The organism is Mesorhizobium sp. M0239, from assembly GCF_040321815.1.
Taxonomy (GTDB): Bacteria; Pseudomonadota; Alphaproteobacteria; order Rhizobiales; family Rhizobiaceae; genus Mesorhizobium.
In genome coordinates this window covers 109,856-166,070 of the sequence record NZ_JAMYSG010000009.1, presented here as the reverse complement: position 1 = coordinate 166,070, position 56,215 = coordinate 109,856, and the positions used below count along the sequence as shown (strand labels likewise).

The following is a 56,215-nucleotide window of genomic DNA, read 5'->3' as shown; positions in this document are numbered from 1 at the left end:
CCGAGGAGCGGGATGGCCGGCCGGCAGTGGTGCGCACCAAAGGCGAGGGCGGCATCCTGCGGATCGACTTCGGCGAGCCCGAGGAAGCATTCGAGCCCGTCGAATGGGACGAGTTCTTCCGGATATTCGACGAGAATGATCTGGCCTTTCTGTATCAGGCCAAGACCGGTGAGGGGAAAGCAAGCCGTTTCAACAAGTTCGTCGAGCGCAATCAGAAGGGCTGATGACGCCGGTCAAATGGCCTATCTGTACGGCCAAGTTTTCTTGGAAGGCAAACTAATGCATCAGTTTTGCGCCGCGGGTTTTCGCCATCTCTTGCATGATGCCGTTGAGCCAGTTTTCAGTGGATTGACCAAGCTGTCTGCGGTCGACATCCCGGATCGCTTGCTCGAGCGTCCTCTCGACGAGCCGATCCGATGCCTCGACGTCTGCCAGCAAAAGGCGCGCCGCAAGTCGCAGTTTGGGCAAAAGCGCGAAGACGTCGTCGGAGGGGTCCGGCACGGGGGCCGCTCGCCCAGATGCCTGCGGGGGAAAGAGCGCGTTGAACACCGCCTGGCTGCCCGAGGATTTCCGCAAATTGCTGGCGTAGCGGAGATGATCGGGAATGGCGATGTCGTCATCGCCACTGAAGAACACGAAGGGGACACCCCGGCGCATCAACTCATCGGCGATTGGAAACACGCGTCGGCCATTGAGATTGACGTCGAGGATTGCAGCTTCAGCCGTCCCGGTGTGTTTGGATGCCTGTTCGACGGTTGCAGCGGGACCGAGGATGATGGCACCCATATTGCTGAAAAACCGCGCAAGATCTCCCGCCATCGCCCATTCGTCTTCGACTATCAGAATATGCAGCCCCCGCAGGTCGCGCACGTCGTCATCCTTTCTTGGAACGGAGATTAGAATGCAGCGGATTTGCCTTCCGAATTCTGTCGTCCAAGGCCGCCTGCAACCGTCTCGTAAGCGCCAGCATGCGATCCGGGACGGCCCCAGCATGGGAACTTCCAAGCGATCCAGGCTCCCCTGATACCACCGGCGTCGGGAGTTTTATGTCAGCAGATCGTTTTGTCATTGAACCACCATTGATATCGGGTTCAACGTCATCCCTGACGTCTTGTTCCATCCGTCTTGCGCGCTATATGGTTGTGTCCTGTCCGCCGGCCTTGAGGGGATTTCAGGTCGGGTCGGCGAAAGGGGGACATGACGTGACAGCCCAACCGAAAAGGTTTCCCATCGTGGGCATAGGCGCGTCCGCGGGCGGCATTCCCGCGATGGAAGGTCTGTTCAAAGGCGTGGCCGGTCAGCCTGGTATGGCTTTCGTCATCATCACGCATCTCAGCCCCAAGCGCGAAAGCCTGTTGCACGAGGTCATCAGCCGCTACACCGACATGCCTGTCATTGTGATCGAGGACGGCATGGTGGTTGAACCTGACCACGTCTATGTGATGCCGCAAAACGTGACATTGGCCATTGAATCGGGGGTGCTGCACCTCCGCCGGCCGAATGGGCTTACCCAGGAGCGCAAGCCCATCGATATCTTCTTCGCCGCATTGGGTGAAGACCAGGGCGAATATGCCGTTGGCGTCATCCTGTCGGGCGGCGACTCCGATGGAACCCTGGGCGCCAAGGCCATCAAGGAGCGGGGCGGGTTTACCGTCGCGCAAGCGCCGGACGGCTACGGGCCGCGCAATCCCGACATGCCGCAGAGCGCTATTGCCAGCGGACTCGTCGATGTCGCTGTGCCCGCCGAGGAGATCGGGGCGAAGCTGGAGGCTTTCGCCCGCGGCTTCGACCCGCTGGAAGGGCTGGCGGAAGAAGATGGCGACCACACGGCCGACATCGATAAGGTGCGAGAACAGATATACGCCATTCTGCGCAGCCACTCCGGCCACGACTTCTCGGGCTACAAGACCAAGACATTCCTGCGCCGCGTGAAGCGGCGCATGCAGATCGCCCAGGTCCATTCCATCAGCGCTTATATAGACTGGCTGAAGAAGGATGCTCGCGAGGTGATGAACCTTTTTCGCGATCTGCTGATCAATGTCACCAACTTCTTTCGCGACCCCGATGCCTTCGAGTTGCTCGAGCGAAAGATCATACCGCAGCTGTTCGAAGGCAAGACCGCCAGCGACACCGTCAGGGTCTGGGTTCCCGGATGCGCCACGGGCGAGGAGGTGTTCTCCATCGGCATCCTGCTGCGCGAACACATGGAGAAGCTTACGGTCGTTCCGCGCGTCCAGATATTCGCCACCGACATCGACGAGCCGGCGCTGGCGGTGGCGCGGGCGGCACGCTATCCGGAAGCCTTGCTGCAAGGTCTTTCTCCCGAACGCAAACAGCGGTTTTTCAACGGCGATGGCGAAAGCTATGTCATCAGCAATGCGATACGCGAACTGTGCATCTTCTCGCCGCACAGCGTCATTCGCGATCCACCCTTCTCGCGCATGGACTTGGTCTCCTGCCGCAATCTGCTGATCTATTTCGGCCCGATCATCCAAAACCGCGTCATCCCTGTCTTCCATTATGCGCTGAAGCCCGGCGGTTACCTTTTCCTTGGCACCTCCGAAAGCGTCGGGCAGCACGACGATCTGTTCGCCACCGTCGACAAGAAACATCGCATCTTCCATGCGCGGGAGCATGCCTCACCGCACATCAGACTGCCGGCCTTGATCGGGGAAAGTCATTCCAGCGTCTTCCCATCCGAAAGCGCCGGCTCGAAGAAGGGACTTGTCGGCTATCCCTTGCGGCAGGCAGTGGAGGCGCAGGTGCTGGAACGGTTCGCGCCGCCGCATGTCCTGGTCAACGCCGAGGGCGATGTCGTCTATTATTCGGCCAGGACCGGCAGATATCTCGAAGCGCCACAAGGGATTCCCAGCCGGCAGTTGCTGACGATGGCAAGGCGTGGGCTGCGGCTGGATCTCCGCGCCGCACTGCGCGAAGCGACGACCACGCGCCGCACAGTGGTGCGGGAAAACCTCACCGTGGAGGAAGACGACGAACGGGTCCAGCCGATCAGGCTGACGATCGAGCCGCTCGCGGAACGCGGCAACGGCGAGCCGCTTTACCTTGTCCTTTTCGAGCCGTCGGGCCCGACGCAGGCCCGCTCAGAGGAAGACGGCGGCAGCCGTGACAGTGACAGCACCGCCGATCTCGAGCGGGAACTGCGCGATACCAGAGAGCGCCTGCAATCGATGATCGAGGAATACGAGACCGCGCTGGAGGAGGTGAAATCGTCGAACGAGGAACTCGTCTCCGTCAATGAGGAGGCGCAATCCACCAATGAGGAACTCGAAGCCTCGAAGGAGGAGATGCAGTCGCTCAACGAGGAACTCAACACGATCAATGCCGAGTTGACGGCCAAGATAGAAGAGCTCAACCACGCTAACGGCGATCTGCGCAACCTGTTCGAAAGCACCGACATAGCGACCATTTTCCTCGACCGCAGCCTTGTGGTCCGCACCTTCACGCCGGCGGCGTCATCCTTCTTCAGCCTGCGCCCCTCCGATGTTGGCCGGCCGCTGACGGATTTGTCGAGCCAACTCGACTACCCAGAGTTGAAGCAGCACATCGACAAGGTGTTCGAGACAGGCGAGATCCTGAATCACCATCTGCCGCGCGATGCCAGGGGCTTGTTCCACATGGTCCGCATCAATCCCTATCGGGACAAGGGCAACAGGATCCAGGGCGTGGTGGTGACACTTGTCGATGTCACCACGCTGGCACAGGCAGAAGAGCATCAGCAGGTGCTCATCTCGGAACTTAACCACCGGGTCAAGAACATGCTTGCGGTGATCGCCAGCATTGCAAGCCGCACGCGGGAAAGTTCTGATACGAAGGAGGAGTTCGCGGATGCGCTGATCGGCCGCCTGCATGCCATGTCGCGGGCCTACGGCCTGCTGACCCGGGAGAGATGGAAGGAAGCCTCGGTCAGGGAATTGCTCCAGCAGGAGCTCGAACCATTCGGCATCGAGCGGGTTGAACTCGATGGCGCAGACGTGAAATTAGGCCCGCAACAGGGGCTTTCCCTCAGCATGGCCATTCATGAACTGGCCACCAACGCGGCCAAGTATGGCGCTTTGTCAAAAACCGACGGCAAGGTCAGTGTGCAATGGTCGATCGAGGATGACAGTTTCACATTTGGCTGGCGAGAGAAGGACGGTCCTCTTGTCAAGGCGCCCTTGGACAACGGCTTTGGCCTGACCTTGTTGCAAGGAGAAATCGGTTACAGGCTCGGCGGCCATGTCGAGACCGCGTTCCACAAGGACGGCCTCAGCGTCCAGATCGCGTTTCCGGCAAATCACAAGGAGGCGCCGTGAGCGACGACAGGCCGCGCGTTCTGGTGGTCGAGGACGAATGGCTGATCGCCGAAGACGTCGCGTCTCGCCTGCGTGCGGCGGGTTATCCGGTGATCGGCCCGGTCTCGTCGGTCGCAGCGGCTCGTCAGCTTATCGATGCAGGCAAAGCCGACGTGGCGCTGCTGGACATTCAATTGAACGGTGAAACAAGTCTGCCCGTGGCCGAAACATTGCTGGCTCGCGGCATCCCCTTCGCCTTCATGACCGGATTTGGGCCGCGCGACGTTCCCACACCCTTCCGAAACTGCATATTCGTGCCGAAACCGGCAGGCGACGCTGCACTTCTCAACACCCTGGCCGACCTGGCATCGCTTCGGCCCGACAAACACTCGCTGTAATTTCAAGAGGCCGGTTTCGATTAGTCCAGGGGCTTGTCGGTCGGCCTAGGCGTGGTGCTCGCCTGACGCGGCCGCCCGGCGTTTCGATTGGCAACCGGATTGTCCAGCGGCGGGGCCGATGGCCGGGATGTGCCGGCGGTTTTCGGCGTCAGCGGCTTGGCACCGGCATCTGTGTCACTGGCGTCCCGTCTCGGGTGCGGCAGAGCATCGGCGTTTGGCGACCGGACGCTGGGTTTCGATGTGGGATTCTCATTGCTCATGGCGATAACTTCCTTCGCAGCGGGCGGGCACGACAGTCTCGTCGCCCTGAGTTTATTCTGCGGGTCAACCGCCGCCACGGTCGAAAGTTCCAGGTTCCTCGGCAGCGTCGGTGCTATCCTTGGCGGGGAATCCGCGCAAGGTGGACCCCGCGCAAGATACCGACATCTCAGCCATGCGGTCGCATCACCACCTTGATGCAGCCATCCTGCTTGTCACGGAACGTCTTGTAGAGGTCCGGTCCCGCTTCGAGGTCTGCCCGGTGCGTGATCACGAAGGAGGGATCGATGTCGCCCTTCTGTACCATGGCCAGGAGCGGTTCGAGATAGCGTTGCGTGTGCGTCTGACCCATCCGGAAGGTCAGTCCCTTGTTCATGGCGGCGCCGAACGGAATATGATCGACGAGGCCGATATAGACGCCGGGCACCGAGATGGTGCCGCCTTTGCGGCAGGAGTAAATTGCTTCGCGCAATACATGCGGCCTATCGGTGCCGAGATAGACGGCAGCCTTGACCTTGTCGAGCATGGAGTCGGCACTGGCGCCGGGATCCGACTCGGTACCGACACAGTCTATGCAGCGATCCGGACCGCGGCCATCGGTCATCGCCATCAAGGCGTCGTAGATATCGGAGTTGCTGAAGTCGAGCGTCTCGGCCTTGCCGTGCTCGCGAGCCATCGCCAGCCGCTCCGGCACCTTGTCTATGGCAATGACGCGGCCGGCGCCGAGCATCCATGCGCTCTGAATGGCGAACTGACCAACCGGACCGCAACCCCAGATGGCGACGGTTTCGCCTGGCTCGATGCCGGCGTTTTCAGCCGCCATATAGCCGGTTGGAAAGATGTCGGAGAGGAACAGCACCTGTTCGTCGTCCATTCCCTCGGGCACCTTTATCGGACCGACATCAGCGAAAGGAACGCGCAGATATTCGGCTTGCCCTCCCCAATAGCCGCCGACCAGATGCGAATAGCCGAACAGGCCAGCCGGGGATTGTCCCATCACTTCGGCAGCCTGTTTGGCATTGGGATTGGACCTGTCGCAAAGCGAGAACAGCCCCTTCTGGCAAAACCAGCATTCGCCGCATGAGATGTTGAAAGGCACCACGATGCGGTCGCCCTTTCTGAATTTCGAATGGCCGCTGCCGACTTCCACGACCTCGCCCATCGTCTCGTGTCCGAGCACATCGCCCGACTCCATCGTCGGCATATATCCGTTCATCAGATGCAAGTCCGAGCCGCATATGGCGCAACAGGTGACTTTGATGATGACGTCACGATCATCCTCGATGGCGGGATCAGCCACCTGGTCGCATCGAATGTCGCCTTTGCCGTGCCACGTAAGCGCTTTCATGATGGTGCTCCTGCCTTGGAAGAAGGTCGGCAGAAGAGTCTGCCCGACATTTTGGTTTGGCGTGAAGGCCGAACGTCAGCCTTTGGAGGCAGAATCCGGCTCGGCCATCTTGCGGTGCTGTTCGGCCAGCGTGCCTGCCGGCGTCACATGCGCCGCGGCGACCTGCAGCTTGTTCTTCCAGCCGCTGATGACTTGTTCCTCACCGTCCATCATCGCCTCGTAGCCGGCCTCGGCCACATCGGCGGGATTGTCCTTCTCATCGGTGCCGACCTTGGTATCCATCATTTCGGCGCGTTCGAAGAACCGCGTCTGCGATGCCCCGGGCATCAGCACGGTGACTGTGACTCCTGTGTCCTGCAATTCATGACGCAGTGCGATCGAGAAGGAATCGATGAAAGCCTTGGTGCCGTTGTAGACCGCCTGGAAAGTGCCCGGCATGAAACCAGCGATCGATCCTGTGAAGAGGATGCGGCCTCGGCCGCGGCGTGCCATCCTGGCTCCGAGTTGATGCGCGAGATAGACGGTACCGGTGATGTTGGTGTCGATGATGCGGCGGACTTTTTTCCAATCCTGATCGACGAAACCACGGCCGAGCCCACGTCCGGCATTCAGGAACAACAGGTCGACATCGCGATCGCCGATCCCGGCGATCAAACGATCGACACCTTCCTCGGTCGCCAGATCGGCCTCGATGGCTTCGACAGTCACACCATGCGAACCGAGCGCCTCGGCGGCCTGCCGGATCGCAGGTTCGTCGGCGGCTATGATCAGATGGTAGCCGTCCTTTGCGCACAGTTTGGCAAGTTCCTTCCCAATGCCGCTCGAGGCGCCCGTCACCACGGCCAACTTTTCATTCGTCATCACGTCCTCCGAACTTCGCTTCGGCCGAACCACTGTCGGAGCTGATTGTTCCGTGCGGGTTGATGCGCGGCCGTATGCGGGCCGTGACAACGATTTGTTCTTGAGTTCAATGAACACGCGGCGTGGAGAGGTGGAACAACTCAGGTCTGGGCGAGTTCGATATCATGCAGCATCGTTGCTCCCCTTGTTTGATGCTGCACGATCGGGTCCCCTCAGCCTGATCCGCTCGCGCTTTCTATCGGAAAGCGCGAGCATCTAATCACCTCGACAATCATGTTTTGGAACAACAAACCCGTTCGGCAGTTCGGGGCGCAGGAGGAATAAAATGCAATACGCCGAAGAAATCGCGCTCAGGCGCGTGAAAATGCTGGTCGAACAATATGTTGTCGCCAGGAGCAGGAGATATGATTTCGTCTCGACGGAACTTGCCTGCAAGGCCATTCGCCAAGTCGTACGAAGTCCGATCGAAGACGCCGAACTGGACCATTTGCTGGCTAGAAGCGCGGTCAAACAGGGGCTTTCGGTGCGGTTCGACCGAATAGGTCATTGGCAGGCGGCTTCGCCCGAACTCAGCCAGGAGAAATCGGCATGAGAGCAGTGCTATTGATGTCAGCGGCATTACTCGCCTTGGCGGGGTGCAACGACAATGCCGATCCGGCCAAGTCCAAGACGGACACTACGAACAGCCAGCCGGTGGACAAGAATCCCACGACGGACACCAACCCGACGCCGCAGACCAGCACCGGCGGCGACCAGCAAGGTACGCAGCCAACGCAGCCCGCATCTCCAAAGCCAAGTGGCGACTAGGCCTATGGAGCGACGCAACGCAATAATCTCGCTGGTGATAGCGGCGGTCATCATTGTCGGTTTCATCGTCGGCTTTTTCTACGTTGACATGGGCTGGCAGACCTCCCCGCTGAAACGTGCGCCGGAGCAGAACCAGGGCGGCAATGCCCCGGCGGACACCGCCCCGGCTGCGGGCGTCCAGAAAAATCCCAGGGAAAACACGGAAATGCCGGGGCAACAGTGATCGACGGCCGGCAGCAACAGGAGAGGGCGACCTCGCGGTGACCCTGCCGAACTGAGTTCAATACAGCACCGATCTGGAGTGTGGATGATGGGCATCCTTTCCGACCTCGACAAGAAGCTGACGGACAATATGTACGAGCATGGCAGCGAATTCACCGATGCGGTTTCGGATCTGCCGGAAGCAGTCGTGGAAGCGGTCGAACGGCTGATGTTTTTCATCCAGCCCGACGCGCGCGATACAGTCAGAACTCAGGTTCTCGGCCTCATTCACGAATACAGAATCCAAGACGCGCCGAACGGGGATCGCCCCGCCTGACCTTCAGCTTACGCTGGTGCGGCAATTGAAACCGATCGGGACCTGGCTCGCCGCCTCGTGCTCCGGATCGGCGGACGCGGTCGTTGACGGACCCGACGAGTGCTCTAGATCAGATTTACGCCGGCCACGGTTTTGTTGGGTCGGGGGAGACTATTCGGTGGCGCACCAAACGCCTGATTTGATCGTTAGACGCCGCTATCTCAGGCACGACTGCTTGTGCTTGCTGTTGCTGCTGTTGTCGGCATGCTCATCTTCCGATCAGATCGAGCAGCAATCACGAACAGCGGCCTCCGCATCGCAGACCGTGTTGATGGCGCTGGACGCCTGGGCGGCAGGGGCGGCGCCGACCGCATACACGGTGGGTACGCTGCAATCGATCGGCGAGACGCTTGCCGACGCCGGGGCGCAAATCCGGTCCGCGCAAACCAGTGAACCCGCCGAGCAAGCTTCACTGACAAAGGCAGTCTACGATTTGTCGGTCGCGGTGGCGCGTGCAGAGGCCGGATTGCAGGCGGGCGACCGGCCGGAAGTCCAAGACGCGCAACAGGATCTGCGGCTGGCATCGCGTGCGCTCGCTACCGCCTACGCCAAGTATTTCGCGCCGAAGCCATGAAGAAGCTCATGGAAATATCCCTCGGCGTCGTCACCAGCGTCGGCGGCTTCCTCGAAGTTGGGTCCATGGCGACGGCGGCGCAGGCAGGCGCGATGTTTGGCTTCCAGTTGATCTGGGCGGTGGTGCTAGGCACCATCTGCATCATCTTCCTTGTCGAAATGTCCGGCCGGTTCGCGGCCGTGAGCCATCACACGATCTCCGACGGCATCCGCGAGAGATTCGGCTTCAACGTCTTTCTATGGCCGTTGCTGGCCGCCCTGCTGGTCAATTTCCTGGTGCTGTCCGCCGAGATCGGCGGCGTCGCCATTGCGCTCGAATTTGCCACCGGCATAGGCTTCCAGTGGTGGGCACTGCCGGTGGCTTTGCTGGCGTGGCTGCTGCTTTGGAAAGGCACCTTCGGCTTCATCGAGAAGGGCGTATCTATTCTCGGTCTGGTGACGCTGTGTTTCGTCGTCGGAGCGGTGATGCTGAGACCCGATTGGACGGCAGTCGCAAGGGGCGCCGTGCCTTCGCTGCCGGTCCACGATGCCGCCAATTACTGGTTCATGGCGGTGAGCATTCTCGGCGCCTCGATATCGCCCTACCTCTTCATGTTCTATTCCTCGGGGGCCATCGAGGACCGGTGGGACAAAAGCTATCTCGGAGCCAATCGGGCCATAGCGGGGTTGGGCATGACTTTCGGGGGGACCATCTCGATCGGCGTGTTGATCGTGGCCGCTCTCGTGCTCGCCACGCATGGCGTCACCCAGGTGGACGACTATCACCAATTGCCGTTGATGCTGATATCCATATTCGGCTTCTGGGGCTTCGTGCTGTTTGTTGCCTCCCTCGCCATTGCCTGCTTCGGCGCCGCACTAGAGGTCGGATTGCAACAAGCCTATCTTGTGGCCCAGGGTTTCGGCTGGAATTGGGGCGAGGATCGCAAGCCGCGCGACGATCCGGGTTTCAGCGCTACCTACACGATATCATTGCTTTTGGCGGCTATTCCCATAGCGCTTGGTCTCGATCCGCTGAGGCTCACCATCTTTTCCATGGCGCTGACGGCAGCCAGCCTGCCGCTGACGGTCGTTCCTTTCCTGTTTCTGCTGAACGACAAACGTTATGTCGGCGAGCATCGCAATGGCTTTTTGTCGAATGCCGCCGTCATCTTCATCATCGCGCTTGGCTTCGTACTGGCGGTGGTGACCATCCCGCTGCAGATATTCGGGGGCACATGATGAAGTTGCTGCGTGATCTCCTCGACAAGCAGGTGGTCGACCGCGAGCAGATCAAGATCGGCAAGGTCGACGGGCTGGTGGCGGAGTTGCGGCCTGGCAAGCCGCCTCGGATCATTGCCATCGAGCTCGGCTCCATCACCCTGGCACGTCGCCTCGGCGCAGGGCCTGGGCGCTGGATGGCGCGGCTCGCGGTCAAGCTGGGTGGCAAGCAGCATGGCGAACCCCATCGGATCGCCTGGCACAAGGTGAAAGATATCGGCATCGATGTCGAGTTCGACATCGATGTGCGAGAAACGTCGATCTTCGCCTGGCAGGACTGGTTGCGCGACCATGTCATCGGGCGCATTCCGGGAGCTTGATAATGACCACGGTCAATCTCGAGCATCTGGCAGGGCGACGAGTACTCTCGCAGCGCGGCAAGAATGTCGGTTATATCGAGGAGATCCACGCCGAACGGGACGGTGACGATTTCCTCGTCACCGAATTCCATGTCGGGGTCTACGCTGCTTTCGAGCGTCTTTCGGCCTCGGCCATAGGCGTGGCGGTGCTGGATCTTTTCCGATTGCGCCGCCGCGACGGTCTATACCGCATCCCTTGGGACAAGCTCGACATCTCCGATCCCGCGCGACCGCGGCTGCTGTGCCCAATGACCGAACTCTCAGGCATGAAGGGCGCACCAGACCTCCATGAATAGGCCGTGGGGTGCTGCATCGTCGGGATCGTTCTCAGCGCAGCATGCTTGCCGCCAGGAAAACCACGGCTGCTATCAAAACGACAGCTGCAATCACCAAAACCGGCCAGTTGGCGCCAGGCCGCAGTTCCGGCTCGCCTTCGACCGGGCGCATGGCGTTGGCAAAGCTGGCATCGTTTTCGAATTCTGGACGATTGCGCGGCGGACTTGTCCCAGCGACCGGATTTTGTGTGTCCGCGGCCTCTGCGTCTGTCTCAAGCGGGGCAATGGCGGGATCGAACCCCGGCGTCTTGTCCTGCGTCGCTCCTGCCTGAACTTCGCCTCTGGCCGCGGCAGGGGTCGGACTTGAAACCTTGGCCATGATTTCTCCCTTTCAACCACGCCCTGGCAGACTTGCACTTGTGAGCGCGGCGAGAGCAAAGCTTGCGTGCGCCGGAGCGGCCTACCACGGTCGATTTGCTCGCCATGCGGTCCCTCGTAGCGCACGCCAAACTTCTGCCGCCGCCGATTTGTTCCAAGCAGCAACACCCACGGCCTGAGTCGGTTCACACGAGGCTGTGGCGCTCAAGAATTTGGCTGTGGAGCATGGCGTCGCAAATTGGCGTTAGATCAGCCTTGGCAGATCCTATGAACAGTCACTGCTCGCTGCGGGAAAATGAACCGACCCGTCGCTGCCTCGCGATTGAGGCCATGACGGCAGGTTCGCGATCAATTTCACAGCAGATCTTTCCGAAGGAAGATGCGGGCATGTCCAGGGATCCCGAATTCGACTTTGCCAAATTCCTCGAAACCATGGCGCATGTAGAATACCGGTGCCTGGAAACTGCTCGTCTCCACGACGGCCTTCTTACAGCCACGCCGGATGGCTTCTTCCTCGACAGTCCTGAGAAGTTGTGAGCCAAAGGATTGGCCACGCAACTGCTCAGGCAGGAAGAACATGTCGAGAAACAGGAGCCCGAGCTCCGTTCTGCCCCAAAGCCCGCCCCAGACTCTTCCTGAGTGGTCGCAAAGCTCCGCTCCGATGACAGCTCGGTCGTCGATCCCGGTCTGTGCGATGTTGTATTGATAGAGCGCTGCGGCGGCCCGCGCTCTATCATCCTCGCTATACGTCAAAGCGGTTGTAAATCTCTCGGATCGGAATGACATGCATTTTCCTCCTGGGTGGGCACAGGCATGAGACCCGCCGGCAACGTCGGTCACGGCCAAGATGAACTCGTTGCCAACGCCAAGAAAATAAATCCGACAGCCATCTCAGGCGCCTTCGAACGCCGCGGGCTTTGTGGTCTTCACAAAATGTTACGTGAGGGAACGTTCGCGCCTGACTCTTCTTAGGCAATCGAGGCGGTTGTCGCCTCGTGGATTTTGAAGGAGAAGAAGAATGCCCAATCAAGGTGGTAGTCACGAACAGCATGTGAAGGCAGGCCAGCAGAGCCACAAGAACGCCGACAATAAAAACCGTCAGCAACAGCAGGCCGCTGGTGGTGGTCAACGGCAGCAGGGCGATGGATCCGGCATGCGTGGTGGAACCCACGAACAGCACGTGAAAGCTGGCGAACAAAGCCACAAGAACCGCTGATCGCGGTTGATTTCAGCAGACCCACCCCGAAGTATCGGGGTGGGTCTGATTGCATCTGAAGGGGTACCGACGAAGAGGCCGGGTCGCGAAGTCGCCCCGGCGGCTTTGGCGCCGGGCACAACCAGTCAGGCAGCTTGCTCCAGGGCGCGCTCATTGACACCGCCTTCGCCCAGCCCGGAAAGCGCTTCGTCCGTCGCGACCTCCTCTTTCAATGTCTCGTTGAGGAGCTTGACCACGTCGCTCTTGCCAAGCTGTTCAGCCCACGCGACCAACGTGCCATAGCGCGCGATTTCATAATGCTCGACGGCCTGTGCCGCGCCGACCAGCCCTGCATCCAGCGCCGGGTCACCCTTGTATTCGTCGAGAATTTCCGACCCTTCCTCAAGAATGCCGTCGATCGCCGGACAGGTCTTGCCGCGGGCCGGTTTGTCCATAAGTTCGAACACTTGCTCGAGCCGATCGACCTGGCCTTCGGTTTCCATGCGATGTTTCTCAAAGGCCGCGGCCACCTCCTCGGATTCGGCGCCCTTTGCCATCTTCGGCAAGGCTTTGAGTATCTTCTTTTCAGCGTAGTAAATGTCCTTCAGCCCATCGAGGAACAAAGCCTCCAGTCCCTTTGTCGTCGCTCTTTTTGCAGTCGCCATGATTTGTCTCCCTGGATTGTCGTGAAAGCTCACCGGCGGTGTAGCCATGGACTAACTTTCCATGGAAGCAGTTGTTCCCTGGGCGCGACTCGGAAGGGCAGCACGCCAAACACCGCTTTTGTCGAAAACCGATCGCTGTCAAAAGGCGATGGATGATGACGGTGTGAGAACCGCCGGCAGGGGACGGAGAGCACCGGGGTTCTTCGCGCGATATGGAGCAGATGGTGCAAAGAAACCCTTCCGATGGGTTCATATACGAAATCATATTTACATATAAAACAAATCATGATGATCTTGCAGTCGTGCAACGCTAAGGTGGTTGGTTCCGGCGTATATCGCTGAGCCTGAATGCCAGCAGATGATCGTGCACAAATGAAATCAACATGATGTGCGGTCGAGCCAGCCGTGCATTGGTCGGATCCGGGGAGTACGGCATGCCGTTTGATGTCATCGTTGTCGGAGCCGGCGCAGCCGGGGCTGTTCTTGCCGCCCGGCTCACCGAAGATGCGGCCACGACCGTGCTTTTGCTGGAAGCGGGGCCGGACTACCGGAGCGGCGAGCAACCTGCCGAGATGGCGAGCCCAAATCCCTTCAACCTGCTGCTTCCCGACCATTTTCAGCAACAATACATGTATCCCGACCTGATGGCTCGCCGCACGAAGCGGCAGGAACACCGGGTCTACTGGCGCGGCAAGGGGCTTGGCGGTTCGACGGCCGTCAATGGCCAGATTGCCATTCGCGGCGTGCTCCATGCATTCGACCGCTGGGAGGAAATCGGATGCAAGGGCTGGTCGGGAGCCGACGTGCTGCCCTTCTTCTGCCGCCTGGAGGATGACCCGATCGCGGCCAATTTTCACGGCAGCGGCGGCCCGATTCCGATCTACCGCGCGCCTGTCGAAAGCTGGGGAAGCGTCGACAAGGCCATGCGCCAAAGCGCGATGGCTCTCGGCCATCCCTGGCATGACGATCTCAATGCTCCGGATGCCGAAGGGGCTTGCACCTATCCCATCAACAGTCGAGCCGGCAAGCGCGTGTCGGTCAATGACGGCTATCTGGAAGCTGCCCGCGACCGGCCGAACCTCACCATCATCGGGCAGGCGACGGTGGACAAGGTGCTTTTCGAAGGCAAGAAAGCGATCGGCGTTTTGGCCATCGTGGCCGGTCAGGTTCGCAAATTCGAGACGCCGCTGGTTATCGTCTCGGCCGGCGCCATCCACTCTCCGGCCATCCTGCAGCGCTCGGGCATCGGTCCGGCGGCTCTCTTGAAACGAAAGGACATCGAGGTGCTTGCCGACCTGCCGGTCGGCGAAGGTTTCTTCGACCATCCTTATTGCCGCATCGAACTGAAGCTGAAGCCGGAATTCAAGGCGACCGATGTCGACGCGCGGCATACCAACTGCTGTGTGCGGATGAGTTCCGGCGTGCCGGGTGCCGAGCGCGACGACATTCTCTACGTCGCCATGAACCATGGCGGTATCGGCGTGGAGTCCGACAGCGCCCAGTTCGGCGAGGCCATGGTCAATCTGATCCTGATGGAGGCCAAGAGCCGCGGCACCGTGCAACTGCGTTCCGCCAACCCTTTCGACCAGCCGATCGTGGAAGAGAACATGCTGGACGATCCAATGGATCTCCAGCGCATGCGTATCGCCTATCGCCACCTTGGCGATATTGCCCGGCAGGCGCCGATCCAGGCGATCGCCGAGCGCGTCCTGCTGGGGGATTCCGATCTGCCTTTGTCATGGCTCGAAACGGCAAGCGACGAGGAGGTCGACAATTTCCTGCTGGCGCAGTCTTCCGATGCGCAGCATGGGATCGGAGGCTGTTGCATGGGGGGGCCCGGCGAGGCCGTGGTCGATCCGGAATGCCGGGTCTACGGTTTGGAAGGATTGCGGGTTATCGATGCGTCGATCATGCCGCTCGATTGCCAGGCAAACACCAATCTCACCTCGATCATGATTGGCGAGAAAATGGCCGACAGCCTGCGCCGGTCCACCTGACAGCTCTCTGCCGAACTGCATATGGTCGCGAGGGCAGGCCCGCGCAAAAAGGCGCGGGCCTTGAATGTCAGCGAGTGACATCCACGGTAATCGTCTTCAGGTCGCACATTTCCATCAGCGTGTGCCGCCCACCGGTGCGACCGAGGCCGCTCTGCGTCCCGGCGGCGCCGCCGGCAGGAATATGCGGCTCCCAATAGCAGCTCATCTCGTTGATGTTGACGATGCCGACCTTCAGGCTTTCAGCAAAGGCAAAGGCGTTCTTGATGGTGCTGGTGAAGACTGCGGCCGACAGGCCGTAGGGGCTGGACGCCGCAAGTTCCATCGCCTCCCCGTCGGTCTCGAAGGTCAACACGGGTGCGATCGGCCCGAAGGATTCCTGGACATTGAGCAGGCTTTCCCGGGTCAGTCCTGTGACGATCGACGGCTCGAAATAGAGATTGGTGGCAAAGCCCGCTGCCACATTGCCGCCGGTGACGATCTCGGCGCCGCGCGCGCGGGCGTCCGCGATGTGGCTGAGCACCTTGTCGACGGCCACCGCATTGTTGATCGGACCCATCGTCGTCGCGGGATCGAAAGGGTCGCCCATTTTCACCTTCGCGGCCGCTTTCACGAGACCTTCGATGAAACGGTCATGGACGGATTTATGCACCAGCACGCGTTCGGTGGCCGTGCAGATCTGCCCGGCATTGGCAAAGCAGCCGGCCCCGACCTGGGCGGCAGCCATGTCGATATCGGCATCGGCCAGCACGATGGTCGGACCGTTGCCGCCCATTTCGAGCAGAAGCGGCTTGCCCGCGCCACGCCGGGCGATCGTCGCGCCGGTGGCGGAACTGCCGGTGAAGCCGATGGCATGGGTGCCCGGATGAACGACCGCCTCGTCGCCCACCTCCGCACCGTCACCCAGAACGAGATTGATGGCGCCGTCCGGCAGACCCGCCTCGATGAAGCATTCGACAAGTGCAGTGGCAATCAGCGACGTCGTCGGCGCGGGCACCCAGACGACGGTGTTGCCCGTTGCGACGGCCGGTCCGAGATAGTAGAGGCAGGGCAGGGCGAGCGGGAAATTCCAGGGTGTGATGATGGCAAAGACGCCCTTCGGCTGCAGGAAGCTGAAGGCGCGCTTGTTGGCATCGGCAAGCGGAAACGCCGCCGTCTCCAGCCACTTCATCTGTTCTGCCGCATTGCGGAAGCCGAGAGCCGCCGCCGACGCTTCGGCCTTTGCTTCGCTGTGGAACGGCTTACCCTGTTCCAGGCAGAGCAGGCGCGCAAGCTCCTCGGCGCGCCTGTCGATCGCGTCGGCAATGCGCATGCATAGTTGAGCGCGCGCGAAGGTTCCCATCTTGCGCATGGTCTCGCGTGCGCCTTCGGCGGCTTTCACCGCGCGACCGACATCGGCGCGGGTGGAAAGGGAGAGATAGCCGAGATGCTCGCCCGTCGAAGGACTGTCGATTTTCAGGAATTTGCCCGAGCTGCCGGCAATCCACTCGCCGCCGATGCGGTTGATGCCGATGCGGGCGGCTGCTTCCGGCTCCGAGACGATCGCCATGCCGCGCAGGTTGGGGCCTTCGAGAGAAGATTTGAAATGGACTGTCATCATGCGTTCCTTTGGCCGAATTCGGATTGGATGTTCAAAATGGCGGCACGGCTGCGCTCCACGGCTGCGATGAAAAGTCTGCTGCCGGCCTCTGCGCTCGCCTCCGATGGCGTGCCGATGACGCCGTTGTCGCGGATGGCTTCGAAACGGCGCCAGACGGTGACGGCCGGCGCGGCGTAAAGGTGAGGATCCGGCCAGGATGGCGAAGTGCCGCCTGGCGGGATGAGATCGCGGCGAACGCTGTCGCCAAGCACATGCATCATCAACGAGGTTTCAAGCGCGCAAGCGTGACCGGTGCCCGTGGCGGCATCGGGCAGGGCCTCCGCCGCCACGTCGGCGATGAGATCGAAATACGAGAAACCCGCGGTGACGATGCCACGCTGGCCAAGGGTGGTGATCGCCACCTGGATCGCGGCGCGGTTTCCGCCATGGCCGTTCAGCATGACCGGCAGGAAGCCGTCTTCGGCAAGGCAGGTGCAGAGATCGACGAGCACGGCGATGAAGGTCCGCGGACTGAGGCTCATCGTGCCGGAGAAGGAGCGATGATGCTCGGACGAGCCATAGGCGAAAGGTTCGGCGACCCGCATGGAAGCCTGTCCTTCCGCCGCGGCGAGAGCGACTGCTTCCGCAAGCCAGCAATCGACGCCGAGAGGCAGATGCGGGCCATGTTGCTCGACAGCGCCGAGCGGCAGAATGACGACGGGTTTATGCACGCCGGCTGTCGCGTGTCTTTCCGTATCCGGCGAGGTCATCAGCGCAAAGCTGGACCTGAGCGGGATCGGCAAGGCCGGAACTGGCTCGCTCATCGTGCTGCCTCGACGAGCCGCGCCTTGGCGTAGGTCATGCCGGAATCGGCCAGGAGAGCGACCATGATGATTGCACCCTTGTAGAGTTCGAGGCTGGAAGGATCCGTGCCGAACACCCGAAGCGCAGTTGTCAGCAGACTGACGATCAGGGCGCCGACGACCGCCCCCCACACCGTTCCCCGTCCGCCGAAGATACTGGTGCCTCCAAGCACGGCAGCGGCGATCGCGTCCAGAAGCAGCGAGGTACCGCCGATATTGGGCGTCACGACAGGCACCCGGCTGATCATGATCACGGCCGTCAGGAAGACGAAGATGCTGGAGGCGCAATAGACGAGGATCGTGTGTTTCGTCACCGGGATGCCGGCAAGTTCCGCGGCTCCGGCATCCGACCCGAGCGCATAGGTACGCAGCCCGAAACGGCTGTGCCGCATCAGGATTGCTGCTACGGCAACGATCAGGAGCGTTGCGAAGATGACATTGGGAATGCCAAAGCTGCGCTCAATGCCGACCGCGCGAAGCGTCGGATCCTTCAGCATCAGGACGCCTTTGGAGGCAACGGCAAGCGTTGCGCCCTGCAGCGCGACCATTGTGGCCAGTGTCGTCACGAAGGGCGGTATCTTCAACAGTGCGATAACGGCGCCGTTCGCGAGGCCGATCACCACCATCACGGCAAAGCCGACGAGCAAGGCAAGCGGCAGGCCGGCGCCGCCGTCGATCAGGCTGGCGATGAAGACGGCGCAGAAGGCGACGCCGACGCCGGCGGACAGGTCGATGCCCGCCGTCAGCAGAACGATCAGAGCCCCAAGCGCCAGGATGGCGATCGGGGTCGCCTGGGCGACGATGTTGATGAGGCTGGCGGTTGAAACGATGCGGGCGTCGATGAGCGCGAAGATCGCCAGCAGGATGACCAGCAGGATCAACGGCGAGAGGTCGAGAAAGCGCCTGCACCAGATGTTCTGTTGGCGGGTCATGAGGGTTCTCTCATCGGATGTGCCAGTCTTCGACCGGTTCGCGCAGGCCTGATTTGACGCTGCGCAGGATTGCATCATTGACGGCGACGGCGCGCAGGGCGTCGCCGACCGGCATCACGAAAGGGGTATCGTCGCGAACCGCCGAAATGAAATGGTGGACCTCCTCGAAGAGATCCCCGGTGATACGGCCATTGACGGTCGGCCAGTGCAGGGCGTCGGGTTGCGACCACTGTCCATGCGACAGGATGCGCAGACCATGGTCGCGCACGTCGAGGTCGATCATGCCTTCAGTGCCGATGATTTCCGTGCGTGCCCAGATGCCGGTCGGAACGGTCGGTGGCAGCGTCCAGCCGAAATAGAGCTGTCCGCTCATTCCGTTCGACAACTCGACGGTGGAGAAGATCGCATCTTCGGATCTAACTCCGAGCGAAGGCATGAGCTTGGCGACGGGCCGGGAGTAGACGGCGATGATGTCCGAACCCGAGATCCATTGCAGCGCATCCACGTCATGCACGCCGAGGTAGAAGCAGACGCTCGAATTTCCGTTCATGCGAAGACCGACTTCGCGACTGGTGAAACGGCCGCTGCTGCCGTGGATCGGCTCGCCGATCCGCCCGGATCTTACCGCTGCCGCGGCCTCGCAATAGCGAGGGTCGAACCGCAGGATGTGGCCGACCAACAGGCGTGCGCCGCTTCTCTCCGCTGCTTTCGCGATCGCCTTGGCAGGGGACAGATCATGAGCCATCGGCTTTTCGAGCAGCACCGGCTTGCCGGCATCGAGCAGAATGCGGCAGACGTCTTCATGCAGCGTGTCGGGTGCCGCCACGATATAGGCGTCGGCGGCATTGGCGGTCAGCGCGGTGGTGGCATCGCGGAAATGCCGGGCACCGAAATCCGACGCGGCCTTGCTCCCCGTGGCAGCATTCGGATCAACGAATGCCGACAGTTCGGCGACAGGACTCGCGGCAACCACCTGCGCATGCAGGAGACCCATGTAGCCGGCACCGACGATGGCGATTTTCAGCTTGCTCAAAGGGTTTCTCCTTACAGGCATGGTGCAAGGTTGGATGCTGGCCGGGGTGCGCAAGCTTGTGGTGTGATCGTGCGATCACCGAAGGCCAGCGTCATCACGTCTTCTTCCGTCGCCCCACGAGCCAGCGTGCCGACAGAGTGGCCTTCGCGCATGACGACGATGCGGTCGGCAACGCCGAGAACCTCGGGCAACTCGCTCGACACCATGAGGATCGCCGCGCCCTCGGCCTTCAATCTTGCGATCAGGTGATGGAGTTCGGATTTTGCGCCGACGTCGACGCCGCGTGTCGGCTCGTCGAGCAGGATGATCTTCGGCTTGGTGGCAAGCCATTTGCCGATGACGACCTTCTGCTGATTGCCGCCCGAAAGCTCGATGGTCATCTTGTCGGGCTGGGCCGGCCGCACGCCGAGTGAGCCGATGAGATCGCGGGCGAGTGCCAGGATGCGGCGAGGTCTCAGCAGGCCGAAGTGACTGTTGTCGCGAATCCAGGCGAGGGACAGATTGTCCCTGATCGACATCGTGCCGACGAAGCCTTCCAGATGCCGGTCTTCGGGTATGTAGACGATGCCGGCGCGATTGGCGGCCTTGGTGTCGCCGCCGGTCTGCTGCCCGCCGAAAATTCTGAGCGCGCCGCCATGCATGGTCTCGAGGCCGGCAATCAGCCTGAGCACCTCGGAGCGGCCGCTTCCCATCAGGCCGGCGAGCGCGACGATTTCGCCCCTGCACACGCTGAGCGTGGCCGACTTCAAGAGCTTGCCATCGGAGATGTTGCTGATCTCGATCGCGGTCTCGCCGACTTGCGCTTCGAAATAGGGGAAGATGTCGCCGACATCACGCCCGACCATCATCGACACGATCTCGGCCTCGCTGGTCTGGCGGGTCTGGCGCTCGCCGATGAAGCGCCCGTCACGCAGAACGACGACGCGGTCGCACTGGCTGAAGATCTCTTCCATCTTGTGGGAGATGTAGAGGATGCCGGCGCCGCGAGCTCTCAGCCTGTCGATCAGGTCGTAGAGTTGGTCGCGCTCGCGGTTGGAGAGCGCGCTGGTCGGCTCGTCCATGATGAAGAACCAGGCATCGGACAGAACGGCACGGGCAATTTCCACCATCTGCCGGTGCCCGACGGAAAGCGTTCGCAGCTCCGCGCCAATGTCGATATCGAGCGACAGCTCGTCCATGATGGATTTCGCATCGCGCCGCATCCGGGCCCGGTCGAGAAATCCCAGGCGGGTATGCGGTTCGCGGCCGATGAAGAGATTCTCCGCCACCGTCAGGTCCGGCGAAAGGCTGAAATGCTGATGGATGACGCTGATGCCCTTGGCGTCGCTGGGGGAGTGGAACTGGACGGCGTTGCCGTCGATGACGATCTCACCCTCGTCCGGGCGATGCAGACCGGAAATGCACTTCACCAGCGTCGATTTTCCGGCCCCGTTCTCGCCGGCAAGTCCTACCACCTCGCCGGCCGAGACGGCAAAGCTGACACCGTCGAGTGCCTTGACGCCCGGAAAAGACTTGCCAAGCCCGCGCAAGGCGATGCTGTGTTTGCCGACCGGTGTTGCGGCGGTGTTGCGGGGCGACGGGGTGGACTTGCGGCCACCGGTCTTGAACAGGGCGGCGACACTCTCCGGCTGGCTGGTGAGAACGGCCACCAGAATGAGGCTCGCGGTCACGAAATAGATCAGGATCTGCGGTACCTGCAGGAAGGACAGGCCGGTGTTGATGACGCCTAGCAGCAGCGCCCCGATCGCCGTTCCCCAGATGGAGCCCTGGCCGCCGGACAGTTTCGTGCCGCCGATGATGGCGGCTGTGATGGCTGTAAATTCGAGGCCGGTGCCGGCAAGCGGCTGTGCCGAACCAAGGCGGCCGATGGTGAGTATCGCGCCGAGCCCGGCCGTTGCGCCGGCAATCAGGTAGACGGAGATGCGCACGAGGTCGACGGGAACCAGTGAGGCCCGCGCTGCTCCCGCATTGCCGCCGACCGCATAGATCCAGCGCCCGTACACCGTGCGATTGAGCACGAACCACCAGAGGCCTAGGCAGATGGCGGCGATGATGACGGAGACCGGCAGGAGGCCGATCGTCTCGCGTCCCGCGAAAAGCAGGACCGGATCGGCGACCGCGATACTGGATGCGCCTGAGAGACTGAGCGCCAGGCCGCGCGCAAACGCCATGGTGGCGAGCGTTGCGATGAATGGAGAGATGCCGGCAAAGCCGATCAGCGCTCCATTGAGCAGACCGATTGCGGCACCGCCACCGATCGCGGCGAGAAGGCTCAAGCTCGCCGAGCCGGTTGCCGTGTAGGCAAGGCCCGCGGCGATGCCGGAACAGGCAAGGTTGCTGCCGACGGAAATATCAATGCCGCGCGCGATGATCACGGCCGTCATGGCAAAAGAGATGAGGGCGATGACCGCACTCTGCTGCGCGATGCTGACAAGATTGCCGGTCGACAGAAAACGCGGATCGATCCAGCCGAAGACGGCGATGGCGACCAGCAGCACCGCGATGAGAACCGGTTCGTTGCGCCGCAGTAACGGAGAGGTCCAGGACTGGAACATGGGTTGGTCCTCTTATCGAGCATCATGCGCGGTCACCACGGAAGCGGCGACGGCGATCGTCAGGAAAAGGGGACGCCGGATGATATGTCATCCGGCGCTTGAGCCGCTTTAGGCTGTTACTTTGCCAGGGTCATGGCGGTCGCCGGAACCTTGGGACCGAGTTGCTCGGTATAGTTCTTGGCTTCCACCGCCTCCTTGTCGGTATTGATGTATTCGAAGGTGAGGCCATCCGCCTTGAGCTTCGCCGCCGTCGCATCCGAGGTCACGAAATAGGTCGGCATGTAGAGATCCTGCGGCAGCTTTTCGCCGTTGGCCAGGCGAGCGGCAACGGCGATGTTCCAGTAGCCGACACGGTAGGCGCCGGTCAGCACGTCCATCACCATCTTGCCGTCGTCGATCAGCGGCTTCATCTCGGCGTCGCCGTCATAGCCGCCGTAGAGCAACTGGGTTCCCATCGAGCTGGCAACGGAATCGGCTGCCAGGCAAAGGCTGTCGGAGATGCAGCCGATGGCCTTCAGATCCGGATAGGTGGTGAGCCATGTCTGGGCGGCATTGGTTGCCTTGGCTGCGTCCCAGCCGGTCGGCTCGATCCCGACCACCTTGATGTCCGGAAACTCCTTTTTCAGGGTTTCGACAAAGCCTTTTTCGCGCGTGTCGGACACGAAGTTGCCACGCGAACCGACGAGCAGGGCGACTTCGCCCTTGCCGCCAAGCGACTTGCCGAGCGCGCGGGCAACCATCGACATGTTGTCGTAGTCCGGATAGAGCGTCGAATAGTTCGAGCCGGCCTCGACCTTGTTGCCCATGGTGATCACCGGAATGCCGGCGGCGGTGGCTTTCTGGATGACCGGAATGACCGCGTTCTTGTCGATCGGATCGATCAGGATCGCGCTGACGCCCTGATTGATGAAATTCTCGATGATGCTGACCTGTTTTTCCAGACTGCCCTCGGCGCTCTGCCAGGTGGATTTCACCCCATAGTCGGCGGCAGCCACGTCGCCCGCTTCCTTCATGCGGACAAAGAAGGAATTCTGCAGGTCGATTGCCGCAAGCCCAAGAACCTTTTCCGCGGCAAGCGAGGGCGTCGCGATGGCGAGTGCGAGCAGGGCAATGGATGCTTTCAGGGAAATGCGCATGTTTCAGTTCTCCTCTTGTTGCGACAGGGCGATTCTTCGCCTCTTTTTCATGTTCCGCACGACGACCGTCCCAGCGACAGGCATTCCGGCGGTATTCCGCGGCACTCGTGCCGTATCCATGTCAGGGCCGCCCCCTGCGTGGACCGGCCTTGCTCGACCTCAGCCATTCAGGCCCTCGACACCGGCGCCGCAGACAAGTCCGGCGATGCGGGCGCCGCGCGGTGGCTTGAAAGCTCCGCTCGTCAACGCGGCCAGCGATGCCGCGCCGCTGAGGTCGGCGGCGATGCCGAATTCGAACCAGAGCAATTCAGCGGCCTTCTGCATGTCCGCATCCTCGACAAGGACGATATCGTCGACGTGCTTGGCGACGATCGCGTAGATGCTTTCATCCGTGCGGCCGCAGGCCATGGTCGCCACCTTCGTCGTTATCTCGGGCAAGCGAACGACACGGCCGGCAGCCAGGGAGGCGTGAAGGGTCGGTGAACCGGTCGGCTCGACACCGATGATCCTGGCTTCAGGTTTGACGTGCTTCAGGACTTCGGACATGCCACTGATAAGGCCGCCACCGCCGATCGCGACGATATAGATGTCGGCATCGGGAATCTGTTCGACCATCTCCAGCGCCACGGTTCCCTGACCGGACACGATCTGCGCATCGGCGAATGGATGCATGTAGAAGGCGCCGCGCGCCTTTGCCTCGGCCGATGCCGCCTCATGCGCTTCATCCCAGACATTGCCTGCGAAGCGAACGTCAGCGCCCCATTTGCGCAGCTTTTCCGCCTTCAGCGGGCTTGCATTGTTCGGCAGGTAAATGGTGGCGGGAACGCCGGCCCGGGCAGCCACACAGGCGGTGGCCAGGCCATGATTGCCGCCGGATGCGGCGACCAGTCCGTTTTCGATCCGGCTCGGCTCGAGCGTCTTCACCCGGTTCGTGGCGCCCCGGATCTTGAAGGAGCCGCTCACCTGGAGGCACTCGAGTTTCAGATAGACATCATTTTGAAGGTTTGCGCCCGCGGCATGGTCGAGCTTGACGACCGGGGTGCGCCGTATGAAGGGGGCAATGCGCCGGGCAGCCGCAATGATGTCCTCATGGCTCATCGGTCAGTGCCTCCGGATATTCGTTGGCAAGCACGAAGCAGCAATTCCCCGGACGCACGCGGCCGGGCTGACGCTTGGCGAAAACGATGCCGTCGATGGGGTGAAGGAGATCGATGGGCGCGCGGGACGGTGTGTGGAGGAAGTGAATGCGTCCGGCAAGGTCGCCTTTGCTGACGGCACTGCCGAGCGGGCTCAAGGGCTCGAAGACACCGTCCTCCTCGGAAAGCAGATAGCCTTCGCTTCCGGGCACCTTGAGCACGCGTGCGTTGGCGCCAGGGGCAATGTCAGGCGCACCCTTCAGGACGCCTGCATGTTTCAGCACATTGCGGATGCCCCTGCGGCAGATGGCCAGCGCATCTGGACTGACAAGGCCGCCGCCGGCCATCTCACTGCCGATGACGATCAGCCCCTGGTGGTTGGCGGACGCGGTCGAGGTCCGGGTTTCACCGAGATTGTCGACCATGACAACGGTCGGCGCCCCGAAGGCGAGCGTCGCCCTGATGTTCTTGCGATGCCCTTGCGCGGTCGGGGATGGCTCGATGATCGCGCTCGGCAGGATCATCAGGGACGAACCGCCGGAATGGAGATCCAGGAAGTAGTCGGCCATCGGAAACAGGATGTCATGCACGTAAGCCGCGATCTGGCTTGTCAGCGTGCCGTTGAAATCGCCCGGAAAACTGCGGTTGAAATTCAACCCGTCGACCGGGGAGGTGCGGGTGCCGGCCTCGACAGCCCGAATGTTGATGGCCGGAATCGCAATGATGCGACCGGCAATATCCCGTGGATCGATCTCGCGCAGAAGCTCGCCGAGCGCGATCGGCCCTTCATATTCATCGCCGTGGTTGCCGCCCTCGATCAGGACCGTCGGACCGTCTCCGTTCTTGATGACGGCGAGCGGAACCCGGACCGTGCCCCAGGCATCGTCGTGCGGCGATTGGGGCACATGGAAGAAGCCGATCTGCTTGCCCTCGCGATCGAAATCGACCGACGTGTAAACACTGTTGTTCCGGGGAGTGATGGTCGCGCGGACAGTGTTTGCAAGTCTCGGTACGGTCATCGGGTCGGCCTCGAAATTCATTGTCCCGGCCATCATGTCAGTTTTATATATGGTGTCAAGTTTGGATATGAAACCAATGGCAATTCCGATTTCTTGTCTCTATCGTGCGCGGACCACCGGGGATTCTTCGAATGTCAGATGACGCAAAAGAGAGTGGCAAACCGACCTATTCGGCCCCGGCGCTGAGCAAGGGCCTGGATGTCCTGGAGCTGCTGGCGGAGGCGCGGGCGCCCTTGACGATGAAGGAGATCGCGGAAGGCCTCGGCCGTTCGAAGAATGAGATATTCCGGATGCTGATCGCGCTGCAGGAACGTCAATACATCGAGCGCAACGCCGAGACCGACGCCTATTCGTTGACCGACAAGCTTTTCAAGCTGGGGCTGCACACGCCGAGCGCTCAGGATCTCATGTCCGCCGCCATGCCCGAACTGACGCGGATTGCGGGGAACTCAAATCAGTCGCCGCACCTGGTCGTCTTCAATCACGGCTTGACCGTCGTAACCGCGGCCGTTCCCGGGGGCGAGGACATGGCGTTCACGCTTCGCCTTGGATACGGTCGTCTGGCCACCGACGCGACCTCCGGCCATGTGATACTTGCCTTCCAGCCGCCAAAGGTCGCGGCGCGGATGATCGATGAAAGTGAGGCGCACTCCCCGGCGCCGCTGGATCGTGACGCGCTGGAAAAGCAGCTTCGGATCATCCGCGCGGACGGCTACTGGATGCGCGAAAGCCGCGACTTCGTCGGCATCACCGATATCTGCTGTCCGGTCATCGGACCGGACGGCAGCGCCGTCGCCTCCATTATCGTCGCCTATATCAATCGCCATACGCGTGAAAGCCGCCATGCCTTTACTCTGGAGGTCCTGCGCGCGGCCTGCGATCGCATCTCCATGAAGTTGTCACCGCGGGTTCGCTGAGGGATCGTGGTGGGCCGGGGGCGCGGACGAAGCACCGTCCGCTGGCCGTTTGCACCGGATTGGTAATACCAGTATAGGTCCAGTCAGGAATGTTCCGATCCAGGGTGCTTCTCGCGCGGAGGAAAGGCAATGACAACCGTGAACCTGATCGGGCTTGTCAGTCGGGAAATGGAAGCGACAGCGTCCGATGTGCCGCTTTACAGGCGGTTGAAATCGGCGATCGAGGCAGCGATCCGCTCCAATGCATTGAAGGCCGGCGCGGTTCTGCCAGGCGAGCGGGTTCTGGCGGAAGCCCTGTCGATCTCGCGAGTCACTGTGAGAAAGGCCCTGGCGCTGCTCGAAGAGGAAGGGCAGCTCAATCGCCGGCACGGTTCCAAAACCGAGATCGGGTCGCGGGTCGAGAAATCGCTTTCGACGCTGACGAGCTTTTCGGAGGACATTCTGGCGCGCGGCCTGAAGCCTGGATGTCTATGGCTTTCCAAGCAGATAAGCCGCCCATCCCCAGCCGAAATGATGGCCTTGGGTATTGCAGGCAATACCAATGTAGTTCGCATGCGTCGTGTGAGGACGGCCGATGGCGCGCCGATTGCCGTCGAAGTCTCGGCCGTGCCGGTTCGCTTCCTTCCTTCGCCCGAGATGGTTCAGGATTCGCTTTATGAAGCGCTTGATGCACGCGGCTTCCTGCCTCAGAGGGCAATCCAGCGCATGCGCTCGCGCGGCGCATCGCTAGAGGATGCAAGACACCTTCATTGCGAGATGGGCGCACCGCTGCTGATGACCGAGCGCCGCTGCTTTCTCGCCGACGGACAAATCGTGGAATACTGCGAGACACGATACAAGGGCGACGTCTACGATTTCGTCTTCGAGCTGCAAAGGTAATACCAGTTATGAACTGGTTGTAATCTGGTATTTTCCATTTATCGTGATGGCGACAAGGGAGTGCCGACGTGCAGCGGGAAGACATCACCAACAGTCTCATCGTGTCCTGCCAGCCGGTTCCCGGCGGCCCGATGGATAGTGCGCAATTCGTGACAGGCTTTGCCAAGGCCGCTGTTGAAGCCGGAGCCAAGGCCCTGCGCATCGAATCCGTGCCCTATGTCGCGGCCGCCCGCCTGGCCGTGCGCGTGCCGATCATCGGTATCGTCAAGCGCGATCTCACCGACAGCCCCGTGCGCATCACACCCTATCTGGCCGATGTCGAGGCCCTGGCCGAGGCGGGCGCCGATATCATCGCTTTCGATGCGACGGACCGTGTCCGTCCCGTTCCTGTCGAAGCGCTTGTGAAAGCCGTCAAGGCCAGGAACAAGCTGACCATGGCCGATTGCTCTTGCCTTGACGATGCGCGCCGGGCCCTTGCCGCGGGTGTCGATTTCGTCGGCACGACGCTTTCCGGCTATGTCGGCGGGCCGGAGCCGGAGGATCCGGACATCGCCCTCGTCGCTCAAATGCGAACCCTGACCCCCTACGTCATCGCCGAAGGGCGTATCCGGTCGCCTGAGCAGGCGGCTGCCGCCGCGCGCGCCGGCGCCAGTGCCGTGGTTGTCGGCTCGGCGATCACCCGTACCGAGCACGTCACCTCGTGGTTCCACCAGGCGATTTCCGACGCCTATGCGGCGAGAGGCGCGCAACCCCCCCTAGGCACAAGTGTCCTGGGCCCAACCGTCCGGGGCTCAACCGTTCTGGGCCCATCCGTCCTGGGCATCGACATCGGGGGAACCAAGACCATGGCCGCGCTGGTCGGCGGCGGCACGGTGATCGATGACAAGATCGTGCCGACCGCGCGCGAGGCTGGACCCGACGCCTGGCTTGCATCCTTGGCGCAAAGTACGTCGGCCTGGTCCGGCCGCTTCAGTCGTATCGGCATTGCGGTGACCGGATTGGTAGAGGATGGACGCTGGTCGGCGTTGAATCCGGCGACGCTTGGCATTCCCGATGACTACCCGCTGGTCGAAAGGGCATCCGCGGTTTTCGGCAAGCCGGTCCGTGCGTTCAACGATGCCCAGGCAGCTGCCTGGGGCGAATACAAATTCGGCGCCGGGCAAGGTCGCGACATCGTCTTTCTGACCATCTCGACCGGAATTGGCGGCGGCATCGTTTGCAACGGCCGATTGCTGTCCGGTCTTGCCGGTCACTTCGGTCTGATCCGTGGTCTGTCTGAAGACCGGGCTCCGCTCGAAGACGGCACCTCCGGTCGCTGGATCGCTTCGCAAGCCCTCAAGGCCGGCTTCAAGGCCGATGCCGCCGATGTGTTCGGGCGTGCGCTGAAGGGCGAGGCCTGGGCCGGCGCCATCGTCTCGCAGAGCGCCTCGCGGGTCGCGACGCTGTGCCGGGACATTCAGATGATGTTCGATCCCAAATTGATCGTCATCGGCGGCAGCATCGGTCTTGCAGAAGGCTATCTCGACCGGGTGCGCGCACATCTGAGCGAGGTCCCGCCGCGCCTTTCCCCCGATCTCGTAGCGGCGAAGCTCGGAGGCCACGCCGGCGTCATCGGTGTTGCCGATCTTGCCGAATGGGCAAGGTAACGGCGCGCCCGATCATGTCATGCGAAAATCATCAAAAAAGAAGGGAACGATCATGAAATTGAGCAGGACGTCTTTTGCGCTTATGGCCACCCTCCTTGCGGGGACGGCTTTGCCGACCTCTGCCAACGCAACCGTGACCGTGCTCGGCTGGCCTGGCGGCTCCGAGGAAACCGCACTGCGGGCAACCGTGGAAACCTACAACAAGCAGGCCAGTGATGCCGACAAGGTGGAGTTGCTGTTCTTCAACCGCGAAGGCTTTTACGACAAGCTGCAGGCCGACATGGCGGCCGGATCCAGTGCCTTCGACGTGAACCTCGTCGCCACCTACTCGCTCGGTCGCTACGCGCCCTATATGGAGCCGATCGATCTTGGCGCGGACGCGGCCAAGGTTTTCGGCGAATCCGTTCTCAAGACGATGCAGTTCGACGGCAAGCAATACGGCGTGCCGACAGACCTTTCGTTGCACTTCATGTACTACCGCAAGGATCTCATCGACGCCTTGATCAGGGATGACGCCGCCAGGAAGACCTATGGTGAAATCGCCCAGACGTATCTCGGCAAGCCGCTGCAGCCGAAAGACCCGGACAGCTGGACCTGGGACGACTGGGGGGCCACCGCCCTCTATTTCACCAAGCGGGTGAACCCCGACAGCCCGGTGCGTTATGGCACGGTCCTGCAGATGAAGAACCTGCTGTTCAACATGATGGTCTTCCAGTCCCTGCCGCGCTCCTACGGCGGCGACTGGATGGACAAGGACGGCAATGTCACGGTGGATTCCGATGCCTACAAGGCCGGCCTTGAGCTCTACAAGAAACTCTATGATGCCGGGTCTTCGCCCAAGGATTCGCTGAGCTACGAATATGCGGAAACCAACGCCGCCTTCGCATCCGGCCAGGCCGCAACGGCGCTGCAGTGGAATGCCGCGGCGTCGGATCTGACCAGCACCGAAAAATCCCCGGCCGTCGCCGAGGTGACCGGGATCGTCGCGCCGCCGACAGGTCCCGACGGACGCGCCGATCATATTCACGGCCTTGGTTTGGGCCTCAACAAGAACGCCACGAACAAGGAAGGCGCCGTCAAGTTCCTGAAGTGGCTCGCCACCGAGGAGGCGGCCTTGCTCTATGCGCGCAGCGGCGGTTCGCCGGCATTGTCTCCCGATGTCGTCGGCAAGATTGCGAAGGAACGTCCCGACCTCGTCAAGCTCGGCGAATTCGCCAGCAAGTACGGCTATGTCATGACCGGGGCGACGTCCGCGAATGCGCTTCCGGTCTATGAGCTGCAGGCAAAGGAGTTCACTGGCTACTGGTCCGGCCAGCAGAGCCTCGAGGATGCGCTCGCCCACACCAAGGTGGGCATGCAGGACCTTCTGAAGAAATAAATTATTGGCTGGACGCCGGGCCGAGGCCCGGTATCCGGCGCGTTTGGCGGATCGACATGGCCCTTGTGACACGTGCCGAAGGCAGGAAGTATCTGACGCCGCTGGTCGGCTTCCTGCTTCTGTTTCTCGGCTTTCCGGCGATCGTCAATCTGATCTATTCCGTTTCGACCGTCACATTCGAGACGTTGCGCAGTCCGGTGTTGAGCGGTTTCGGTAACTATGTCGCGGTGTTGAACGACCGCGAATTCTGGAGCTCGGCCTGGTTCTCTCTGCGCTTCGGTATTCTTACCGCATCGGCGGAATGTCTGATCGGCCTTTTCCTTGCCATCTTCCTGGCGCCGCTTCTGAGCAAGCGTCCAGTCCTGATGGCGCCGTTGATGCTGCCGCTGATGGTCGCGCCGGCCATGGTCGGTCTCATGTACCGGCTGGTGCTGCATGAATTCGCGGGCCCCGTCCCCTACTATCTCTTCGAATGGTTCGGCGACAGCCCGGCCTTCCTCGACATCGACAATGCCTTCCGCACCCTTGTCGTCGTGGAGACGCTGCAATGGACGCCTTTCGCCTTCCTGCTCTTCTACATGGCCTATTCGGCCATACCGCTCGACGTGCGCGAAGCCTCCTCGCTCGATGGCGCATCACCGTTTGAGATCGTCCGCTGGATCGACCTGCCGTTGATGAAGCCGACGCTGGTCATCGCGTTTTTCATCCGTTTCATCGACGGTTTCAGGGTGTTCGACAATGTCTACGCACTGACCGGCAGTGGCGCTGGCGGTTCAACGACGTCCTTGTCGATCTACATCTATCAGGCTTTCTTCAAGGAAGGGGCTATCGGCAAGGCGGTCGCCGCCTCGGTTGTGCTGTTCCTGGCTTCGTTCATCGTTCTCCACGGCCTTAACCGGCTTGCCGGCCGCAGGAAGCTTTGACGATGGTCAGGGCACTGCGCTGGATCGTTTTTGCCATCGCCGTGCTGGCGATGAATTTCCCCATTATCGTGACGCTGATCACATCGCTCAAAAGCCAGCGCGAGCTTTCGACGAACCCCGGTTTGTGGATCAGCCAGCCGACGCTCGACAACTATCTGGAGGTCCTGACGCAGACCAGCCGCTTCAACATCTATGCCTATCTGCTGAACAGCACCGTGGCGGCGCTGATTGGAACCGGCCTTGCGATCGCGCTCGCGTTCCCGGCTGCCTATGCGATCGCGCGTAGCGAGGCGGGAAAGCGCTTGGTCCTGCCGATCGTCATCAACCTTCGCGCCGTGCCGCTGATCATCTTCGCGATCCCGCTTTACATGATGTACCAGTGGCTGGGCCTGCTCGATACGCGGATCGGGCTCGGGCTCATCCTGACCATCGTCAACGCGCCGCTTGCGCTCGTCATCCTGGTGAACGCGATTTCAGATGTACCGGTCGAACTCGACGAGGCGGCGAAAGTCGATGGCGCAAGTTCCTTGCAGGTGATGATGATGATCGTCCGGCCCGTCATCCGACCGGCGCTCGTCACAACCTTCATTTTCGGCTTCATCACTGCCTGGAACGAGTTCCTCTTCGGCCTCATGCTGACAACCAGCCGTGCCGTCCCGATGACGGTCGGCGCATCGTTTTTTTTCGCCGCAAGCGGCGGCGGCGTAAAATGGGGAACCGCTTCCGCGGTCATGATGCTGGGCGCCTTGCCGCCGGCCTTGCTGGGTCTTGTGATGTATCGGCAGATATCAGGATCCATGACCGCTGGAGCGGTCAAAGGCTAAGGCAAGACGAGTTCGTCGTTCTGACTAGTTGGACAACCCTATCCGACAGGGCGAGCGCACTTGTCAGGCCAGGTGACTCGATTCCGAAAAGACTGATCAGCCGTCCGGACGAATCTGCCAGAATGTCGAAATCGCCGAACTGCAACCCGTTCGTTTTAGGCCGCAGCCCGCAATAGCTCGGCTCCAGTTCCCCGTCCCTCAGCCCCGGCCAATAGCGTCGGATGGCCGCGTAAAATGGCGTGGCCCGAGTTGGGTCGACCGCGTAGCCGACCTCATCGACGGGCTCGACGTCCGGCCCGAAACGAACCGATCCGCCCATATCCAGCGTCAGGTGAACTCCGAGGCCGCCTGGTTCCGGAACCGGATAAACAAGATGGTTGAAGGACGGGCGGCGTCCAAGCGCAAAATAATTGCCTTTGACGTAGGTGACATCTGGGATTTTGCCGCCATGCCCGCCCGCGAGGCTTCGGGCAACGAGATGGGCTGACAATCCGGCCGCATTGATGACCAGATTTGCGGCGATCCTATAGCCTTCCATATCGCCGCCAAACTGGAGCTCGCAGCCCGTTTCGTCGACGCTCCCGCCGAGAACCGGCGCGCGAAACGCAAAGGTGGCACCGGCATTCTCGGCATCGCCCTGTAGCCCCAGCATCAGCGCGCGGCTGTCGACGATCCCCGTGCTTGGGGACAAAAGCGCGCCGGCAACGTCCAGTTCAGGCTCAAGGCGTTCCACATCCGAGCGGCTGAGCATCTCCAGGTCCGCAACACCATTGTCCGCAGCCTTGGTCCGGATCCCCTCCAGAATCGGCAATTCCGCGTCGCTGGCGGCGACGATCAGCTTGCCGATGCGTTTGTGCGGAATCCCGCGCGCTTCGCAATAGCGGTAAAGCGCGTTCTTTCCTTCGACGCATAGCTGCGCTTTCAGGCTGCCCTTCGGATAGTAGATGCCGGCATGGATGACCTCGCTGTTGCGGCTCGACGTGCCCAGCCCGGGGCTGTCCTCGGCCTCCACGACAAGAACTTCGCGTCCATCGAGCGCCAGCTGCCGCGCAATCGCCAGGCCGACGACGCCGGCGCCGATGACGATGCAATCGACTTTCTCGTCGGGGACCTCCATCGTCAGTCGCCAGACCCTAGGGAACAATGCAGGACGTGCAAGCAGGCCTCACCAGAATTGCGGACCCACCGAAGGCGCCGCCAGCATGAGATGTCACCACAAGCATGACATGTCACTCCACCGCCGAGCAAATAGAACGAGATGTCCAGACCGATGCCGTTCATCGGCTGCTGGGTTCAATTCAAACTTGCGTTGTGTGGCGCACGCAGCGCAATTTGTTTGCGTCCCGTTGCATTGATGCCAACCGCGATCTCGGCGGCCCTGCCAAGGTCGTGCTTCAGAACCCAGACGCGCGGCGAAAGTTCATCGTCTTTCTGCAAGGGCAACTCGGCATCTCCGCGCAGGAGGCGGATACGATGCTGGAGCACTGCGCCAACTCCTTCGTCGGCATCTTCACGACCTTCGACCGTCGGTTTCGCCAGCGGTTCGCGAAGGCCGACATCGAAAGGCTGCTGCGCGAGATCAACGGCGAGGCGGATGAGCGGGACGATCAAGCCGCTTGAATTCGATGGCGCGTGCCCGCCGCAGCCCAGCTGCAAAAGGTAGCGGTTCAATGTTTGATTCACTGAACCGCTCCAACTTATTGTTTTTGCGCGGCTACTGAAGGAAGGCCGCTGTACGCCTTTCCTGGAGTTGCGCTACAGAAATTATCCCCGGCCCAGGATCATCTCCGCTGCCCGCTGCCCGATCATCATGCTGGGGGCATTGGTGTTGCCGCCGATCAGCTTCGGCATCACGGACGCATCCGCGACCCGCAAGCCACCGATGCCGCGCACCTTGAGCGTTGCCGGGTCGACGACGGCCATCGCGTCGGTCCCCATCTTGCACGTCCCCACCGGATGATAGACGGTGAGCGCTTCGGCACGCAAATAGGCGAGGATCTCGTCATCGCTGCGAACATCCTTGCCCGGCAGCATCTCCGTCCCCCTGATCGGGTCGAACTCGGATGCGGCAAAGATTTGACGCGCGATCTTGATGCCTTCGACCAACACCCTGGCATCCTCGTCGTTCGAGAAGAAGCGATGATCGATCAGCACATCCCGCTTCGATGCCTGGCCTGACAGTTTGAGTTCGCCGACGCTTTTGGGCCTGAGCACGCAGGTGTGGATTGCGTAGCCATGGCCGTACTCCACCAGCTTGCCGCGATGGCTGCGATAGCCGGGCACGAAGTGGAACTGGATGTCGGGAATGCCGTTCGCATATTTCGTCCGGGCAAAGCCGCCGGCTTCGACATAGTTGGTGGTGAGCATGCCCTTGCGGCCGGCAAAGTACCGGAAAGGCGCAGCCAGCACGCGGGGCAAGTTGGGCAGCGACAGGCCGAGCGTCTTCGTGCTCGAGGAGCGGACCGTGATCATGCCGTCGATATGGTCCTGAAGGTTCTTGCCCACGCCCGGCAGATCGACAACCGGCTTTATGCCGATCGCCTGCAACTCGGCGGCTGCGCCGATGCCAGACGCCAGCAGGATCTTCGGTGAATTGATGGCCCCGGCCGAAAGCACGATTTCGCGGCGGGCCGACAGCGTCTTCTGCTCGCCCTTGTGCCGCACCCGTACCCCTGTCGCGCGCCCCTGGGCTATATCGAGGTCGATCACTTCGCATTCGCTGAGGATTGTGAGATTCTTGCGATCGAGCACCGGGCGCATGAAGGCGGTGAAACTGCTGAAGCGCTGGCCGCGATCCTGGGTGACATTGTAGATGCCGAGGCCGAACTGGCTTTCGGCATTGAAGTCGCTGTTGGCCGGAAGACCGGCATTGTTGCCGGCCTTGACGAACATCGACGACAGCACATTCGGATCGCGCGGCTTGTCGACCAGCAGTTCCCCGCCTGTACCGTGGTAGTGCGGGTCTTGGCCAAGCAGGTTGCGCTCGAGCTTCTTGAAGACGGGAAGCACGTCGCTGAATGCCCAGCCTGTGCAGCCGAGTCGCGACCACTCGTCATAGTCCTGCGCGGCGCCCCTGATGTAGACCATCGAGTTGATCGAACTGGAGCCGCCCAATGCCTTGCCGCGATTGACCGGAATCCTGCGGCCCTTGAGGTTGGGCTGAGGCACGCCGACATAGCAGTAGTCATAGTTCGGATTGCCGTAGAGCGAGAGGATGCCGGCAGGCACCTTGACCCGCAGGCCGCTGTCGCTGCCGCCGGCTTCGATCAGGCACACTTTGTGGGACGGGTTGGCGCTCAGGCGATTGGCAAGGACGCAACCGGCCGAGCCTGCGCCGATGACGATGTAGTCGTAGTCAAGATTTTCGGTCTGCATGGCCAGCCCCTTTGAGAATGGAGATGCCGGGGCGGCGCGCGCCCCGGCTGAGCGGCTCATTGCAGAAGCTGCGTCCAGACCTTGGTGACGAGTTCCTGCGCCGCCGGCGAGCAGGCCTGGCCCATCTTGACGGGAACGGTCGGGAACAGCTCCGGAGCGTTCTCCTTGTTGTAGAGCGCCTTGCTCTCGTCGATCTTCACCGGCGAAGAGTGGCCGTAATAATTGTACTGCGCCGTCGCGTTGTCGATCTGGGTCATGAAATCGATGAACTTCTTGGCGTTCTCGATATTGGCCGCGCCCTTCGGCACGACATAGGAATCCAGCCAGCCGACCAGACCTTCTTTCGGCATCGCGTATTCGACATTGGCCTTGTCGTTGCGGCGAAGCCTCATGGTGTTGCCGTCCCACCAGAAATGGGCGGCAACCTCGCCGCTGCCGATGCGGTTTTCGATGTTGTCGCTGGAATAGGCCGCCACGAATGGCTTCTGCGCCAGCAAGAGGTCGAGCACGCGCTTCATCTGCTGCGGGTCTTCGCTGCAATATTTGATGCCGAGATAGTTTTCCGCTGCCGGAATGACTTCGTCGGGCTGCGCCAGGCTGGCGATCTTGCCGCGCAGCTCCGCCGGTGGCTCGAAATAGGTCTTCCAGCTGTCGACCGGGCCTTTGTAGAGGTCGCGGTTGACGGTGTAGCCGGCATTGCCGAAGGCGAGCGGGATCGAATGATTGCCTGTCGCATCCCACCACGGTTTCTGCCAGTCCGGCAGGACTTGGCTGTAGGCCGCCATCGAGCTGGCGCCGAAATCCTCGAGCAGCCCACTATCGATCATGATCTTCACGAAGTGCTGCGAAGGCGTGACGATGTCGTAGCCCGACGAGCCGGCCTGCAGCTTGGTCAGCAGGTCCTCGTTGGATGAGAAGGCGTCGACCGTGACCTTTATGCCGGTTTCCTTCTCGAATTTCGTGACCATCTCGGGCGAGATGGAATCCGCCCATGCGTAGATGGCCAGGCTGCCCTCGGCGAGAGCGGGCACGCTAAAGGCGAGGCTCATGGCACCGGCCATGGCGAGCGCTGCAATTTTAGTCGTCATGTCATTCCCCTGTTTGTTGTTCTCCCAAGGGCGACGATAACAAACCGTCGGGTTCGATAAATTCGATTTGCCCGACGCCTTGATTAGGAAAAACTACGCCGCTGCTACTGCCGTCGCTGAAGCAGGAAGGCCACGGTCGCCAGCACCACCGAAACAATCATGATCAAGGTCGAGATTGCGTTGAGCTGCGGCGACACGCCCTGCTTGATCAGCGAGAAAATGTAGACCGGCAGCGTGGTGGCGCCGCCGGAATTCAACAGGTTGCTGGTGATGAAATCATCCATCGAGATGACGAAGGCGAGCATGGCGCCGGCGAACACACCGGGCAGGATGAGCGGCAGCGTGACGCGACGAAAGGCGACCCAGCCGGTGGCATAGAGATCGCGGGCCGCTTCCTCCAGATCGAGGTCCATCCCTTGTAGGCGGGCGCGTATCGGCAGGAAGGCGAACGGGATGCAGAAAGTGGTGTGGGCGATCATCAGCTTCACCATTCCGTTGGCGAGCCCGATCTCGGAGAAGAGGATCAGGACGGCGACAGCAACGACGATTTCGGGCAGGAGCAGCGGCAGGTTCACCACCGCTTCGGAGATCCGGCGGAACCGGACAGCGCGACCGCGCACCAGTACCAATGCCGCCATCAACGCGACAAGCGTCGAGGCGACTGTAGCGACCGCGGCAACGAGCAGGGAGGTCTTCACCGCCGTCATCAGGTTCGCGTTGGACAAAGCGGTGGCGTACCAGTGCAATGAGAAGCCGCCCCAATTGGAGACGATCCGGTTCGCATTGAAAGAGTAGAACACCACGACGGCGATGGGCAAATAGAGATAGGCGAAGAAGATCGCGCTGAAGAGACCGAAGCCCGGATAGCGCCTGACATCATCGTCCGCGTTCATGCCGCACGCTCCAGGCCTTCGGTGCGCATCGAGCGCAGACCCTGGAAAATCAGGAAGACCATGACCGCGGCCATCAGCACGATGGCGATGGCGGCGCCGAGCGGCCAGTTGCGGGCGCCACCGAACTGCAGCTGGATGAGATTGCCCATCATCATGGTCTTGCCGCCGCCGAGCAGGGTCGGCTCCAGGACCGCGCCGAGGCTTGGAACGAACACCAGGATCGCGCCGGCGATCATGCCGGGCCGGGTGAGGGGTAGGATAACGCGGCGCAATGTGGTGAGGCGGTTGCCATAGAGATCATGCGACGCCTCGATGAGCGCAGGGTCGAGCTTTTCGATCGAGGCGAAGATCGGCAGGATCATCAGCGGAATGTAGCTGTAGACGAGACCGAGCAGCATGGCGGTGTTGCCGAACAGCAGCGAGTCCATGTTGTCGACGAGGCCGAGACCGCGAAGGGTCTTTTCGACGACACCATCCTTGCCAAGGATGATGATCCAGGAATAGACGCGCACGATCATTGAAACCCAGAATGGCAGCGTGACGAGATAGATCAGCAGCACTTTGATCGCCGGCCGCTGCAGCGCGATGAAATAGGCGACCGGGAAGCTCAGAAGCAGGCAGATCGATGTTGTCACGGCCGACAGGACCAGCGTCCTGGCAACGACGATGAGATATTGCGGATTGAACTCCAGCTCGCCGGTCCAGCCTTCGTTGAACAGCAGCTGCTTGTAGGGCGCGGTGGTGAACACATATTCGAACCCGCCGTAAGGTCCGCGCGTCGAGAACGACACCACGATGATGATACCGATCGGGATGATCAGCGTCAGCAGCATGATGAGATGGGCCGGCAGCAGGCCGAGGACATTCCAGTCAGGAGTTTTTGTGGGTGCCTTCATGCGCCGAGGATCCGCACGGATTCGGCGGCAAAGCCAACTTTTACCGATTGCCCGATTTCGAACATCTGGCCGCGGCTGACGCTGTTGCGCTTGGAGATGCGCAGCTTGGTGCCGCCCGCTTCAATCAGATAGTATGTGTAGCCGCCGAGATAGTTGGTGCTCATGATCGTGCCGTCGATAGCGATCGGGTTGTCCTGGGCGGGCAGGCTGATTTTCTCCGGACGTATCGAGATGAAGGCCTTCTGCCCGGCGACCGCTTTCTTGTGAGAGGCCGTCAAGGTCATGCCGAGCTGCGTTTTCACGGTTGCCTGCTCGCCGTCCACGGCAATCACGTCAGCATCGAGGAAGTTGGTCTCGCCGATGAAATCGGCGACGAAGCGGTTCGACGGCTCCTCGTAGATCGCCGCGGGTGTGCCAAGCTGCTGGATCTCGCCATCGCCGAGAACGCAGATGCGATCCGACATGTCGAGCGCTTCTTCCTGGTCGTGGGTGACGAAGACGAAGGTGATGCCGGTCTTGCGCTGCAGGATGCGCAGTTCGTCGCGCATGGCCTGGCGCAGCTTCAGGTCGAGTGCCGAGAGCGGTTCGTCGAGCAGCAGCACTTCCGGTTCCGGCGCCAGAGCGCGGGCGAGCGCGACGCGCTGGCGCTGGCCGCCCGACAATTGCTGCGGCTTGCGCCCGGCAAAGGCCTCCATATGGACGAGACGAAGCATATCGGCGACGCGCGTATCGCGGCGGTCCTTTGACCAGCCGAGGTTTTCGAGCCCGAAGCCGATGTTCTGTTCGACGCTCATATGCGGAAACAGGGCGTAGCTCTGGAAGACGGTGTTGACCCGCCGCTTATGAGGGGGAAGTCCCTGTATGTCCGAGCCGTGCAGGAAAATCTGCCCCGCCGTCGGCCGCTCGAAACCGGCGATCATGCGCAGCAGGGTGGTCTTGCCGCAGCCGCTCGGGCCGAGCAGCGTGAAGAACTCGTTGTCGTAGATGTCGAAGGAAACAGGCTTCAGCGCCTGATAGGTGCCAAACACCTTGGAGACGCCCTTGATCTCGACGGCCTTTCGAGGTGCGCCGTGGCCGGCCTCGTCATTCATGGTCAGGCGCTCCGGTCAGGACTTTTTGCGAGCTCGGCGATGAAGGTGATCGACGCCGCGCCACTGAGAACGGGCGCGGCGTCGATCAGATAGTTACATCTTCTCCCATTTGCCGCTGCGGACGACGAACATGTCGATGTCGATGGCCATGTTGGTCTGTCCGTTGGCATCGAACGAGACGTCTCCCAGAATGCCGTCGTGGTGGATGTCACGAATGGCCTTGCTCAGCGCCTCCTTGTCGTCGAAGCCTTTTTCCTTGATGACCTGAAGCAGGATCTGCGTCGCCTCGTAGGCATATTTCGCATAGGAGCCGGCAGGATCGGGATAAGCCTTGGTTTCATAGGCCTTGTTGAATTCCTCGAGCTTGGGGTTCGACTGGACGGCCGGAGTTCCGGCGATAGTGCCCTCGGCGGCAGCTCCCGCGATCTCGATGAATTTAGGGTCGTAGATGCCTGAAATTCCGTACATCGGCAGATTGCCCATGCCGAGGTCGGCCATCTGGCTGCGCACCAGCGCTGCTTCGGTGACGACGCCGCCGAAATAGACCGCGTCGGGCGACGCTGCCTTCGCGGTAGTCAGCATGGCGCGGAAATCGGTCGTGCCGACAGCCGCGGCATCCGAAGAAACGACCTCGCCGCCGGCCGCTTTGAAGAAATCGCCGAACCATTTGGTGTTGGCCGCACCGTAGTCGGTGGTGTCGGAGATGATGGCGATCTTCTTGATCTTGCCTTGCTTGGCGATGGCTTCGGCCAGCGGCTTGTTCTCGTTGACCAGCGTCGGCGTCACGCGGGTCACGTTCGGGAAGTTCTGTTCGGTGATCTTCGGGCTGACCGCGCCCCAGACGATGAACGGCATCTGCGAGCGGTTGAAGACCGGGATCGTCGCCAGCGCGACCGAGCTGTTCCAATGCCCCGTTGCCGCGACCACTGCGGGATCGTTGACCAGCTTCTGCGCCGCCGAAACGCCGACGGCCGGATCGGAGGCGTCATCGAGCACGACGCCTTCCACCTGGTGCGGGTAGCCGCTGGCATTGGCCTGCTCGATGGCGAGCAGGAAGCCGTTGCGGGCGCCGAGGCCCTGCTGGGCGTTGCCGCCGGAGAGCGGCCCGATGAAGCCGAGCTTGATCTGGTCGGCCTGCGCCTGGGCGGCGCCCAGGGCGATGGCAAACAGAGAGCCGGCCAGAATTGACGATACGCGGATAAGCGCACTGCGCCTGTTTTGCATGGTTCCACCTCAAACAGAATTATCTGCCGCCGTCGTAGCGACCCGGCCGATCGTGATCGTCGGCCGATCATCAGTGTACGGGCGCGTATTCAGTGACGAAATTCGGAAATTGTGACTCGTGAGTTCGGAGATTCGTTCTGTCCGCCCGGGATGGCGGTTGATACCTGTCGGCTTCAATCGAGAGACGGACCGCATGGCGGAACTGCTTGTCCAGCAACTGGTGAACTGGATAACCCTTGGCTGCATCTATGCCTTGCTGGCGATCGGATTCAGCCTGATCTTCGGTGTCTTGAACGTCATTCATTTCTCGCATGGCGATGTCGCGATGACGGCGCCGTTCATCACGCTGGCGCTTGCCCAGGCGCTGGCGACCGCTCTTGGCGCCTCGGGGCCCGCCTGGCTGGTGCTTGCGGTTCCGGTCGCCGTGCTCGCCGTCGGTTTAATCGGCGTCCTGCTCGACAAGGTGGTCATCAGGCGCTTCCGCGATGCGCCCGCCATGATGGCGCTGGTGGCGACGGTGGCGCTCGGCATCGTCATCCGCGAGCTGATCCGCCATCTCTATCCGCAGGGATCGAACCCGCATGCCTTCCCGCGCCTGGTGTCGGGCATGGCTTTCGAAATCTCCGGCGTTGCCATCAGTTGGTTCGCGCTGCTGGTGGTGGTGCTGACCGTCGCGCTGGTTGCCATGCTGTTTGTCTTCCTGCGCATGACCCCGCTCGGACTGCGCATCCGGGCGGCCTCGGAGGACCGGGTCGTAGCGCGCATGATGGGCATCCGCGATGCACGCGTCTTCCGTGCGACATTCTTCATTGCCTCGGCTATCGGCGCCATCGCCGGACTTCTGTTCGCAAGCTATGCCGGCGTGACACGGTTCGACTTCGGCGTCATGGCCGGCCTGCTCGGCTTTTCCGCCGCGGTGATCGGCGGCCTCGGCTCGATGCCGGGCGCCATATTGGGCGGACTGATCATTGCCGGCATCGAAGTGCTGGCGCAGACATTCGTGCCGGACGGCGCTTCCTACCGGCTGGTCTTCGTCTTCCTGCTGGTCATCGCCGTGCTCATCTTCCGCCCCGCCGGCCTGCTTGGGCGCACCGTCATGGAGAAAGTCTAGCATGCAGGGTCGTGCTTCACCCGACGTGCCGGGCATAGCCGCGGCCACGGTCTTCGCCATCGCCTCGCAAATCATCGGGGCAGCGTTCCTGTACCTCATCCTCAGAGTCGACGGCGGCTGGCAGGTAGTCGGCCTGCTGGCCTTGCTCGGCCTCGGTTTCTATCTGCTGGAGAGGCTGCCGTGGATCGCCGACTATGCGTTGGCGAGCTTTGCCCGGGTTCCGCTCGTGGCGATGATCACTGCGGCGGTCATCGTCCTGGCCTTTCCGTTCTTCGTCGGTTCGAACACCTATATCCTTCATCTGCTGATCGTCGCCGAGCTCTATGCCGTGCTGGCGCTGGCGCTCAATTTCCAGCTCGGCAGCGCCAACATCCCGAACTTCGCCACCGGCGCTTCCTACGGCATCGGCGCCTACGTGTCGGCGCTGCTGGCGATCAATTTCGGCGTCAGCTTCTGGCTGACGCTGCCGGTCGCGGCGCTGGCCGCGACCTTGTTCGGTTTCATCATCGGCATCCCGTCGATGCGCACGCGCGACACTTATCTGGCGCTTGTCACCATCGCCTTCGGTGTCGTGGTCCAGCAATTGCTAAACAATTTCAGTTGGACCGGCGGACCGAACGGACTGGTCGGCATTCCGGCGCCCAGCCTGTTCGGCCATTCCTTTGCCGATCCGCTGGTGATCTTCGGCTGGAAGCTGCCGAGCCAGGCGAACTTCTATTATCTGTCGGCTGCATTGGTCGTCGTCGCCATCGTCACCGCGCACCGGCTGCACGGCTCGCGCATCGGGTTGGCCTGGAACGCGCTGCGCGCCGACGAGATCGCCGCCAAGGCGCAAGGCATCAACGTGGCGTGGTTCAAGGTGCTGGCCTTCGCGGTCGATGCCTTTCTCGCCGCTTTTGCCGGCACGATCTACGCCTTCTACGTGTCCTACATTTCTCCCGACAATTTCACCTTCCTGGTCTCCGTCACCATCATGACCATGGTCATCGTCGGCGGCATGGACAATATTTTCGGTGTCATCGTCGGTGCGTTCCTGCTGACCATCCTGCCGGAGAAATTGCGCGCGTTCGCCGACTACCGCCTGCTGTTCTTCGGCGTCGTCATCATCGGCTTCCTGATGATCCGGCCGCAAGGTCTGTTCCCGCAACGCATGCGGCGCTACGGAGGCGAGCCGTGAGCGCGCTTCTCAAGGTCGAGAATTTGACGATGCGCTTCGGCGGCCTGGTCGCGCTCAACGATGTCAGCCTGTCGATCGACAAGGGCGCGGTGCTCGCCGTCATCGGCCCGAACGGCGCCGGCAAGTCGACGCTGTTCAATGTCGTGACCGGCGTCTACCGGCCAACCTCCGGTCGCGTGACCTTCGACGGCGCCGAGATCACCGGCCGCCCGTCCTACGAAGTTGTCGACCGCGGCATCGCCCGCACATTCCAGTCGTCGCGTCTGTTCTCCGACCTCAGCGTCCTCGACAACGTAATCATCGGCATGCACACCCGCACCAGGACCGGCGTGCTGACCGCGCTGTTTCGGCCCGGTGCGTCGCGCCGTGAGATGGCGGCCTGCGTGGAAAAGGCCGAAACCCTGCTCAAGCTCGGCTCCGGCGATCTGTTCGAACAACGCTACCGGCCAGCGGGCACGCTGGCCCAAGCCGACAGGCGGCGGCTGGAAATTGCCCGCGCGCTCGCATCACAGCCCAAGCTCTTGCTGCTCGACGAACCTTCGGTCGGCATGGACGACACGGAAACCGACGCACTGGTGGCCGACATCACGCGGCTGCGCGTACAAAACCCTGCTCTGTCGGTGATCCTGATCGAGCACGACATGCGGGTGGTCGAAGCATTCCCGCAGCATGTCACCTGCATCGACTATGGCAGCAAGATCGCCGAGGGCGACTTCGCGGCGGTGCGCGCTGACCCGCGCGTCCAGGAAGCCTATCTCGGGAAGGCGGTCGCCCATGCTTGAGCTCAGGGATGTCGATACTTCCTATGGCGCGGTGCCGATGCTGCGCGGCGTGGCGATGAGCGTGCGTCCCGGCGAACTGGTCTGCCTGCTGGGGCCGAACGGCGCCGGCAAGACGACAACCTTCATGACCGTCTGCGGCGTCGTGCGGGCGCAGCGCGGCAAGGTCGAGGTGATGGGCAGGGACATGGCGACGCTCGGCACGGAAAACCTCGCGTCGCTCGGCGTCGGCCTCGTTCCCGAAGGGCGCCGGCTGTTCCCCGGCCTGACCGTGATGGAGAATTTGCGCCTGGGCTATGACGCGGTGTCGGGCAGGGGACCCAATTTCGCGGTGCAACTGGACGAGATGTGCAAGCTGTTCCCGCGCATCCATGAGCGTTTGCGCCAAGTCGCCGGCACGCTGTCCGGCGGCGAACAGGCGATGGTGGCGCTGGCGCGCGCCCTGATCGGCGAACCCAGACTGGTGATCATGGACGAGCCGTCGCTCGGTCTCTCGCCAAAACTCATCGGCGAGTATTTCGAGATCACAAGGGAGATCCATCGCCAAGGCACGACCATCCTGTTGATCGAACAGAATGCCGAAATGGGGCTGGGCATCGCCGATCGCGGCTATGTGCTGGTCAAGGGTAAGGTCGCCCAGGAGGGGCCGGCAAAGGAGTTGCTATCGTCCAAGGCGGCCAGAAGCCTTTATCTCTGAGCCGTCCGTTTCTTCTGTCTCGACGGTGATGATCCACGCCCCGCGCTCCACATCTTCGGCCATGCTTCCCGGCATTTAGGGACAAGCTAACCACTGCCACATGAAATCATAATTTTCGCTGCCCGGTGCCTCCAGTAAACCAACGATCAGATCTCCGCCGCATGCGCAGACACTCCCGGGGAGAGCCAGAAAGGGCCGCTGAAATGCCAGTCGAAACGGTAGACACGCTTGTTGTTGGCGGCGGCCAGGCGGGGCTGGCCATGAGCGAGCATCTGAGCAAGTGCGGGGTGCCGCATCTCGTGCTCGAGCGGAGCCGCATTGCCGAACGCTGGCGCTCCGAAAGATGGGACTCCCTGGTTGCCAATGGTCCCGCCTGGCATGATCGTTTTCCCGGCATGGAATTTCCGGATGCCGGTCCCGACGCCTTTGTCGGCAAGGAGAAGGTCGCGGATTATTTTGTCGCTTACGCCGACATGATTGCTGCCCCCATCCGCTGCGGCGTGGAGGTCAGGAAAGTACAAAGACTCGTCGGCCGTCCCGGCTTCCGGGTCGAAACCTCGGATGGCGTGATCGAGGCCAGGAGCGTGGTTGCCGCTACCGGGGCTTTCCAGCATCCGGTCATTCCGGCGGTTGTCCCCGGGGATGCCGGAGCGATGCAGATACATTCCAGCGCCTATCGCAATCCGGATCAGATGCCCGAAGGGGCGGTTCTGGTGGTCGGCTCAGGATCTTCAGGAGTGCAGATCGCCGACGAACTCCATCGCGCGGGAAGGCGCGTCTATCTCTCTGTCGGTCCCCATGATCGGCCTCCGCGGGCCTATCGCGAGCGTGACTTCTGCTGGTGGCTGGGGGTTCTGGGCAAGTGGGACGCCCAGGCGCCGGCGCCCGGCACGGAACATGTCACCATCGCGGTGAGCGGCGCGCGCGGCGGCCAGACGATCGACTTCCGGCGTCTTGCCGGGCAAGGCATGACGCTGGTTGGCCGGACGGAATCCTACAAGGACGGGGTCATGACCTTCGCGCCGGATCTGGCTAAAAATATCGCGCGCGGTGATGCGAACTACATGTCGGTGCTGGACGAGGCCGACGCCTATGTCGCTCGCAACGGCCTTGACCTTCCCCAGGAGCCCGAGGCCCGCAAGATCGGCCCGGACCCTCGATGCATGACCGATCCCATTCTCGAGCTGAACCTGGCGGAGGCCGGGATAGGTTCGATCATCTGGGCGACGGGCTTCACCGTCGATTACAATTGGCTGAAGGTCGATGTGTTCGACCAAAAGGGCAAACCGAAGCACCAGCGCGGCGTGTCGACCGAGCCCGGGATCTATTTCCTCGGCTTGCCATGGCAATCGCGCAGGGGATCGAGCTTCATCTGGGGTGTCTGGCACGACGCGCAGCATGTGGCCGACCATATTTCCACGCAGCGCAAATACCTGGCCTACCATGCGTCCGCGAAGCGCGAGACCAAGGTGGCATAGAAACGGACGTCCTACCTCGAGCCCGATCCGACGGAGACCAAGATGGCGCATACAAGAATTCGCAAGTTCAACACCAAGGACACCTATCCCGAGCAGAAGCTCGACAATGATCTGTGCCAGGCGGTCGTTACGCGGGGCGGCAGGACCGTCTACCTGCGCGGCCAGTGTCCGCAGGATCTCGACACGGCCAAGAATATCGACAGCCATGATCCGGTCGAGCAGACGCACAAGGTCATGCAGAACATCCGCCAGCTGATCGAGGAGTGCGGCGGCACCATGGAGCACCTGGTCAAGGTGGTGGTCTACATCACCGATGTGCGCCATCGCGAGGCCGTCTACCGCACCATGGGCGAGTATATCAAAGGCGTGCATCCCGTTTCGACCGGCCTTGTCGTGCAGGCCCTGGCGCGGCCGGACTGGCTGGTCGAGATCGACGGCACCGCAGTTATCCCGGATTAAAGTCATGACATTCTCCATCGTCGCGCGATGCAGCCACACCGGCATGTTCGGGGTCGCGGTGTCCTCCTCGTCGCCTGCTGTCGCGGCGCGCTGCGCCTATGCGCAGGCTGGTGCCGGCGCCATTGCCAGCCAGAACGTCACCGATCCGACGCTGGGGCTGCGAGGTCTCGAATTGTTGGCGCGCGGTGCGTCGGCCGCCGAGGCGGTTGCCATCCTGAAGCGCACCGGCGCTTATCCCGAATACCGGCAGGTGCTGGCTGTCGATGCCGCCGGAAAGACCGCGATCCATTCGGGTCCCAAGGCGCTTGGCATCTGGGCGGAGGCGCGTGCGGACAATGTCGCCTGCGGCGGCAACATGCTGGCCCATGACGGCGTGCCGCAAGCCATGGTCGACGCCTTCCTGGCGTCGGAAGGGCATCTCGGCGACCGCCTCATTGCGACCATGCGCGCCGCGCTGAAAGCCGGTGGCGAGGCCGGTCCGGTCCATTCGGCCGGCATGAAGCTGGTGCGCGAGGTTGCGTGGCCGGTCGCCGACTTGCGCTGCGACTGGACCGACGACTGCCCGATCGAGCAACTGGCGACACTGTGGGAACTCTACAAGCCGCAGCTCGATGCCTATGTGACCCGCGCGATAAACCCATCCGATGCGCCGAGCTACGGCGTGCCGGGAGACGAATAGTCAAGACAGGGTCACCTGCGATGAGCGAACTCAGCCACAAGGACTGGATCGGCAAGGCGTCCGCGATCCGTTTTCGCGACAAGGCGTTCATCGACGGCAAGACGGTTGCGGCGCGTTCGGGCCGGACCTTCGCCAGCGTCAATCCGGCAACTGGCGAGGTGCTGGCCGAAGTGGCGTCCTGCGGTGAGGAAGACATCGATCTGGCGGTTGCCGCAGCGCGGCGCAGCTTCAACACCGGCGTCTGGTCGCGGACCAGCTCGGCGCACCGTAAGGAGGTTCTGCTGCGGCTGGCGCAATTGCTGCGCGAAAACCTGCATGAACTGGCTCTGCTGGAATCGCTCGACATGGGCAAACTGGTCAGGGATGCGGCCGCGGTCGACGTCCCCGGCTCGGCAGCGATCTTTCAATGGTATGGCGAGGCCATCGACAAGATCTATGGCGAAGTGGCGCCGACCGGCGAAGGTGATCTGGTGCTGGTGCGGCGCGAACCGCTTGGCGTGGTCGGCGCGGTGGTGCCTTGGAATTTCCCGCTCGATATGGCGACCTGGAAGTGCGCGCCGGCACTGGCGGCAGGCAATTCGGTGGTGCTCAAACCCGCCGAGCAGTCGCCTTTGTCGGCCCTGCTTCTGGCGGAACTGGCAATGGAAGCGGGCCTGCCTGCAGGCGTGCTCAATGTCGTGCCCGGCCTTGGCGAAACCGCCGGCCAGGCGCTTGGCCGCCATATGGATGTGGATTGCCTCGCCTTCACCGGTTCGACCGCCGTGGGCAAGATGTTCCTGCAGTATTCCGGCCAGTCGAACATGAAGCAGGTCTGGCTGGAGACCGGTGGCAAGAGCCCGAACCTCATCTTTGCCGATTGCGGCGATCTCGACGCGGCAGCCGACATGGCGGCCTTCGGCATCTTCTTCAACCAGGGCGAGGTCTGTTCCGCCAATTCACGCCTGCTCGTCCAGCGCGGCATCAAGGAGGCTCTGGTGGAGAAACTGGTGCAACGTGCGGCGGTCAGGCAGCCCGGCGATCCGCTCGATCCGGCTTCGAAAATGGGCGCGATGGTCGATAGTCGCCACGCCGCCAACGTCATGCGCTTCGTCGAGGCCGGCAAGAAAACCGCGCGCCTGGTCGCGGGCGGCGACCTGGTCACGGTCAACGGGCGCGGCAGCTTTGTCCAGCCGACCATCTTCGACGATGTCGCGCCTGCCGATCCGATTGCCCGCGACGAGATCTTCGGGCCGGTGCTTTCGGTCATCGCCTTCGACGACGAGGCCGACGCGATCCGCATCGCCAATGACAGCCCTTATGGGCTGGCCGCATCGCTGTGGACCGACAGCCTGTCGCGCGCGCATCGTATCGCGGGCCGGCTGCATGCCGGCACGGTTTCCGTCAACACGGTCGACGCGCTGAGCCCGATGACGCCGTTCGGCGGTTTCAAGCAATCCGGCTTCGGCCGCGACCTGTCGCTGCATGCGCTCGACAAATACACCGCGCTCAAAACGACATGGATCAAGTACTGATGGGCGCCTAAAGCGCATCGCGATTGAACGGATTCACGCGATGCGCTTTAGGCCTTTGCTCTATGCATGTCGTTTGCGCAAAACCGGGGCCACTTTTGCGCGACATGCATTAGGCTTGATCGAAGCCCTCAAACCGGCAACATAGCCAGCCATGCCGCTACGCTTCACGCTCAGACAGCTGGAATATTTCGTCGCCGTGGGCGAAGCCGGCTCCATCGCCAAGGCGGCCGAACAGGTCAATGTCTCGCCGCCGTCGATTTCGGCTTCCATCGCCCAACTGGAAACCGAGTTCGGCGTCCAGCTTTTTGTCCGCAAGCATTCGCACGGTCTCTCGCTCACGGCCGGCGGCCGCGTCTTCCTCAAGGAAGCCGCCCGGCTGCTCAACGATGCCGACGCCTTGCACGACGTCGCCGGCGACTTTGCCGAAAAGGTGCGTGGTCCGCTGGCGGTAGGATGCCTGCTGACGTTTGCGCAGATCGTGCTGCCGGCGCTGCGCATGCGGTTCGAGCGCGCCTATCCCGATGTGCGCGTGCGCCAGTTCGAGCGCAATCAGGGGCAATTGCTCGAGATGCTGCAGCGCGGTGAAATCGATCTTGCACTGACCTACGATCTCGAACTGTCGCAGGACATGACCTTCGAGCCGCTAATGCTGGTGCCGGCCTATGTCATGCTGCCGGCGGGGCATCGCTTCGCGGCAAAGGCGTCGATCACGACGGAGGAATTGGCCGATGAGCCGATGGTGCTGCTCGACCTGCCGTTCAGCCGCGAATATTTCCTTTCTGCATTCCACCAGCGCGGGATCCGCCCCAACATTGCCGAGCGCACCGGCGACATCGCCGTCATGCGTTCCATGGTGGCCAACGGCTTCGGCTACGGCATCGCCAATATGCGGCCGCTCAACACGCTGGCGCCGGACGGCAAGCCGCTGGTCTTCGTGCCGTTGGACGGCGATCTGCGGCCGCTGACCATGGGCGTCGCCTTGCCCAGTTCCGAACACCGCACGCAAACCGTCCAGGCGTTCATCGACCACTGCCGGCATTTCGTCGTCGAGCAAGGCGTGTTCGGCGCCGAGCGGGCTGTCGGCCAGGCAGCACTTCCACAGAAGTAGCCCCGGTTAAGCCAACTGCTGGTCGGCAAGCCGCTGCAGCAATTTTTCCAGCATGCCGTCGCAGCGGCGCATCTGCTCGACGCTGACGAACTCATCCGGCTTGTGTCCCTGCGCCATCGATCCCGGTCCGCACACGACCGTCGGCGTGCCGAGATCGCGGCTGAACAGGCCGCCCTCCGTACCGTAGGCAACCTTGATGGTGTTGTTGGCGCCGGTCAGCGATTTGATGAAAGCGACGGCTTGCGAACTGGCCGGCGTGTCCAGGCCGGGATAGGTGTTGGTGATGTCTATGTCGATCGCCGCCTCGGGGGCGGTGGCCGAGGCTTCGGATGCAATATGAGCAGCCTCCTTGCGCAGACGGTCGAGAATCTCGTGCGGATCGTCGGCCGCGACATTGCGGATCTCGAAGTCGACCTGGCAGAGGTTCGGCACGATGTTCAGCGCCACGCCGGCGTTGATCTTGCCGACATGGACGGTCGTGTAGGCAATGTCGTAGTCGCCGTCGCGGGCGCCATCGCGCACCAGCCGATCCTGCTCGCGGCGCAAGGCGGCGACGAAGTCGCAGCCGAGATGGATGGCATTGAGCGCCAACGGGGCCAGCGCCGAATGGCCTTCGCGGCCTTTGCAGAGCGCGCGTGCGGCAAGCTTGCCCTTGTGGCCCGTCGCCACCTGCATATCGGTGGGCTCGCCGACGATGCACAGCAAGGGCCGCTGCGGGGCTGCTTGCAGCATGTCGATCAGGCTGCGCACACCAATGCAGCCGATCTCCTCGTCGTAGGAGAGTGCCAAATGCAGCGGCGTGCGCAGCGTCATTTTCGAGGCTTTAAGGCACGCCGCGAGCGCGCAGGCCACAAAACCCTTCATGTCGGCTGTGCCACGTCCGTAAAGCTTGCCGTCTCGGCTCGTCATCTCGAAGGGCGGCAGCGTCCAGGCTTGGCCGTCGACGGGGACGACGTCGGTGTGACCGGACAGCATGATGCCGGAAGCGTCGGCCGGTCCGATGGTGGCAAAGAGGTTGGCCTTGTGGCCGTCCTCGCTGTGGATGATCTGGCTGGCAATGCCATGCGCGTCCAGCAGCTCCGCCACGTAGCCGACGAGGGCGAGGTTCGAATCGCGGCTCACCGTCGGGAATGCGATGAGCTTTTCAAGGATACGGATGCTGTCCATGCGTCTTGTGTCTCATTGGGCGTGCGCGCTATCTAACATCGCGCGGCGGCGGCCTTGAAGTCGCATTTGGCTCAGCCGGGATTCAGCGGATGCTAATCCCGGCGGGTGCGATTAGGCGCGGCCTAATCGGCACAGAAGAAATCTGTTGTTTTCCGCTGCCTGCCGCAACTTATGAATAGTCTCACGGCATCCAACCCACTGGGCTGGCCGGCTTGCGCCTTGGCTCGAACCATGATCGGGCAAGCTGCAAGGCGACTGGCAGGAAGGCAAGTTCCATGCGCGATCCTCGCTACGACATTCTGTTCGAGCCCGTGAAGATCGGTCCGGTGACCGCCAAGAACCGCTTCTACCAGGTTCCGCATTGCAATGGCGGCGGCTACCGCGACCCTTCGGCCGCAGCCGAGATGCGCCGCATCAAGTCGGAAGGCGGCTGGGGCGTCATCTTCACCGAGCAGACCGAGATGCACCATACTTCGGAGATCACGCCCTTCATCGAGCTCAGGCTGTGGGACGATGCCGATATCCCGGCACTGGCGAAGATGGCCAAGGCCATGCACCAGCATGGCGCGCTGGCCGGCATCCAGCTCGCCTATTCAGGCATCAACGGGCCGAACCTCTACACCAAGGAAGTGCCGCGCGGGCCGTCGGCCTTGCCGATCCGGACCTTCACCAACGATCCGGTTCAGGCGCGCGCCATGGACAAGCAGGATATACGCGACCTGCGCCGCTGGCACCGCAATGCATTCAAGCGTGCCAGGCTTGCGGGCTTCGACCTGGTCTGCCTCTACGGCGCGCATGGCTTCGGCATCATCCAGCACTTCCTGTCCACCGCCACCAACCAGCGCAGCGACGAATATGGCGGCTCGCTGGAAAACCGCTCGCGGTTGATGCGTGAGTTGATCGAAGAGGGCAGGGATGCCATCGGCGACACGTGCGGCCTGACGCTGCGGCTGTCGCTGGACGAGATGATCGGCGAGCTTGGCTTCGCCAACTCCGAAGTGCGCGACATGATCGAGATGCACGCCGACCTGCCAGACCTCTGGGACCTGGCGCATGGCGCGTGGGAGGATTGTTCGGGGCCGTCGCGGTTCAAGGAGGAGGGCGCGCAGGAGAGCCTGGTGTCCGGCATCAAGACGCTGACCTCCAAGCCGGTCGTCGGTGTCGGCCGCTTCACCTCGCCGGATGTGATGGTGAAGATGATCAAGTCCGGTACACTCGATTTCATCGGCTGCGCGCGCCCGTCGATCGCCGATCCCTTCCTGCCGAAGAAGGTGGAAGAGGGCAGGATCGAGGACATTCGCGAATGCATCGGCTGCAACATCTGCATCACCGGCGACATGACCATGTCGATCTCGCGCTGCACGCAGAACCCGACCTTCATGGAAGAGTGGCGCAAGGGCTGGCATCCCGAACGCATGCAGGCCAAGGGCGACAGCGACAGCGTGCTGATCGTCGGCGCCGGCCCGACCGGGCTGGAGGCGGCGCGTGCGCTCGGCCTGCGCGGCTATCAGGTGGCCATCGCCGAAGCCGGCACCGAACTCGGCGGCCGCGTGGCGCGCGAATGCCGCTTGCCCGGTCTCTCGGCATGGGGACGCGTGCGCGACTACCGCCAGTACCAGATCAGCCAGATGTCCAATGTCGACGTCTATTTCGAAAGCCGATTGTCGGCGCAGGAGATACTGGACTTCGGCTTTCAGAACATTGCGCTTGCCACCGGATCGACATGGCGCCGTGACGGCGTGGCGCGCGCGCATGTCGTGCCGATGCCGGCGGACCCGGCCATGCCGGTCTATACGCCCGACGATTTGATGGGCGGCAATGTGCCGATCGGCAATGTCGTGCTGTTCGACGACGACCACTACTACATGGGTGGCGTTCTGGCCGAGTTGATGGCGCGCCAGGGCGCGAAGGTGACGCTGGTGACGCCATCCGCCTATGTGTCCGACTGGACCCGCAACACGCTGGAGCAGGGCGCCATCCACCGCCGGCTGGCCGAACTCGGCGTCGATATCGTGCTGAATCGGACTGTGACCCGCATCGTGGCGGGTGGGGTTGCCACTGCGTGTGCCTATACGGGAAGCCAACGCGACATCGCCGCGGACGCCGTCGTGCTCGTGACGTCGCGCCAACAGGACGATGGCGTCTGGTGCGAGCTGAAGGCGCGGAGGGATGAATGGGCCGATAGCGGCATCCGCTCGATCAAAATCATCGGCGATGCCGAGGCGCCGGGTCCGATCGCCTGGGCAACCTACGCCGGCCACCGCTTCGCGCGCGAGCTGGACGAAGCCGATATCGGCGACGCACTGCCCTTCCGCCGCGAGGTCACGGCGCTGGCGGCGGATTAGGCGCCTGCGGCGCGGTTAGCGAATCTCGGGTTGTTCAATCATACCGCATTGCACAACTCCTTCGCTTGGTCACAATGCAGGCATGGTTCGAACCGCACTCGCCGTCCTGGTGATCGATGAAAACCGCATCCGCGCCGCGATCATCGAGGCGGGGTTGCGCGAGGCCGGCCATGAGCGGGTCACCGTCATCCATGATGTGACCGGCATTGCGCGGCGGATCGCCGAGATCGAGCCCGATGTCATCGTCATCGATCTCGAAAACCCGAATCGCGACATGCTGGAAAACATGTTCCAGCTTTCGCGTGCCGTAAAACGGCCGATCGCCATGTTCGTCGACCGCTCGGACCAGGCCTCGATCGAGGCGGCGGTCGATGCCGGCGTTTCGGCCTATGTCGTCGACGGTCTGCGGCAAGAGCGCGTCAAACCGATTCTCGACATGGCGGTCAGCCGCTTCAACGCTTTTTCGCGCATGGCGCGCGAACTGGAAGAGGTTCGCGGCGAGCTCGAGAGCCGTAAGGTGATCGATCGTGCCAAGGGCATATTGATGAAGTCGCGCGGCCTCTCCGAAGAGGCCGCCTACACGCTGCTGCGCAAGACGGCGATGAACCAGAACCGCAAGATCGGCGACATCGCCCAGAGCCTGGTGACTGCCGCCGGGTTGCTGGGACCGGCGGAGGACGAATGAGCATGGACGCCGCGCACCAGATCACCGCTGGCTTCATGCCGCTTTTCGACAGCGCCGTGCTGGTCGCGGCCGGTGAGCTTGGCTTTGCCGCACGAGAAGGCATCGACCTGACCCTGCACCGCGAGACGTCCTGGGCTAACATCCGCGACCGTATCGCCATCGGTCACTTCCATCTGGCGCATATGCTGGGGCCGATGCCGCTCGCCTGCAATCTCGGGCTGACGCCGCTCGCTTCGGAAACCATCGTGCCGTTCTCGCTCGGACTCGGAGGCAATTGCGTCACCGTCTCCAACACTGTGTGGGCCGGAATGGTGGCGCACAGCGCCGAAGCCGATCTCGACCCCGCGCGCGCCGGTGCGGCGCTGCGCGCGCTCATTCGCGAGCGCGCTGCGGCCGGTGGCGACCCGCTGCGCTTCGCCGTGGTGCATCCGCATTCCGGGCACAATTACGAATTGCGCTATTGGCTCGCCGCCTGCGGCATCGATCCGACGCGCGAAATCGAGATCGTCATCGTGCCGCCGCCCTTCATGGCCGATGCACTGGCCGCCGGCCGCATCGACGGCTACTGCGTAGGCGAACCCTGGAACAGTGCTGCGGTTGCCGCCGGCACCGGGCATATCGTCACCGTCAAGGCGCGGATATGGCGTAACAGCCCGGAGAAGGTGATCGGCGTGCGCAAGGCCTGGGCAGACGAAAACCCCGAGGCCTTGGCGGCGCTGCTGCGCGCGCTGCATCACTCGGCACGCTGGTGCCAGGATCCGGCCAACCATGGCGAATTGGCTGCCGTCATGGCGCAGGCCGGCTTTCTCGGCCTGCCGCCGGCCGTGCAGATGCCGATCCTGACCGGCCATCTCCGACTGGGCGGCGGCGCGGAGCGGAGCATCGACGACTTCTTCCTCCCCTTCGACAAGGCGGCGAACTTTCCGTGGAAGAGCCATGCGCTGTGGTTCTACACGCAGATGGTGCGCTGGGGGCACGTGGCGCACACGCCGGAAAACCTTGCCATCGCCCGCAACTGCTACCGGCCCGACCTCTACCGTTCGGCTCTGAAGCCGCTTGGCGTGGCGCTTCCCGGCGCCAATTCGAAAGTCGAGGGTGCGCTCCAAGTTGCCACCGCGGTCGGCGCGACAGGCGCCGGCCTTGTGCTCGGTCCGGACGGTTTCTTCGACGGCCAGATCTTCGATCCGGACGAGGTCGACGCGTACATTGCCGGCCAGAAATCGGCTCGCGCGGAAGCCTGATCATTTCCGCGTCATTCTTGTGCATTGCACAAAAATTGTGCGCGCGATTGCCCGAATGAGCAATCTTTGACCTTCCGGCCATAGGACCCGGCGCGTCCGCGATCGGCGCGGGTTACTGATTTAATTGATCTTTTTCGCCTCTCTCGAAACTGGCACGGTTCCTGCTTTGAAATAGGCAGGCCCCTTCGCGGGTCACGGAACAGGCGTCCAATGGCGGGCGCCACAGGCAAAGCTGCCGCTCAGGTTAATGCGCGCTCCCGGTCACCGGGACGCGATGACCTGGCTGGCGGCTTTTTTGTTTTGATCAACACGCAATCGACGACGCGGATCCCAAGCCGCGCCCAACCGGAGACGACGATGACGAAACGGATCAGGACTGGAACGACCCTCAAGGACATGACGCGCCGCGATTTTCTGGTCAGCAGCGCGATGACGGCGGGCCTGTTCATGGCGGCCCGCAAGCTCTTCCCTTCCGGTGCCTATGCCGCCACCGCCACTCCGGAGGTCACCGGCGCCAAGCTCGGCTTCATTGCCCTCACCGATGCGGCACCGCTGATGATCGCCAAGGAGAAGGGGCTGTTCGCCAAGTTCGGCATGCCCGATGTCGAGGTGCTCAAGCAGGCCTCCTGGGGTGCGACACGCGACAATCTGATGCTCGGCGGCGCGGCCAACGGCATCGACGGCGCCCATATCCTGACGCCGCTGCCTTACCTTATGCACACCGGCAAGGTGACGCAGAACAACCAGCCGATGCCGATGGCGATCGTGGCGCGGCTCAACTACGACTGCCAAGGCATTTCGGTCGCCCAGGAATATGCCGGCACCGGCGTCGGCCTCGATGCCTCGAAGCTGAAAGACGCCTTTGCCGCCAAGAAGGCGGCCGGCAAGGAAATCAAGGCCGCCATGACCTTCCCGGGCGGTACGCATGATTTGTGGCTGCGCTACTGGCTGGCCGCCGGTGGCATCGACCCCGACAAGGACGTTTCGACCATCGTCGTGCCGCCGCCGCAGATGGTGGCCAACATGAAGGTCGGCAACATGGACGTGTTCTGCGTCGGCGAGCCGTGGAACGAGCAGCTCGTCCATCAGGGCGTCGGCTTCACCGCCGCCACGACGGGCGAATTGTGGAAGGGCCATCCGGAAAAGGCGCTCGG

At 62.2% G+C, this 56,215-nt stretch carries 55 protein-coding genes (2 of these 55 cut by a window edge); 32 read left to right on the top strand and 23 right to left on the bottom strand.

Annotation, left to right across the window (positions count from 1 at the left end; all coding sequences use genetic code 11):
• Positions 1-224, top strand: partial view of a hypothetical protein gene (locus NKI99_RS11875; RefSeq protein ID WP_127255003.1) — the 3' portion only. It extends 49 nt beyond the left edge of the window; only the last 224 of its 273 coding nucleotides appear in the window; the start codon falls outside the window, past its left edge; its stop codon occupies positions 222-224.
• 52 nt (positions 225-276) lie between these two features.
• Here the strand turns inward: NKI99_RS11875 and NKI99_RS11870 are convergent, their stop codons facing one another.
• Positions 277-870: a response regulator gene (locus NKI99_RS11870; RefSeq protein ID WP_352610920.1), complete on the bottom strand. Its 594-nt coding sequence runs from the start codon at positions 868-870 to the stop codon at positions 277-279.
• A 332-nt stretch (positions 871-1,202) separates the two neighbouring features.
• On the opposite strand from NKI99_RS11870, the gene NKI99_RS11865 reads away from it, so the two are divergent.
• The gene (locus tag NKI99_RS11865; RefSeq protein ID WP_352610919.1) at positions 1,203-4,313 is read left to right on the top strand and encodes a CheR family methyltransferase; all 3,111 of its coding nucleotides are present in this window, start codon (positions 1,203-1,205) and stop codon (positions 4,311-4,313) included.
• Positions 4,310-4,690, top strand: a complete 381-nt coding sequence (locus NKI99_RS11860; RefSeq protein ID WP_352610917.1) for a response regulator — start codon at positions 4,310-4,312, stop codon at positions 4,688-4,690. The genes NKI99_RS11865 and NKI99_RS11860 overlap by 4 nt, the downstream gene beginning before the upstream one ends.
• Positions 4,691-5,117: 427 nt before the next feature.
• On the opposite strand, the gene NKI99_RS11855 is transcribed toward NKI99_RS11860, so the two are convergent.
• A complete protein-coding gene (locus NKI99_RS11855) occupies positions 5,118-6,296 on the bottom strand; it encodes a zinc-dependent alcohol dehydrogenase (RefSeq protein ID WP_023809466.1) in 1,179 nt (392 codons plus the stop codon).
• A gap of 75 nt (positions 6,297-6,371) precedes the next feature.
• Entirely contained in the window at positions 6,372-7,157 is a 786-nt protein-coding gene (locus tag NKI99_RS11850; RefSeq protein ID WP_352610916.1) for an SDR family NAD(P)-dependent oxidoreductase, read from the bottom strand.
• A gap of 325 nt (positions 7,158-7,482) precedes the next feature.
• On the opposite strand from NKI99_RS11850, the gene NKI99_RS11845 reads away from it, so the two are divergent.
• The 8 genes from NKI99_RS11845 (at position 7,483) to NKI99_RS11810 (ending at position 11,026) form a co-directional block, all read left to right on the top strand.
• Complete coding sequence (locus NKI99_RS11845; protein WP_023809464.1) at positions 7,483-7,749, top strand: hypothetical protein; 267 nt, start codon at positions 7,483-7,485, stop codon at positions 7,747-7,749.
• Entirely contained in the window at positions 7,746-7,964 is a 219-nt protein-coding gene (locus tag NKI99_RS11840; RefSeq protein WP_023809463.1) for a hypothetical protein, read from the top strand. The genes NKI99_RS11845 and NKI99_RS11840 overlap by 4 nt, the downstream gene beginning before the upstream one ends.
• Before the next feature lie 4 nt (positions 7,965-7,968).
• Positions 7,969-8,187 (top strand): hypothetical protein, encoded by a 219-nt coding sequence (locus NKI99_RS11835; RefSeq protein WP_352441966.1) that lies wholly within the window; start codon positions 7,969-7,971, stop codon positions 8,185-8,187.
• Between the two features lie 84 nt (positions 8,188-8,271).
• The gene (locus NKI99_RS11830; RefSeq protein ID WP_031212583.1) at positions 8,272-8,502 is read left to right on the top strand and encodes a hypothetical protein; all 231 of its coding nucleotides are present in this window, start codon (positions 8,272-8,274) and stop codon (positions 8,500-8,502) included.
• Between the two features lie 157 nt (positions 8,503-8,659).
• Positions 8,660-9,115 carry a hypothetical protein gene (locus NKI99_RS11825; RefSeq protein WP_352610915.1) on the top strand — a complete coding sequence of 152 codons (456 nt, stop codon included), beginning with the start codon at positions 8,660-8,662 and terminating at the stop codon, positions 9,113-9,115.
• The gene (locus tag NKI99_RS11820; protein ID WP_023809459.1) at positions 9,112-10,332 is read left to right on the top strand and encodes an NRAMP family divalent metal transporter; all 1,221 of its coding nucleotides are present in this window, start codon (positions 9,112-9,114) and stop codon (positions 10,330-10,332) included. The genes NKI99_RS11825 and NKI99_RS11820 overlap by 4 nt, the downstream gene beginning before the upstream one ends.
• A complete protein-coding gene (locus NKI99_RS11815; protein WP_352551665.1) occupies positions 10,332-10,691 on the top strand; it encodes a hypothetical protein in 360 nt (119 codons plus the stop codon). The genes NKI99_RS11820 and NKI99_RS11815 overlap by 1 nt, the downstream gene beginning before the upstream one ends.
• 2 nt (positions 10,692-10,693) lie before the next feature.
• The gene (locus NKI99_RS11810; RefSeq protein WP_352551568.1) at positions 10,694-11,026 is read left to right on the top strand and encodes a hypothetical protein; all 333 of its coding nucleotides are present in this window, start codon (positions 10,694-10,696) and stop codon (positions 11,024-11,026) included.
• 31 nt (positions 11,027-11,057) lie between these two features.
• Here the strand turns inward: NKI99_RS11810 and NKI99_RS11805 are convergent, their stop codons facing one another.
• Both NKI99_RS11805 and NKI99_RS11800 read right to left on the bottom strand, forming a co-directional pair.
• A complete protein-coding gene (locus NKI99_RS11805; RefSeq protein WP_023809457.1) occupies positions 11,058-11,384 on the bottom strand; it encodes a hypothetical protein in 327 nt (108 codons plus the stop codon).
• A 353-nt stretch (positions 11,385-11,737) separates the two neighbouring features.
• Positions 11,738-12,169: a GNAT family N-acetyltransferase gene (locus tag NKI99_RS11800; protein ID WP_023809456.1), complete on the bottom strand. Its 432-nt coding sequence runs from the start codon at positions 12,167-12,169 to the stop codon at positions 11,738-11,740.
• Between the two features lie 232 nt (positions 12,170-12,401).
• On the opposite strand from NKI99_RS11800, the gene NKI99_RS11795 reads away from it, so the two are divergent.
• Positions 12,402-12,599: a hypothetical protein gene (locus NKI99_RS11795; protein ID WP_013530427.1), complete on the top strand. Its 198-nt coding sequence runs from the start codon at positions 12,402-12,404 to the stop codon at positions 12,597-12,599.
• A gap of 125 nt (positions 12,600-12,724) precedes the next feature.
• Here NKI99_RS11795 and NKI99_RS11790 read toward each other — a convergent pair whose 3' ends face one another.
• The gene (locus NKI99_RS11790) at positions 12,725-13,243 is read right to left on the bottom strand and encodes a YciE/YciF ferroxidase family protein (protein WP_013530428.1); all 519 of its coding nucleotides are present in this window, start codon (positions 13,241-13,243) and stop codon (positions 12,725-12,727) included.
• Positions 13,244-13,677: 434 nt separating this feature from the next.
• On the opposite strand from NKI99_RS11790, the gene NKI99_RS11785 reads away from it, so the two are divergent.
• Complete coding sequence (locus NKI99_RS11785) at positions 13,678-15,240, top strand: GMC family oxidoreductase (protein WP_352610913.1); 1,563 nt, start codon at positions 13,678-13,680, stop codon at positions 15,238-15,240.
• 67 nt (positions 15,241-15,307) lie between these two features.
• Here the strand turns inward: NKI99_RS11785 and NKI99_RS11780 are convergent, their stop codons facing one another.
• From NKI99_RS11780 to NKI99_RS11745, 8 genes are all read right to left on the bottom strand, one after another.
• On the bottom strand, positions 15,308-16,834 hold the full coding sequence (locus NKI99_RS11780) for an aldehyde dehydrogenase family protein (RefSeq protein WP_352610912.1): 1,527 nt from the start codon (positions 16,832-16,834) through the stop codon (positions 15,308-15,310).
• Positions 16,834-17,640, bottom strand: a complete 807-nt coding sequence (locus NKI99_RS11775; protein WP_352441973.1) for a creatininase family protein — start codon at positions 17,638-17,640, stop codon at positions 16,834-16,836. Before NKI99_RS11775 ends, NKI99_RS11780 begins: the two co-directional genes overlap by 1 nt.
• The gene (locus NKI99_RS11770) at positions 17,637-18,611 is read right to left on the bottom strand and encodes an ABC transporter permease (RefSeq protein WP_023809451.1); all 975 of its coding nucleotides are present in this window, start codon (positions 18,609-18,611) and stop codon (positions 17,637-17,639) included. The genes NKI99_RS11775 and NKI99_RS11770 overlap by 4 nt, the downstream gene beginning before the upstream one ends.
• Positions 18,612-18,621: 10 nt before the next feature.
• A complete protein-coding gene (locus NKI99_RS11765) occupies positions 18,622-19,644 on the bottom strand; it encodes a Gfo/Idh/MocA family protein (protein WP_352610910.1) in 1,023 nt (340 codons plus the stop codon).
• Between the two features lie 11 nt (positions 19,645-19,655).
• Positions 19,656-22,199 carry an ATP-binding cassette domain-containing protein gene (locus NKI99_RS11760; protein WP_352610908.1) on the bottom strand — a complete coding sequence of 848 codons (2,544 nt, stop codon included), beginning with the start codon at positions 22,197-22,199 and terminating at the stop codon, positions 19,656-19,658.
• Positions 22,200-22,315: 116 nt separating this feature from the next.
• A complete protein-coding gene (locus NKI99_RS11755) occupies positions 22,316-23,335 on the bottom strand; it encodes a sugar ABC transporter substrate-binding protein (protein WP_013530435.1) in 1,020 nt (339 codons plus the stop codon).
• Between the two features lie 159 nt (positions 23,336-23,494).
• The gene (locus NKI99_RS11750) at positions 23,495-24,433 is read right to left on the bottom strand and encodes a threonine ammonia-lyase (RefSeq protein WP_352610906.1); all 939 of its coding nucleotides are present in this window, start codon (positions 24,431-24,433) and stop codon (positions 23,495-23,497) included.
• Positions 24,423-25,526, bottom strand: coding sequence for a succinylglutamate desuccinylase/aspartoacylase family protein (locus tag NKI99_RS11745; RefSeq protein ID WP_352441978.1), 1,104 nt, complete (start codon positions 25,524-25,526; stop codon positions 24,423-24,425). Before NKI99_RS11745 ends, NKI99_RS11750 begins: the two co-directional genes overlap by 11 nt.
• 95 nt (positions 25,527-25,621) lie before the next feature.
• Between NKI99_RS11745 and NKI99_RS11740 the strand changes: the two genes are divergently transcribed.
• The 6 genes from NKI99_RS11740 to NKI99_RS11715 all read left to right on the top strand — a co-directional run bounded on the left by NKI99_RS11740 (position 25,622) and on the right by NKI99_RS11715 (position 32,057).
• Entirely contained in the window at positions 25,622-26,407 is a 786-nt protein-coding gene (locus NKI99_RS11740; RefSeq protein WP_352441979.1) for an IclR family transcriptional regulator, read from the top strand.
• A 129-nt stretch (positions 26,408-26,536) separates the two neighbouring features.
• Positions 26,537-27,286: a GntR family transcriptional regulator gene (locus tag NKI99_RS11735; protein ID WP_352610905.1), complete on the top strand. Its 750-nt coding sequence runs from the start codon at positions 26,537-26,539 to the stop codon at positions 27,284-27,286.
• A 131-nt stretch (positions 27,287-27,417) separates the two neighbouring features.
• Entirely contained in the window at positions 27,418-28,932 is a 1,515-nt protein-coding gene (locus NKI99_RS11730) for a putative N-acetylmannosamine-6-phosphate 2-epimerase (protein WP_502895847.1), read from the top strand.
• A gap of 82 nt (positions 28,933-29,014) precedes the next feature.
• Complete coding sequence (locus NKI99_RS11725) at positions 29,015-30,310, top strand: ABC transporter substrate-binding protein (RefSeq protein ID WP_352610902.1); 1,296 nt, start codon at positions 29,015-29,017, stop codon at positions 30,308-30,310.
• 56 nt (positions 30,311-30,366) lie between these two features.
• Complete coding sequence (locus NKI99_RS11720; RefSeq protein WP_023809441.1) at positions 30,367-31,233, top strand: carbohydrate ABC transporter permease; 867 nt, start codon at positions 30,367-30,369, stop codon at positions 31,231-31,233.
• A gap of 2 nt (positions 31,234-31,235) precedes the next feature.
• Positions 31,236-32,057 (top strand): carbohydrate ABC transporter permease, encoded by an 822-nt coding sequence (locus NKI99_RS11715; protein WP_023809440.1) that lies wholly within the window; start codon positions 31,236-31,238, stop codon positions 32,055-32,057.
• Here NKI99_RS11715 and NKI99_RS11710 read toward each other — a convergent pair.
• The 8 genes from NKI99_RS11710 to NKI99_RS11675 all read right to left on the bottom strand — a co-directional run bounded on the left by NKI99_RS11710 (position 32,047) and on the right by NKI99_RS11675 (position 40,624).
• Positions 32,047-33,174 carry an NAD(P)/FAD-dependent oxidoreductase gene (locus NKI99_RS11710; RefSeq protein ID WP_128303908.1) on the bottom strand — a complete coding sequence of 376 codons (1,128 nt, stop codon included), beginning with the start codon at positions 33,172-33,174 and terminating at the stop codon, positions 32,047-32,049. The genes NKI99_RS11715 and NKI99_RS11710 overlap by 11 nt on opposite strands.
• 176 nt (positions 33,175-33,350) lie before the next feature.
• Positions 33,351-33,740 carry a hypothetical protein gene (locus NKI99_RS11705; protein WP_155930552.1) on the bottom strand — a complete coding sequence of 130 codons (390 nt, stop codon included), beginning with the start codon at positions 33,738-33,740 and terminating at the stop codon, positions 33,351-33,353.
• A gap of 81 nt (positions 33,741-33,821) precedes the next feature.
• The gene (locus NKI99_RS11700) at positions 33,822-35,432 is read right to left on the bottom strand and encodes a GMC family oxidoreductase (RefSeq protein WP_352610900.1); all 1,611 of its coding nucleotides are present in this window, start codon (positions 35,430-35,432) and stop codon (positions 33,822-33,824) included.
• Positions 35,433-35,488: 56 nt separating this feature from the next.
• Positions 35,489-36,520: an extracellular solute-binding protein gene (locus tag NKI99_RS11695; protein ID WP_352610898.1), complete on the bottom strand. Its 1,032-nt coding sequence runs from the start codon at positions 36,518-36,520 to the stop codon at positions 35,489-35,491.
• Between the two features lie 104 nt (positions 36,521-36,624).
• Positions 36,625-37,413 carry an ABC transporter permease gene (locus NKI99_RS11690; protein ID WP_352610896.1) on the bottom strand — a complete coding sequence of 263 codons (789 nt, stop codon included), beginning with the start codon at positions 37,411-37,413 and terminating at the stop codon, positions 36,625-36,627.
• Positions 37,410-38,309, bottom strand: coding sequence for an ABC transporter permease (locus NKI99_RS11685; RefSeq protein WP_031212568.1), 900 nt, complete (start codon positions 38,307-38,309; stop codon positions 37,410-37,412). The genes NKI99_RS11690 and NKI99_RS11685 overlap by 4 nt, the downstream gene beginning before the upstream one ends.
• The gene (locus tag NKI99_RS11680) at positions 38,306-39,400 is read right to left on the bottom strand and encodes an ABC transporter ATP-binding protein (protein ID WP_352610894.1); all 1,095 of its coding nucleotides are present in this window, start codon (positions 39,398-39,400) and stop codon (positions 38,306-38,308) included. The genes NKI99_RS11685 and NKI99_RS11680 overlap by 4 nt, the downstream gene beginning before the upstream one ends.
• Positions 39,401-39,493: 93 nt before the next feature.
• Positions 39,494-40,624, bottom strand: coding sequence for a branched-chain amino acid ABC transporter substrate-binding protein (locus NKI99_RS11675; RefSeq protein ID WP_352610892.1), 1,131 nt, complete (start codon positions 40,622-40,624; stop codon positions 39,494-39,496).
• Positions 40,625-40,817: 193 nt separating this feature from the next.
• Between NKI99_RS11675 and NKI99_RS11670 the strand changes: the two genes are divergently transcribed.
• The 9 genes from NKI99_RS11670 (at position 40,818) to NKI99_RS11630 (ending at position 49,623) form a co-directional block, all read left to right on the top strand.
• The gene (locus NKI99_RS11670) at positions 40,818-41,735 is read left to right on the top strand and encodes a branched-chain amino acid ABC transporter permease (RefSeq protein WP_023809431.1); all 918 of its coding nucleotides are present in this window, start codon (positions 40,818-40,820) and stop codon (positions 41,733-41,735) included.
• A gap of 1 nt (position 41,736) precedes the next feature.
• Entirely contained in the window at positions 41,737-42,912 is a 1,176-nt protein-coding gene (locus tag NKI99_RS11665; RefSeq protein WP_023809430.1) for a branched-chain amino acid ABC transporter permease, read from the top strand.
• A complete protein-coding gene (locus NKI99_RS11660; protein WP_352610890.1) occupies positions 42,909-43,694 on the top strand; it encodes an ABC transporter ATP-binding protein in 786 nt (261 codons plus the stop codon). The genes NKI99_RS11665 and NKI99_RS11660 overlap by 4 nt, the downstream gene beginning before the upstream one ends.
• Positions 43,687-44,388: an ABC transporter ATP-binding protein gene (locus tag NKI99_RS11655; protein ID WP_352610889.1), complete on the top strand. Its 702-nt coding sequence runs from the start codon at positions 43,687-43,689 to the stop codon at positions 44,386-44,388. The genes NKI99_RS11660 and NKI99_RS11655 overlap by 8 nt, the downstream gene beginning before the upstream one ends.
• 203 nt (positions 44,389-44,591) lie before the next feature.
• Positions 44,592-45,866: a flavin-containing monooxygenase gene (locus tag NKI99_RS11650; protein WP_352610887.1), complete on the top strand. Its 1,275-nt coding sequence runs from the start codon at positions 44,592-44,594 to the stop codon at positions 45,864-45,866.
• A gap of 42 nt (positions 45,867-45,908) precedes the next feature.
• On the top strand, positions 45,909-46,325 hold the full coding sequence (locus NKI99_RS11645) for a RidA family protein (RefSeq protein WP_023809426.1): 417 nt from the start codon (positions 45,909-45,911) through the stop codon (positions 46,323-46,325).
• A 4-nt stretch (positions 46,326-46,329) separates the two neighbouring features.
• Positions 46,330-47,004, top strand: coding sequence for a DUF1028 domain-containing protein (locus tag NKI99_RS11640; protein WP_352610885.1), 675 nt, complete (start codon positions 46,330-46,332; stop codon positions 47,002-47,004).
• Positions 47,005-47,024: 20 nt separating this feature from the next.
• Complete coding sequence (locus NKI99_RS11635; protein WP_352610883.1) at positions 47,025-48,515, top strand: aldehyde dehydrogenase; 1,491 nt, start codon at positions 47,025-47,027, stop codon at positions 48,513-48,515.
• A 151-nt stretch (positions 48,516-48,666) separates the two neighbouring features.
• The gene (locus NKI99_RS11630) at positions 48,667-49,623 is read left to right on the top strand and encodes a LysR family transcriptional regulator (protein ID WP_023809423.1); all 957 of its coding nucleotides are present in this window, start codon (positions 48,667-48,669) and stop codon (positions 49,621-49,623) included.
• A 6-nt stretch (positions 49,624-49,629) separates the two neighbouring features.
• On the opposite strand, the gene argE is transcribed toward NKI99_RS11630, so the two are convergent.
• Positions 49,630-50,790, bottom strand: a complete 1,161-nt coding sequence (gene argE / locus NKI99_RS11625) for an acetylornithine deacetylase (RefSeq protein ID WP_352610882.1) — start codon at positions 50,788-50,790, stop codon at positions 49,630-49,632.
• Between the two features lie 275 nt (positions 50,791-51,065).
• Here argE and NKI99_RS11620 point away from each other — a divergent pair, with 275 nt between their 5' ends.
• The 4 genes from NKI99_RS11620 to NKI99_RS11605 all read left to right on the top strand — a co-directional run.
• On the top strand, positions 51,066-53,135 hold the full coding sequence (locus tag NKI99_RS11620; RefSeq protein ID WP_352610880.1) for an oxidoreductase: 2,070 nt from the start codon (positions 51,066-51,068) through the stop codon (positions 53,133-53,135).
• An 82-nt stretch (positions 53,136-53,217) separates the two neighbouring features.
• Complete coding sequence (locus NKI99_RS11615) at positions 53,218-53,820, top strand: ANTAR domain-containing response regulator (protein ID WP_013530455.1); 603 nt, start codon at positions 53,218-53,220, stop codon at positions 53,818-53,820.
• Positions 53,821-53,822: 2 nt separating this feature from the next.
• Positions 53,823-55,061, top strand: a complete 1,239-nt coding sequence (locus NKI99_RS11610) for a CmpA/NrtA family ABC transporter substrate-binding protein (RefSeq protein ID WP_352551663.1) — start codon at positions 53,823-53,825, stop codon at positions 55,059-55,061.
• A gap of 357 nt (positions 55,062-55,418) precedes the next feature.
• Positions 55,419-56,215, top strand: partial view of a CmpA/NrtA family ABC transporter substrate-binding protein gene (locus NKI99_RS11605; RefSeq protein ID WP_352610878.1) — the 5' portion only. 520 nt of this gene lie beyond the right edge of the window; the window shows 797 of its 1,317 coding nt (coding positions 1-797); it begins with the start codon at positions 55,419-55,421; its stop codon lies beyond the right edge, outside the window.

What these genes read in the sequence shown, in the direction of transcription:
- NKI99_RS11695 (WP_352610898.1), bottom strand. Translation starts at nt 36,520, where the DNA reads ATGACGACTAAAATTGCAGCGCTCGCCATGGCCGGTGCCATGAGCCTC.
- NKI99_RS11830 (WP_031212583.1), top strand. Translation starts at nt 8,272, where the DNA reads ATGATGGGCATCCTTTCCGACCTCGACAAGAAGCTGACGGACAATATG.
- NKI99_RS11840 (WP_023809463.1), top strand. Translation starts at nt 7,746, where the DNA reads ATGAGAGCAGTGCTATTGATGTCAGCGGCATTACTCGCCTTGGCGGGG.
- NKI99_RS11815 (WP_352551665.1), top strand. Translation starts at nt 10,332, where the DNA reads ATGAAGTTGCTGCGTGATCTCCTCGACAAGCAGGTGGTCGACCGCGAG.
- NKI99_RS11615 (WP_013530455.1), top strand. Translation starts at nt 53,218, where the DNA reads ATGGTTCGAACCGCACTCGCCGTCCTGGTGATCGATGAAAACCGCATC.
- argE (WP_352610882.1), bottom strand. Translation starts at nt 50,790, where the DNA reads ATGGACAGCATCCGTATCCTTGAAAAGCTCATCGCATTCCCGACGGTG.
- NKI99_RS11770 (WP_023809451.1), bottom strand. Translation starts at nt 18,611, where the DNA reads ATGACCCGCCAACAGAACATCTGGTGCAGGCGCTTTCTCGACCTCTCG.
- NKI99_RS11655 (WP_352610889.1), top strand. Translation starts at nt 43,687, where the DNA reads ATGCTTGAGCTCAGGGATGTCGATACTTCCTATGGCGCGGTGCCGATG.
- NKI99_RS11630 (WP_023809423.1), top strand. Translation starts at nt 48,667, where the DNA reads ATGCCGCTACGCTTCACGCTCAGACAGCTGGAATATTTCGTCGCCGTG.
- NKI99_RS11680 (WP_352610894.1), bottom strand. Translation starts at nt 39,400, where the DNA reads ATGAATGACGAGGCCGGCCACGGCGCACCTCGAAAGGCCGTCGAGATC.
- NKI99_RS11640 (WP_352610885.1), top strand. Translation starts at nt 46,330, where the DNA reads ATGACATTCTCCATCGTCGCGCGATGCAGCCACACCGGCATGTTCGGG.
- NKI99_RS11835 (WP_352441966.1), top strand. Translation starts at nt 7,969, where the DNA reads ATGGAGCGACGCAACGCAATAATCTCGCTGGTGATAGCGGCGGTCATC.
- NKI99_RS11650 (WP_352610887.1), top strand. Translation starts at nt 44,592, where the DNA reads ATGCCAGTCGAAACGGTAGACACGCTTGTTGTTGGCGGCGGCCAGGCG.
- NKI99_RS11845 (WP_023809464.1), top strand. Translation starts at nt 7,483, where the DNA reads ATGCAATACGCCGAAGAAATCGCGCTCAGGCGCGTGAAAATGCTGGTC.
- NKI99_RS11610 (WP_352551663.1), top strand. Translation starts at nt 53,823, where the DNA reads ATGGACGCCGCGCACCAGATCACCGCTGGCTTCATGCCGCTTTTCGAC.
- NKI99_RS11850 (WP_352610916.1), bottom strand. Translation starts at nt 7,157, where the DNA reads ATGACGAATGAAAAGTTGGCCGTGGTGACGGGCGCCTCGAGCGGCATT.
- NKI99_RS11755 (WP_013530435.1), bottom strand. Translation starts at nt 23,335, where the DNA reads ATGCGCATTTCCCTGAAAGCATCCATTGCCCTGCTCGCACTCGCCATC.
- NKI99_RS11635 (WP_352610883.1), top strand. Translation starts at nt 47,025, where the DNA reads ATGAGCGAACTCAGCCACAAGGACTGGATCGGCAAGGCGTCCGCGATC.
- NKI99_RS11735 (WP_352610905.1), top strand. Translation starts at nt 26,537, where the DNA reads ATGACAACCGTGAACCTGATCGGGCTTGTCAGTCGGGAAATGGAAGCG.
- NKI99_RS11855 (WP_023809466.1), bottom strand. Translation starts at nt 6,296, where the DNA reads ATGAAAGCGCTTACGTGGCACGGCAAAGGCGACATTCGATGCGACCAG.
- NKI99_RS11795 (WP_013530427.1), top strand. Translation starts at nt 12,402, where the DNA reads ATGCCCAATCAAGGTGGTAGTCACGAACAGCATGTGAAGGCAGGCCAG.
- NKI99_RS11810 (WP_352551568.1), top strand. Translation starts at nt 10,694, where the DNA reads ATGACCACGGTCAATCTCGAGCATCTGGCAGGGCGACGAGTACTCTCG.
- NKI99_RS11740 (WP_352441979.1), top strand. Translation starts at nt 25,622, where the DNA reads ATGTCAGATGACGCAAAAGAGAGTGGCAAACCGACCTATTCGGCCCCG.
- NKI99_RS11710 (WP_128303908.1), bottom strand. Translation starts at nt 33,174, where the DNA reads ATGGAGGTCCCCGACGAGAAAGTCGATTGCATCGTCATCGGCGCCGGC.
- NKI99_RS11780 (WP_352610912.1), bottom strand. Translation starts at nt 16,834, where the DNA reads ATGACAGTCCATTTCAAATCTTCTCTCGAAGGCCCCAACCTGCGCGGC.
- NKI99_RS11820 (WP_023809459.1), top strand. Translation starts at nt 9,112, where the DNA reads ATGAAGAAGCTCATGGAAATATCCCTCGGCGTCGTCACCAGCGTCGGC.
- NKI99_RS11730 (WP_502895847.1), top strand. Translation starts at nt 27,418, where the DNA reads ATGGATAGTGCGCAATTCGTGACAGGCTTTGCCAAGGCCGCTGTTGAA.
- NKI99_RS11800 (WP_023809456.1), bottom strand. Translation starts at nt 12,169, where the DNA reads ATGTCATTCCGATCCGAGAGATTTACAACCGCTTTGACGTATAGCGAG.
- NKI99_RS11670 (WP_023809431.1), top strand. Translation starts at nt 40,818, where the DNA reads ATGGCGGAACTGCTTGTCCAGCAACTGGTGAACTGGATAACCCTTGGC.
- NKI99_RS11645 (WP_023809426.1), top strand. Translation starts at nt 45,909, where the DNA reads ATGGCGCATACAAGAATTCGCAAGTTCAACACCAAGGACACCTATCCC.
- NKI99_RS11805 (WP_023809457.1), bottom strand. Translation starts at nt 11,384, where the DNA reads ATGGCCAAGGTTTCAAGTCCGACCCCTGCCGCGGCCAGAGGCGAAGTT.
- NKI99_RS11700 (WP_352610900.1), bottom strand. Translation starts at nt 35,432, where the DNA reads ATGCAGACCGAAAATCTTGACTACGACTACATCGTCATCGGCGCAGGC.
- NKI99_RS11685 (WP_031212568.1), bottom strand. Translation starts at nt 38,309, where the DNA reads ATGAAGGCACCCACAAAAACTCCTGACTGGAATGTCCTCGGCCTGCTG.
- NKI99_RS11725 (WP_352610902.1), top strand. Translation starts at nt 29,015, where the DNA reads ATGGCCACCCTCCTTGCGGGGACGGCTTTGCCGACCTCTGCCAACGCA.
- NKI99_RS11720 (WP_023809441.1), top strand. Translation starts at nt 30,367, where the DNA reads ATGGCCCTTGTGACACGTGCCGAAGGCAGGAAGTATCTGACGCCGCTG.
- NKI99_RS11665 (WP_023809430.1), top strand. Translation starts at nt 41,737, where the DNA reads ATGCAGGGTCGTGCTTCACCCGACGTGCCGGGCATAGCCGCGGCCACG.
- NKI99_RS11790 (WP_013530428.1), bottom strand. Translation starts at nt 13,243, where the DNA reads ATGGCGACTGCAAAAAGAGCGACGACAAAGGGACTGGAGGCTTTGTTC.
- NKI99_RS11690 (WP_352610896.1), bottom strand. Translation starts at nt 37,413, where the DNA reads ATGAACGCGGACGATGATGTCAGGCGCTATCCGGGCTTCGGTCTCTTC.
- NKI99_RS11745 (WP_352441978.1), bottom strand. Translation starts at nt 25,526, where the DNA reads ATGATGGCCGGGACAATGAATTTCGAGGCCGACCCGATGACCGTACCG.
- NKI99_RS11760 (WP_352610908.1), bottom strand. Translation starts at nt 22,199, where the DNA reads ATGTTCCAGTCCTGGACCTCTCCGTTACTGCGGCGCAACGAACCGGTT.
- NKI99_RS11775 (WP_352441973.1), bottom strand. Translation starts at nt 17,640, where the DNA reads ATGAGCGAGCCAGTTCCGGCCTTGCCGATCCCGCTCAGGTCCAGCTTT.
- NKI99_RS11715 (WP_023809440.1), top strand. Translation starts at nt 31,236, where the DNA reads ATGGTCAGGGCACTGCGCTGGATCGTTTTTGCCATCGCCGTGCTGGCG.
- NKI99_RS11785 (WP_352610913.1), top strand. Translation starts at nt 13,678, where the DNA reads ATGCCGTTTGATGTCATCGTTGTCGGAGCCGGCGCAGCCGGGGCTGTT.
- NKI99_RS11675 (WP_352610892.1), bottom strand. Translation starts at nt 40,624, where the DNA reads ATGCAAAACAGGCGCAGTGCGCTTATCCGCGTATCGTCAATTCTGGCC.
- NKI99_RS11620 (WP_352610880.1), top strand. Translation starts at nt 51,066, where the DNA reads ATGCGCGATCCTCGCTACGACATTCTGTTCGAGCCCGTGAAGATCGGT.
- NKI99_RS11750 (WP_352610906.1), bottom strand. Translation starts at nt 24,433, where the DNA reads ATGAGCCATGAGGACATCATTGCGGCTGCCCGGCGCATTGCCCCCTTC.